General features: G+C 57.9%; 39 protein-coding genes (1 of these 39 cut by a window edge). 25 read left to right on the plus strand and 14 right to left on the minus strand.

Translation table 11 applies throughout. The features are described 5' to 3' along the window. The 7 genes from EAH74_RS23430 to EAH74_RS23460 form a co-directional block, all read left to right on the plus strand. Nucleotides 1–779, plus strand: partial view of an NAD(P)/FAD-dependent oxidoreductase gene (locus tag EAH74_RS23430; RefSeq protein WP_140681387.1) — the 3' portion only. 655 nt of this gene lie to the left of the window's left edge; the window shows 779 of its 1,434 coding nt (coding positions 656–1,434); its start codon lies off the left edge, out of view; its stop codon occupies nucleotides 777–779. Beyond that, nucleotides 776–1,627, plus strand: coding sequence for a HemK/PrmC family methyltransferase (locus tag EAH74_RS23435; protein WP_140681389.1), 852 nt, complete (start codon nucleotides 776–778; stop codon nucleotides 1,625–1,627). The genes EAH74_RS23430 and EAH74_RS23435 overlap by 4 nt, the downstream gene beginning before the upstream one ends. A gap of 22 nt (nucleotides 1,628–1,649) precedes the next feature. Next, nucleotides 1,650–2,921, plus strand: coding sequence for an aminotransferase class I/II-fold pyridoxal phosphate-dependent enzyme (locus EAH74_RS23440; RefSeq protein WP_140681391.1), 1,272 nt, complete (start codon nucleotides 1,650–1,652; stop codon nucleotides 2,919–2,921). Nucleotides 2,922–2,964: 43 nt separating this feature from the next. Next, a complete protein-coding gene (locus tag EAH74_RS23445; RefSeq protein WP_140681393.1) occupies nucleotides 2,965–3,300 on the plus strand; it encodes a chorismate mutase in 336 nt (111 codons plus the stop codon). Continuing rightward, on the plus strand, nucleotides 3,297–5,366 hold the full coding sequence (gene pabB, locus EAH74_RS23450; protein WP_140681395.1) for an aminodeoxychorismate synthase component I: 2,070 nt from the start codon (nucleotides 3,297–3,299) through the stop codon (nucleotides 5,364–5,366). Before EAH74_RS23445 ends, pabB begins: the two co-directional genes overlap by 4 nt. Next, nucleotides 5,363–6,235, plus strand: coding sequence for a prephenate dehydrogenase dimerization domain-containing protein (locus tag EAH74_RS23455; RefSeq protein WP_140681396.1), 873 nt, complete (start codon nucleotides 5,363–5,365; stop codon nucleotides 6,233–6,235). The genes pabB and EAH74_RS23455 overlap by 4 nt, the downstream gene beginning before the upstream one ends. A gap of 93 nt (nucleotides 6,236–6,328) precedes the next feature. Beyond that, complete coding sequence (locus EAH74_RS23460; RefSeq protein WP_140681398.1) at nucleotides 6,329–7,858, plus strand: MFS transporter; 1,530 nt, start codon at nucleotides 6,329–6,331, stop codon at nucleotides 7,856–7,858. A gap of 102 nt (nucleotides 7,859–7,960) precedes the next feature. Here EAH74_RS23460 and EAH74_RS23465 read toward each other — a convergent pair whose 3' ends face one another. From EAH74_RS23465 to glcD, 5 genes are read right to left on the minus strand one after another with little or no spacing between them, the layout of a single operon-like run. Further along, complete coding sequence (locus tag EAH74_RS23465) at nucleotides 7,961–10,141, minus strand: malate synthase G (protein WP_140681399.1); 2,181 nt, start codon at nucleotides 10,139–10,141, stop codon at nucleotides 7,961–7,963. A gap of 55 nt (nucleotides 10,142–10,196) precedes the next feature. Then, nucleotides 10,197–10,598 carry a heme-binding protein gene (locus EAH74_RS23470; protein WP_140681401.1) on the minus strand — a complete coding sequence of 134 codons (402 nt, stop codon included), beginning with the start codon at nucleotides 10,596–10,598 and terminating at the stop codon, nucleotides 10,197–10,199. Between the two features lie 22 nt (nucleotides 10,599–10,620). Next, nucleotides 10,621–11,838 carry a glycolate oxidase subunit GlcF gene (gene glcF / locus EAH74_RS23475; protein WP_140681403.1) on the minus strand — a complete coding sequence of 406 codons (1,218 nt, stop codon included), beginning with the start codon at nucleotides 11,836–11,838 and terminating at the stop codon, nucleotides 10,621–10,623. Nucleotides 11,839–11,841: 3 nt separating this feature from the next. Beyond that, nucleotides 11,842–12,906 carry a glycolate oxidase subunit GlcE gene (gene glcE, locus EAH74_RS23480; RefSeq protein ID WP_140681405.1) on the minus strand — a complete coding sequence of 355 codons (1,065 nt, stop codon included), beginning with the start codon at nucleotides 12,904–12,906 and terminating at the stop codon, nucleotides 11,842–11,844. After that, entirely contained in the window at nucleotides 12,906–14,405 is a 1,500-nt protein-coding gene (glcD, locus tag EAH74_RS23485; RefSeq protein WP_140681407.1) for a glycolate oxidase subunit GlcD, read from the minus strand. Before glcD ends, glcE begins: the two co-directional genes overlap by 1 nt. Before the next feature lie 234 nt (nucleotides 14,406–14,639). On the opposite strand from glcD, the gene glcC reads away from it, so the two are divergent. Beyond that, nucleotides 14,640–15,407: a transcriptional regulator GlcC gene (glcC, locus tag EAH74_RS23490; RefSeq protein ID WP_140681409.1), complete on the plus strand. Its 768-nt coding sequence runs from the start codon at nucleotides 14,640–14,642 to the stop codon at nucleotides 15,405–15,407. A 789-nt stretch (nucleotides 15,408–16,196) separates the two neighbouring features. On the opposite strand, the gene EAH74_RS23495 is transcribed toward glcC, so the two are convergent. After that, on the minus strand, nucleotides 16,197–17,960 hold the full coding sequence (locus EAH74_RS23495) for an L-lactate permease (protein ID WP_140681410.1): 1,764 nt from the start codon (nucleotides 17,958–17,960) through the stop codon (nucleotides 16,197–16,199). Between the two features lie 172 nt (nucleotides 17,961–18,132). On the opposite strand from EAH74_RS23495, the gene EAH74_RS23500 reads away from it, so the two are divergent. From EAH74_RS23500 to EAH74_RS23515, 4 genes are all read left to right on the plus strand, one after another. Beyond that, entirely contained in the window at nucleotides 18,133–18,369 is a 237-nt protein-coding gene (locus EAH74_RS23500) for a hypothetical protein (protein WP_123367897.1), read from the plus strand. Nucleotides 18,370–18,411: 42 nt separating this feature from the next. Next, the gene (locus tag EAH74_RS23505; protein ID WP_205012924.1) at nucleotides 18,412–18,849 is read left to right on the plus strand and encodes a DUF1801 domain-containing protein; all 438 of its coding nucleotides are present in this window, start codon (nucleotides 18,412–18,414) and stop codon (nucleotides 18,847–18,849) included. A 624-nt stretch (nucleotides 18,850–19,473) separates the two neighbouring features. Beyond that, the gene (locus tag EAH74_RS23510; RefSeq protein WP_140681414.1) at nucleotides 19,474–20,877 is read left to right on the plus strand and encodes an MFS transporter; all 1,404 of its coding nucleotides are present in this window, start codon (nucleotides 19,474–19,476) and stop codon (nucleotides 20,875–20,877) included. Between the two features lie 625 nt (nucleotides 20,878–21,502). Continuing rightward, entirely contained in the window at nucleotides 21,503–21,943 is a 441-nt protein-coding gene (locus tag EAH74_RS23515; protein WP_140681416.1) for a cupin domain-containing protein, read from the plus strand. Between the two features lie 13 nt (nucleotides 21,944–21,956). Here the strand turns inward: EAH74_RS23515 and EAH74_RS23520 are convergent, their stop codons facing one another. Then, nucleotides 21,957–23,387: an MFS transporter gene (locus EAH74_RS23520; RefSeq protein ID WP_140681418.1), complete on the minus strand. Its 1,431-nt coding sequence runs from the start codon at nucleotides 23,385–23,387 to the stop codon at nucleotides 21,957–21,959. 134 nt (nucleotides 23,388–23,521) lie between these two features. Between EAH74_RS23520 and EAH74_RS23525 the strand changes: the two genes are divergently transcribed. The 6 genes from EAH74_RS23525 (at nucleotide 23,522) to EAH74_RS23550 (ending at nucleotide 30,542) form a co-directional block, all read left to right on the plus strand. Next, a complete protein-coding gene (locus EAH74_RS23525) occupies nucleotides 23,522–24,412 on the plus strand; it encodes a LysR family transcriptional regulator (protein WP_140681420.1) in 891 nt (296 codons plus the stop codon). Between the two features lie 483 nt (nucleotides 24,413–24,895). Beyond that, the gene (locus EAH74_RS23530; protein ID WP_140681422.1) at nucleotides 24,896–26,284 is read left to right on the plus strand and encodes a diguanylate cyclase domain-containing protein; all 1,389 of its coding nucleotides are present in this window, start codon (nucleotides 24,896–24,898) and stop codon (nucleotides 26,282–26,284) included. A 5-nt stretch (nucleotides 26,285–26,289) separates the two neighbouring features. Continuing rightward, on the plus strand, nucleotides 26,290–27,618 hold the full coding sequence (locus EAH74_RS23535; RefSeq protein WP_140681424.1) for a glycosyltransferase family 2 protein: 1,329 nt from the start codon (nucleotides 26,290–26,292) through the stop codon (nucleotides 27,616–27,618). Between the two features lie 2 nt (nucleotides 27,619–27,620). Next, a complete protein-coding gene (locus EAH74_RS23540; protein WP_140681426.1) occupies nucleotides 27,621–28,469 on the plus strand; it encodes a hypothetical protein in 849 nt (282 codons plus the stop codon). Nucleotides 28,470–28,475: 6 nt separating this feature from the next. Continuing rightward, on the plus strand, nucleotides 28,476–29,591 hold the full coding sequence (locus EAH74_RS23545) for an HlyD family secretion protein (protein ID WP_140681428.1): 1,116 nt from the start codon (nucleotides 28,476–28,478) through the stop codon (nucleotides 29,589–29,591). Between the two features lie 3 nt (nucleotides 29,592–29,594). Then, nucleotides 29,595–30,542, plus strand: a complete 948-nt coding sequence (locus EAH74_RS23550; RefSeq protein ID WP_140681430.1) for an NAD-dependent epimerase/dehydratase family protein — start codon at nucleotides 29,595–29,597, stop codon at nucleotides 30,540–30,542. Here EAH74_RS23550 and EAH74_RS23555 read toward each other — a convergent pair. After that, a complete protein-coding gene (locus EAH74_RS23555) occupies nucleotides 30,514–30,774 on the minus strand; it encodes a hypothetical protein (RefSeq protein WP_140681432.1) in 261 nt (86 codons plus the stop codon). The genes EAH74_RS23550 and EAH74_RS23555 overlap by 29 nt on opposite strands. A 351-nt stretch (nucleotides 30,775–31,125) precedes the next feature. Here EAH74_RS23555 and EAH74_RS23560 point away from each other — a divergent pair, with 351 nt between their 5' ends. Together EAH74_RS23560 and EAH74_RS23565 are read left to right on the plus strand one after the other, a co-directional pair. Then, nucleotides 31,126–32,202, plus strand: coding sequence for a hypothetical protein (locus EAH74_RS23560; RefSeq protein ID WP_140681434.1), 1,077 nt, complete (start codon nucleotides 31,126–31,128; stop codon nucleotides 32,200–32,202). Between the two features lie 16 nt (nucleotides 32,203–32,218). Beyond that, nucleotides 32,219–32,572, plus strand: coding sequence for a DUF1428 domain-containing protein (locus tag EAH74_RS23565; protein ID WP_140681436.1), 354 nt, complete (start codon nucleotides 32,219–32,221; stop codon nucleotides 32,570–32,572). A gap of 14 nt (nucleotides 32,573–32,586) precedes the next feature. Here EAH74_RS23565 and EAH74_RS23570 read toward each other — a convergent pair whose 3' ends face one another. Continuing rightward, nucleotides 32,587–32,781 (minus strand): hypothetical protein, encoded by a 195-nt coding sequence (locus EAH74_RS23570; RefSeq protein WP_008151815.1) that lies wholly within the window; start codon nucleotides 32,779–32,781, stop codon nucleotides 32,587–32,589. Nucleotides 32,782–32,841: 60 nt separating this feature from the next. On the opposite strand from EAH74_RS23570, the gene thpR reads away from it, so the two are divergent. Next, nucleotides 32,842–33,381, plus strand: a complete 540-nt coding sequence (gene thpR, locus EAH74_RS23575) for an RNA 2',3'-cyclic phosphodiesterase (protein ID WP_123367910.1) — start codon at nucleotides 32,842–32,844, stop codon at nucleotides 33,379–33,381. Nucleotides 33,382–33,635: 254 nt separating this feature from the next. On the opposite strand, the gene EAH74_RS23580 is transcribed toward thpR, so the two are convergent. From EAH74_RS23580 to EAH74_RS23600, 5 genes are all read right to left on the minus strand, one after another. Continuing rightward, entirely contained in the window at nucleotides 33,636–34,733 is a 1,098-nt protein-coding gene (locus EAH74_RS23580; RefSeq protein ID WP_140681438.1) for a polyamine ABC transporter substrate-binding protein, read from the minus strand. Nucleotides 34,734–34,950: 217 nt separating this feature from the next. Beyond that, on the minus strand, nucleotides 34,951–35,835 hold the full coding sequence (locus tag EAH74_RS23585) for an ABC transporter permease subunit (RefSeq protein ID WP_056745156.1): 885 nt from the start codon (nucleotides 35,833–35,835) through the stop codon (nucleotides 34,951–34,953). Continuing rightward, on the minus strand, nucleotides 35,832–36,713 hold the full coding sequence (locus EAH74_RS23590; protein WP_161990859.1) for an ABC transporter permease subunit: 882 nt from the start codon (nucleotides 36,711–36,713) through the stop codon (nucleotides 35,832–35,834). Before EAH74_RS23590 ends, EAH74_RS23585 begins: the two co-directional genes overlap by 4 nt. Before the next feature lie 29 nt (nucleotides 36,714–36,742). After that, nucleotides 36,743–37,885, minus strand: a complete 1,143-nt coding sequence (gene potA / locus EAH74_RS23595; RefSeq protein WP_123367913.1) for a polyamine ABC transporter ATP-binding protein — start codon at nucleotides 37,883–37,885, stop codon at nucleotides 36,743–36,745. A gap of 374 nt (nucleotides 37,886–38,259) precedes the next feature. Beyond that, a complete protein-coding gene (locus tag EAH74_RS23600) occupies nucleotides 38,260–39,021 on the minus strand; it encodes a gamma-glutamyl-gamma-aminobutyrate hydrolase family protein (protein ID WP_140681440.1) in 762 nt (253 codons plus the stop codon). A 280-nt stretch (nucleotides 39,022–39,301) separates the two neighbouring features. Between EAH74_RS23600 and EAH74_RS23605 the strand changes: the two genes are divergently transcribed. The 4 genes from EAH74_RS23605 (at nucleotide 39,302) to EAH74_RS23625 (ending at nucleotide 44,671) form a co-directional block, all read left to right on the plus strand. Continuing rightward, nucleotides 39,302–40,678, plus strand: a complete 1,377-nt coding sequence (locus EAH74_RS23605) for a glutamine synthetase family protein (protein WP_111448612.1) — start codon at nucleotides 39,302–39,304, stop codon at nucleotides 40,676–40,678. A 186-nt stretch (nucleotides 40,679–40,864) separates the two neighbouring features. Next, nucleotides 40,865–42,355, plus strand: a complete 1,491-nt coding sequence (locus EAH74_RS23615) for an aldehyde dehydrogenase (RefSeq protein WP_140681442.1) — start codon at nucleotides 40,865–40,867, stop codon at nucleotides 42,353–42,355. 52 nt (nucleotides 42,356–42,407) lie between these two features. After that, nucleotides 42,408–43,694, plus strand: a complete 1,287-nt coding sequence (locus EAH74_RS23620; protein WP_140681444.1) for an NAD(P)/FAD-dependent oxidoreductase — start codon at nucleotides 42,408–42,410, stop codon at nucleotides 43,692–43,694. Between the two features lie 428 nt (nucleotides 43,695–44,122). After that, on the plus strand, nucleotides 44,123–44,671 hold the full coding sequence (locus EAH74_RS23625) for a cupin domain-containing protein (protein ID WP_007895886.1): 549 nt from the start codon (nucleotides 44,123–44,125) through the stop codon (nucleotides 44,669–44,671). Nucleotides 44,672–45,157: the final 486 nt, after the last annotated feature.

The following is a 45,157-nucleotide window of genomic DNA, read 5'->3' on the forward strand; positions in this document are numbered from 1 at the left end:
GCGTTCAATCTTTAGACCTGCTTAGTGATTTCGACGAGCTCGTAAAGAAAATTCCACCGTTGTTCAGTGGATATGGCGTTTCAATTCTCGTGAAAATGCCAAAAGGGGTTGAGTTGCCGAGTTCTGTCATACGGACGCCAAATCGTGCTTTTGCGTGCGGCTTGCACTGTGTCCCTCGTGGGGACGGCGTCCTGTATCTGGGAGCCACTAATATAATTTCCGAGCAGCCTAAACAACAGGCTCTCATATCGGATGTTCAGTTTTTGCTTGACTGTGCTGTTGATCAGTTGAACCTGGACCTTCACGGCGCTGAAATCATTTCCATACAGGTTGGCAACAGACCAATACCGGCAGATGGTTTTCCATTGATTGGCGAGTGCGGCATCGAAGGTCTTTGGCTTGCAACAGGCACCTACCGAGACGGCCTGCACCAATCACCATTGTTGGCGCGGTATATAGCTAACTGCTTGACCGATATAGAGACTCCCGATCTAGATCTCAGTCCTTTCAAACCTGTACGTGCTCCGCTATCTGGCTTTGCCCGCGAGAATACGGTCAGGGAAACGGTACAGCAGATGTTTGCCACAGGATATGAGTATCGTTGGGATATAAAACCTTACTGGTTTCCTTTGCTGGATGAAGGGCTGTCGCGCAATTACGAACAACTTATAAATGACTTGCACCCGTCGTTTACGCCTCCGCCGGAGTTAGTCGCATTCTCCTATCTGTATGAGTCAATTTTGAAAAGACTTTCGCAGTATTACAAGGAGTGGTCATGAGTCTTACGGATCGTGAGTATCTTGCTATTAGTCAAGCGCGGGCCATGTTGCAAGCGTCTGGTATCTGGGACTTGGAAGCAGATTTGAGTTGTCTTATAGATCGCTATATCGAACGGGTAGATAAAAGCCGTGCGCTCAATGAGTTTATGTTAGCGGTTAAAGAGCGCTGTAACCGAATTCCTCTCGGGCATATTGTTGGCATGGTGGAATTTGACGAAATGCCGCTGGTGGTCGGTAGCGGCGTGTTTATCCCCCGCCCTCACAGCCAAATCATTCACAAGTGGCTGGAGACCAGTGCTGCGCTGCGACCGGGAGCAAGTGTTCTCGATTTGTGTGCCGGAAGCGGCGCGATTGGCTTGGCGATCGCACGGCGCAGACCGGATCTGAAAGTGACATGTGTGGAGTTTGATGAGATAGCGATGCAGTACCTCAAACGCAACATTGATCGACTGGCCTGCAAGGGGGGGCAGGTCAATCACTTGCAGGCAGACATTCGCGACAAACAGGCATTTACGCGATTCACAGATCAGGTCGGTTTGATTGTCGCTAATCCTCCGTACGTCCCACAATCCCAAGAATTGTTGCCTGAGTGGAGCGATCACCATCCAAGGGAGTCGGTCTATTCCGGGGCCGATGGGCTTGAACTGATACGGCAAATCATCTCGCTCGCGAACCAGTTACTTAGTCGTGAAGGTTGGCTAGTCATTGAGCATGGCGAGGATCAGGCCAGAGCGGTGCGTGAACTGTTCAAGCAGAGTCAACTCACAAATACGCAAACTGTAATCGATAAGGACGCGTCTGACGCCTCGGGCAGCTCAGTAATGACCATCGGATGCAAATCACATTGATTTTCAGAAAGGAGCTTTAGCTATGGATGTGCAAACCAAACAAGACTGGATGAGCATTCGTCGCGGCAACACCACTGGTGCACTGGGGAAGGCTTACGAGGAAGGGCTTACAGGTTTTACCGTTGCGAGTCGTGTGGGTAAGCACATTACCTTGCAGGACGGAGGTACATTCACAGAGTTTGTTTCCTGTTCGTACTTGGGCTTGGAAACCCACTCTGCATTGATCGATGCCGCACACCTGGCTATGGAAACTTCCGGACTGCACCTGTCGTCTTCTCGAAGTGCAATGCGCCCAAGTTACCTGCCTCAACTGGAAGAGTTGCTTGCTCAGATTTACAGAGGTTGCGGCGTTGCGGTGTTTACTTCTACCAGCAGTGTCCATTTAGGTGTTTTACCGTTGCTGGGGAGTGGTTCGTTGAGTGGGTATCCGGTCAAAAAACGAATCCACTGGCTGATGGACAAAACCGCCCATGCTTCGATGCAGGTGCTTAGGGGGATTTTGGAGCAGTTCGGACCTGTTTCTAGAGTTGAGTCCACCAGCCAGGAATCAATGACCACAGCGCTGAAAGTTTGCACCGACAAAGGTGAAACTCCTGTGCTCTTGATCGATGGAATTGGTTCGATGAGTGGACTTGTACCCATCGCCGAGCTCTCTCGGCAGCTAGAGTCGGCACAGGGATACCTATACGTAGACGATGCTCATGGTATTTCGATCGTCGGACGTCATGGTGCGGGATATGCCTTTTCAGCGGTTGATCACTCATTACCTGCAAATATTATTCTGGCAGGGTCTCTCTCCAAGGCCTTTGGTGGCGCGGGTGGTTTTGTCGTGGTTTCAAATCCACGGGATATTGACGTCATCCGAACCCTGGCGAATCCGCTGATATTTGGTCATTCCATTATGGTACCCATGTTGGCGGCGAACGTTGCCTCGGCGAAAATCCATCTCAGTGAAGAGATCGATATGCTGCAACGGCGACTTTGGGAAAATGTCGCACTTTTAGACTCCCTCACCGACAACCAGTTGCTCAATGCAGGTATCCAGTCACCCGTCAGAGGAGCCTTCTTTGAAACAGAGGAGGCCGGCTTGCAGGCTGCGAGAACCCTGCGTGATCAAGGCATGCTGCTCTTTCCTGTGTTTTACCCAATCATTGCCAAAGGCAAAGCGATGCTGCGTTTTGCAATTTCAGCAGACCACAGTGGCAAAGACATCAAGTTATTGGGGGCAGCTCTCGGGGTGATGACGAGCAAGGGGTTATGTACGCCGGCTATCAACGAGTGGGACCACGCCTGACTGGCGACTCTTTTCCAGATATTGGCTAACGGAGGTGCAAAAGATGAAACAACAGGGACAGTTATCACAGACAGGCACGTCTAACATTTTGCAGCCGCAGCGGGAGCGGCTTGATTCGATAAATTTGCAAGTCGTCGACCTGCTTTCTGAGCGAATGAAAGTGTGCATGGACATTGCCGAACTCAAAGCCGTCCATGGCATTGCGATGATGCAACCCGGACGAATTTCCTACGTGCTCGATATGATTAAGACTAGATCGGAAGCGGTAGGATTGAGGCCGGAATACACCGAGTCGATATTCAAATTGATTATAGAAGAGACGTGTATTCAGGAAGACGTCCTGATCAATCAGTGCTTGGCCTCGGGGCGACACTCATGAAAATATTACTGATTGATAACTTTGATTCCTTCACCCAGAACATCGCTCAGTATTTGTATGAGGTGACAGGTATTTGCGCGGATGTAGTCAAGAATACCCTTCCGTACAATGAATTGGGCATCGAAAATTATGACGCTGTAGTGCTGTCGCCCGGTCCAGGGCACCCCGGACAGGAGGGAGATTTTGGTGTGTGCGGTGACGTCATCCTCCGTTCTCCTGTCCCGTTACTTGGTATTTGTCTAGGACACCAAGGCATCGCTCAGTTTCTTGGGGGGACGGTGGGGTACGCTCCCAACCCTGTGCATGGCTACCGCAGTCGGATTACTCATTCAGGTAAAGGGCTCTTTCGAGATCTGCCGGAACAGTTCGAGGTTGTCAGATACCATTCGTTGATGTGTACGAGCCTACCAGCAGAGCTCCAATGTACCGCCTGGACGTCTGAAGGTGTGGTCATGGCAATCGAACATATCACTAGACCGGTTTGGGGTGTCCAGTTCCACCCCGAATCCATCGATTCAGAATATGGTCATGCGCTATTGAGCAACTTTATACGCATGGCACTGGAACATAACGTCAGTGCTAGAGCTCATTTAGAGTCCGACACGGAATGTACGTCATCAAAAGATGCATACGTCGCAGTAGGGGGGATGCTGAATATGCAGCTTTCCTACCGCGAGTTTTCCGAATGCACGGATCCATCAGCAGTATTTTCAACGCTCTATGCAGATGATGGTTGTGCTTTTTGGTTGGATTGCGAGAAGTCGGAAAGACCTAATGCCCGCTACTCGATCATGGGTAGTGGAATGGCGCAAGGAGCGATAAGGCTTGAGTACGATGTCAACGATGAGTGCCTGAAACTTGAGGGCCCCAAGGGCAAAAAAAGCATCAAAGGAGACTTTTTTACACTGATTGCACAAATCTTCGAAGCTGTGCAGGTGGCAACCCCGCAGTACTTGCCGTTTGTTTTCAAGGGCGGTTTTGTTGGCTACCTCGGTTACGAATTGAAAGCACTGGCGGGTGGACGCAAAATTTACCGTTCGATTTATCCGGATGCTTCATTCATGTTTGCGCCGCATTTCTTTGTCTTTGATCATCATGAAGACAAGGCCTATGAATGCCTGATGACTGCGACTGGCGATGCTGTGGAATGGCCATCCTTACCTGATTTTCTCCATCGTAATGATGAGCCAGTTGGTCATTGCAGTTCGTTTATTCCAGGTGCTGTAGATCAGCTGAAGCTCTCGCTTGAGGACGGGCCAGATGAGTACATCAGTAAGATCAATCAATCTCTCAAGTACATCACCGATGGGGAGTCTTACGAGATCTGCCTGACCAATAGGGCAAAAATGGCTTACAGCGGTGCGCCTTTGACTGCTTATTGGCGAATGCGCCAGGCTAGCCCCGTACCCTACGGTGCCTACCTCTCGTTTGCAGGATTTTCAGTATTAAGCGCTTCGCCCGAAACCTTTCTCAGAATCGATGACAGCGGATTGATCGAGTCCAGACCAATAAAGGGAACCAGGCCGCGTAGTAAACAATTCGCAGAGGACCAAGTACTGCGGGATGAGCTACGTAGCTCGGCCAAGGACAGGGCCGAGAACCTGATGATTGTAGATTTGGTGCGCCATGATTTGAATCAAGTGTGCCGTCCAGGGAGCGTTCATGTTCCTGAGATTTTCTCAGTGGAAAGCTTTTCCTCGGTCCACCAACTTGTCTCAACAGTTCGTGGGCACCTTCGCTCGGATATTTCAACGATCGAAGCTATTCGAGCCTGCTTCCCAGGAGGCTCAATGACGGGAGCTCCGAAGAAACGCACGATGGAAATTATTGACGTATTGGAGTCCTCTGCCCGTGGTGTCTACTCAGGCGCATTAGGATGGTTATCTTTCAGTGGTGGAGCGGAGCTGAGTATTGTCATCCGAACAGCAGTGCTCCAGGGTAACGAGGCGAAATTTGGAATTGGTGGCGCGATTGTTGCGCACTCCGATCCACAGCAAGAGCTTGAAGAAACTTTGGTCAAGGCTAGCGTGCCTTTTTACAGTTTTGTCGCAGGGAGCGAATCATGATGAGCAACACGGTTGTCGTGTTGGGGGGAGCGGGTTTGGTTGGCTCATTGATCAGCCGCATTCTTATGCAATATGGATACGATGTCCGGGTGGTGGATCGCAGGCCTTCCGAACAGGAAAGTGGCTTCTATGAAGTCGATGTCACAAGTCCGTTCAGCAACACCGGGCACATCTTCCAAGGGGCGGTGGCAGTGGTCTTTGCGTTGCCCGAAAACGTGGCTATCCGGGCAATACCTTGGGTTGTTGGCTCCGTTTCGAACGATGTTGTATTCATACCGACTTGTTCTGTTCAGGAACCTTTTTACAGAGCATTGAAGAATGCTTCGTCCCGGCAGCCTTTCGTCGGAGTCAATCCGATGTTTTCACCCAAGCTCTCCGTTCAGGGACGCACCGTCGCAATTTGTCTGGAAGATGGTGACTCGCCTTCGACTTTCATCGAACAGCACCTGATGGGGGCTGGGATGAAGATAAAGCGAATGACACCGGCGGCCCATGATGAGCTCATGGCGCTATGTCAGGCGCTGCCCCATGCCGCAATTCTCGGTTTCGGTTTGGCGTTGGCAAGGTCTTCACTTGATCTGGAAAGCGCTCTTGAAGTGATGCCACCACCGATGCGGACAATGATGGCGTTGCTATCCCGGGTTCTGGTCAATCCGCCTGAAGTCTACTGGGACATACAACTAGAAAATGACCAGGCTAACCACCAGCGCGTCGCGCTGGCGGAAGGGATGGAACGCTTGATGAATAATGTCTCTAATCAGGATTTTGACGAGTTCAGACGTGACTTACAGGGCGTTTCAAATGCTTTGGGTAGTCGTTTGAACTCGGGCGCCGTTGATTGTCAGCACGTTTTTTCATTACTGAACTGACCGAGTCCTCGCCATGGAAGCGCGCTGGGTTCGTTTCACGGGTGCATTGCGAAATCTCCCGTGAATACTTTGAGGAGATAAGGAGTTTGGCTGATGTCGTTAATAAGTGAAACAGCGCAACACAAAGCAAAATCAAAACGATGGTCAGCCCTAAGCGTGCTAATGCTGCCAGTACTACTGGTGACCGTAGACAATACGGTGCTTGGATTCGCGTTACCAAAGATTGCCGAGGCCCTGAGTCCGAGCGCTAGTCAGCAGTTATGGATGATCGATGCCTATTCGCTGGTATTGGCGGGATTACTGGTGTCGATGGGAAGTCTGGGCGATCGAATTGGTCATCGTAAGTTGTTACTGGCCGGGTCTTTGGGTTTTGTCATTGTGTCGGTGCTGACGGCCTATTCCCATACGGCCATGCAACTGATTGCCGGGCGAGCGTGCATGGGGATTTTCGGTGCGATGTTGATGCCCTCTACTTTGGCATTGATACGTTCGGTGTTTCTGGATCGAGAGGAGCGCAGAGTAGCTGTCGCGATCTGGGCAACAACGCTGACGGTAGGATCAGCACTCGGTCCTTTGGTCGGTGGGGTTTTGCTGGAGTTTTTCAGCTGGGAGGCGATTTTCTTATTGGCGATACCCGTATTGGTGCCGTTGTTGGTATTGGGGCCGGTGTTGTTGCCCGAGTCCGAGAAAGACTGTTCAGGGCCATTGGATCCGCTAAGCATCCTGCAATCGATGGTTGCCCTCAGTGCCATCGTTTATGGCATTAAACACAGCGCCAGTCATGGTCTCGACTGGATGGCGCTGACAGCATTTGTAATCGGCGCGGTTGCTGGATGGATGTTTGTGCATCGGCAGTTACGTCTGCCTGTGCCGCTGATGGACCTGAGCCTGTTCCGAAGTGGCACCTTTAGCGGCTCCGTACTCATCAATCTGATGAGCCTCGCGTTCCTCGTCGGCTTTGTATTCTTCACCACTCAGTTCTTACAGATCGTCCTTCAGATGTCACCGTTGAATGCCAGCTTTGCGTTAGTACCTGGTCAGATCATGGCGATCGTAGTGGGAATGGCAGTCGTGCCTGTAGCGCGGCGAGTACCGGTGCATGTGCTGGTACCGATTCTGATGGCGTTTGCTGGGGCGGCGTTTTTGCTGGTCGCCAGCATCGGCAGCAGTCTGACCGTTCTGGTGGTGGCTTTTGCCTTGCTGAACATTGGCGTGGGCGCGATCGCGACGGTATCCAACGATGTGATTTTGTCGGCTGCACCACCGGAAAAGGCGGGTGCGGCGTCGGCCATTAGTGAAACAGCCTATGAAGTGGGCGTGGTTTTGGGGACGACGGTGCTCGGTGGTCTCGTCACTGCCTACTATCGCGGTGCATTGCAGCTGCCGGGCTTTTTGAGCGAGGTGCAGACGATGCTGGCAAGTGAGACGCTATCGGGTGCTAATCATGTAGCGGTGCAGTTGTCGCAAGGTCAAGCACAAGCGCTGATGGAGCAGGCGGGAAGTGCCTTCGAGGGTGGAATTAATCTGGTTTCGTGGGTGACGTTCGGCTTGGCACTCATGGCGATTTTAATTGCCTGGCGCGCTCTGCGGATACCGAAGACGAAGCTTGCTGAAGGGCAGTGATCGAAAACGAGCGTCGGGCCGTTTGCCACACAGCCCGACTGTTTCAGTGCTCGCAGTTACCATGCAGATTCCAGGTTTTCACCCAGTCTGCTCAGCCTCTTTTTACGCCCTCGACTGCTTATACACGCGTCGGAATTTATGCAGCAGCGGTTCGGTGTAACCATTGGGTTGTGCACATGCCTCGAACACCAGTGCGCAGGCCGCTTGAAACGCAACTGACTGCTCGAAGTCCGGCGCCATTGGCGTGTAGATCGGATCACCGGCGTTCTGCTGATCAACGACCCGCGCCATGCGCTGCAAAATCTCGACGGTTTGATCCTTGGTGATCACCCCGTGTCGCAGCCAGTTGGTCATGTGCTGGCTGGATATGCGCAAGGTCGCGCGATCTTCCATCAACCCTACGTTATGGATGTCGGGCACCTTCGAGCAGCCAATGCCTTGCTCGACCCAACGCACCACATACCCCAGCAAACCTTGCGCGTTGTTTTCGACTTCCTGCCGAATCTCATCGGCCGACCAGGACGGGGCAGTGACGACCGGCACGTTGAGCAAGCCGTCCAGAAGTGCCGGGCTGGCGGCACCGAAGTCCGTTGTTTCAAGGGACGTCTGCACCGAGCGCACGTTGACCTGATGGTAATGCAGCGCGTGCAAGGTGGCGGCGGTCGGTGAGGGCACCCACGCGGTATTCGCGCCCGCTTTGGGGTGGGCGACTTTTTGTTTGAGCATATCGGCCATCCGGTCCGGCATGGCCCACATGCCTTTACCGATCTGCGCTCGCCCACGCAATCCACAGTCCAGACCGACGAGCACGTTGTTGCGCTCATAGGCCTCGATCCACGGGGTGTTTTTCATGTCGCCCTTGCGCAGCATCGCGCCCGCTTCCATGGCGGTGTGCATCTCGTCGCCGGTGCGATCCAGGAAACCAGTGTTGATGAACGCGACCCGTGAGGAGGCTGCTGCGATGCAGGCCTTGAGGTTGACGCTGGTGCGCCGCTCCTCGTCCATGATGCCCATTTTCAACGTATGACGTTCGAGTTGGAGCAGGTCTTCGATGCGGCTGAACAACTGCTCGGCGAAGGCCACTTCGGCGGGGCCGTGCATTTTCGGTTTGACGATGTAGACGCTACCGGTGCGGGAATTGCCGCGGCGTTGCAGATCATGCAGGGCAATCAGGCTGGTGATGACGCCGTCGAGAATGCCTTCCGGAATTTCCAGTCCGCCGTTGTCGAGAATCGCCGGACTGGTCATCAGGTGTCCGACGTTGCGGATGAACAGCAACGAACGCCCGTGCAGCGACAGTGAGTTGCCATCGGCTGCGGTGTACTCGCGGTCCGGGTTCAGCTTTCGTGTGATGGTTTTACCGTTTTTCTCCAGGTCCTCTTTCAGGTCGCCCTTCATCAAGCCCAGCCAGTTGCGGTACACCTGCACCTTGTCATCGGCGTCGACGGCCGCGACCGAGTCCTCACAATCAATGATGGTCGAGAGGGCTGCTTCAATCAGCAGGTCCTTGACCCCAGCGGCGTCGGCCTGACCGATGACACTCTGCCGGTCGATCTGAATCTCGACGTGCAGATCGTTGTTTTTCAGCAGAATGGCCGTGGGATCAGCGGGCGAACCCTGGTAGCCGATGTACTGCGCGGCGTTCGATAAACCGGTTTGGCTGCCGTCATTCAACGTGGCTTGCAGTGTGCCGTTGTCGATCCGGTAACGCGCCACCTCGGCATGGAAACCGCTGCTCAAAGGGAACGCCTGATCCAGGAAACCACGGGCAAACGCGATGACTTTCGCCCCGCGCACCGGGTTGTATGTCCGGCCCGGTTCGGCGCCGCCGTCATTGGAAATCACATCGGTGCCGTACAGTGCGTCATACAGCGATCCCCAGCGCGCATTCGCGGCATTCAGTGCATAACGTGCGTTGACGGCCGGGACAACCAGTTGCGGCCCGGCCTGGACACTGATTTCCGTATCGACGTTGGCTGTGCTGACCTTGACGTCTGCGGGTTGCGGTTGCAGGTAACCAATACCGCTCAGGAAGTTGCGATAGGCCGGCATGTCCGTCACCGGACCCGGGTGGGCGCGGTGCCAGGTGTCCAGTTCGGTTTGCAGGCGATCCCGTTCGGCCAGCAGCGCACGGTTAATCGGCGCCAGTTCATGCACCAGTGCAGCGAAACCACCCCAGAACGCTTGAGGGGCCAGGCCGGTTCCCGGCAGCACGTCCAGATCAACGAAACGTTGCAAGACAGGCGCGACCTTGAGGCCTTGGCAGATCACGAATTCGGTCACTTTTTGCATCTCCATCACACAGTGTTATCGAGCGCTGAACGGCGCCCGGCTCAATTCAGTTCAGGCATTGCGCGCCGGCTTTGGCCACTTGTGCGTCCTGCTCGGCTTTGACACCGGACACCCCGACCGCGCCGATCACCTGGCCGTCGACGATGATCGGCACGCCGCCTTCAAGGGACGTCAGCAAGGGCGCCGACAAAAAGGCATGGCGACCGCCGTTAACCATTTCTTCATAGCCCTTCGACTCACGCCGACCCAGCGCCGAGGTGCGGGCCTTTTCGGTGGCGATGTAGGCGCCAATCGGAGCGCAACCGTCTAGGCGTTCGAGGGCCAGAGGATGGCCGCCGTCATCGACAATCACGATGGTCACGGCCCATTGGTTGTTCTGCGCTTCGGTGCGTGCAGTCGCGAGGATTTGGCTGACTTCGGTCTGGCTCAGTACGGCTTTGCTTTTCATGGGGGGATTCTCCGGGGTTCGGTTAAGGCAACGCGGCTTCGACCAGTTCGATCCAGTGCCTGACAGGGGTTCGGCCCGCACCGTCAAGGTGGGACTGACAGCCGATATTGGCAGTGACAATGACTTCGGGATGTCCGCTTTCCAGCGCATTGAGCTTGTTGTCGCGCAGTTGCCGGGACAGTTCGGGTTGGGTCAGCGAGTAGGTGCCCGCCGAGCCGCAGCACAGGTGACTGTCGGCAACAGGCGTGAGGTTGAAGCCCAGACTCGTCAGAATCGCTTCCACCGCCCCCCCTAGTTTCTGCGCGTGCTGCAAGGTGCAGGGGCAATGGAAGGCCAGGCGTTGGTCGCTGTGGACGCCGAGTTTTTCCAGCGGCTCATCGCGCAACACCTCGACCAGATCCTTGGCCAGTGCACTGACCTTTTTCGCCTTCTCGGCATAGGCCGGGTCGGTGCTGAGCAGGTGACCATAGTCCTTGATGAAGGCACCGCAACCGCTGGCGGTTTGCACGATGGCTTCGGCACCGTTTTCAATGCTCGGCCACCACGCATCGATATTGCGGCGGGCGCGATCCAGGCCGGCCGCCTGAGCGTCGAGGTGATAATCCACGGCGCCGCAGCATCCGGCTTCGCGAGCTGCCGTCACGCTGATCCCCAGTCGATCCAGTACCCGCGCGGCGGCCGCGTTGGTATTGGGTGACAGGCTCGGTTGCACGCAACCTTCGAGCATCAGCACCTGCCGGGTGTGGCGTGTGACCGGGCGTGGCTTGGCCGGATAGACGCGGCGAGGCAACTTTATCTGCAAGGTGTTGGGCAACAACGCCCGGAACACCTGACCGCTGCTGACCAGCCCTTTGAACAGCGCCGGATTGGGTACGACGCTGCGCAGTCCTTCACGCAACAAGCGCTGACCGAGTGGACGCGGCACCGCCGCATCGACCACCGCCCGGCCGATGTCCAGCAAGTTGTGGTAGTCGACGCCGGAAGGGCAGGTGGTTTCGCAGTTACGGCAGGACAGGCAGCGATCCAGGTGCTGTTGGGTCTTCTGCGTGACTTCGTTGCCTTCCAGAACCTGCTTGATCAGGTAGATGCGCCCCCGCGGTCCATCCAGTTCATCGCCCAGCAATTGATAGGTCGGGCAGGTGGCATTGCAGAAACCGCAGTGCACGCAGGTACGCAGGATGCTTTCGGCTTCTTCGGCGCGGGGCAGTTGGCGGGCGTGTTCGCTCAAGGTGGTCTGCATGGGTCAAAGCTCCGCGTACAGGCGCCCGGGGTTGAAGATGCCCCGGGGATCGAGTTGTTGCTTCAAGTTCCGGTGGTAGCGCATCAATGCGTCAGGCAACGGTTGAAACGGGCTGTCGATCAGGCCATGGGTGTAGCAGGTCACATGCCCGCCGACTTCTTCCACGATCGAGCGAATGAACGCTGCCTCTGCGTCAGATTTGAGCCAGCGCTGCGCACCGCCCCAATCGAGCAGCTGACGGCCAGGCAAGGAAAGCCGAGGCGTGTTGTGTGGGACGGACAGGCGCCAAAGTGCCTGGTCCTCATCGAAGAAGCTCAATCGATGCTCGTTGAGATCATTCCAATATGAAGCGTCCAGCAACTCGCCGCCGAGCCGGTCATGAGCCGCCGCCACCGAGCCTTCGCCCCCCTCAAGCCGCAGGTGCAGACGCTCGCCATCGTGGCACGCGGCGCTGATCGGCAACGGTTGCTGGCCCCATTCGGCGAGGCGCAGCAAGGCGCGATCGCTGTCCATGTCCAGGCTGATGCTTAAAACTTGACGCGGTTTGGGCAGGACCTTGAGCGAGACTTCGGTGACCACGCCGAGCGAGCCATAACTGCCGGCCATCAAGCGTGACAGATCGTAGCCGGCGACGTTTTTCATGACTTCGCCACCGAAGCGTAAATGCTTGCCATGACCGGTGATGACCCGTGTCCCGAGGACGAAGTCCCTGACGGACCCGGACCAGGGGCGCCGTGGTCCCGACAGCCCGCTGGCGATCATGCCGCCGACCGTCGCGCCGTCGCCGAAGGAGGGCGGTTCGCAGGGCAACATCTGCTGCGCTGCGTCCAGCACTTCAGCCAGTTCTGCCAACGGGGTGCCGCAGCGGGCGGTGATCACCAGCTCGGTTGGGTCGTAGCTGACGATGCCTCGGTGGCTGCGCGTGTCGAGCACTTCGCCCGCCACGATGCGTCCAAGAAACGCCTTGCTGTTGGAGCCTTGAATGCGCAACGGCGTGGCGTTTTGCAGCGCCTGGTTGACCTGCTCCAGCAGCGAGGCGCTGTCGTCGATATCGTGTTCGCTGCGCATCAGAAACGCTCCAGTTCAGGGAAGGGCATCTGACCCAAATGAACGTGCATGGCGCCAAACTCGGCGCAGCGGTGCAGCGTCGGAATGTTCTTGCCGGGGTTGAGCAAACCACTCGGATCGAAGGCGGCTTTGACGGCATGGAACACGGTTAATTCGTCGCTATTGAACTGCGCACACATCTGATTGATTTTCTCCCGGCCCACGCCGTGTTCACCGGTAATGCTGCCGCCGACCTTCACGCACAATTCAAGGATCTTGCCGCCCAGGGCTTCAGCGCGATCGAGTTCGCCCGGTTGGTTGGCATCGAACAGAATCAGCGGGTGCATGTTGCCGTCACCGGCATGGAAAACGTTGGCCACCCTCAGGTCGTACTCGGCCGACAACGCGGCGATGGCGTGCAGCACACCGGGCAGCTCGCGGCGCGGGATCGTCCCGTCCATGCAGTAATAATCCGGTGAGAGACGGCCCACCGCCGGAAAGGCATTCTTGCGTCCGGCCCAGAAGCGCACGCGTTCGGCTTCGTCGCGGGCCTGGCGCACTTCGGTGGCGCCGGCCTGTTCCAGCACCTGGCGCACGCGGTCGCAGTCATCATGAACGTCGGCTTCAACGCCATCGAGCTCGCACAGCAGAATGGCTTCGGCGTCGACCGGATAACCGGCGTGGATAAAGTCTTCGGCGGCGCGAATGGCCAGGTTGTCCATCATCTCCAGACCGCCGGGGATGATGCCGGCGGCAATAATGTCACCCACCGCGCGGCCGGCCTTCTCGACGGAATCGAACGCCGCCAGCAGCACTTTGGCAGTCTGGGGTTTTGGCAGCAGTTTGACCGTGACCTCGGTGATGACACCGAGCATGCCTTCGGAACCGGTGAACAACGCCAGCAGATCGAAGCCCGGAGAATCGAGCGCTTGCGAGCCCAGGGTCAGGTGTTCGCCGTCTACGGTGAGGATGTCGACCTTGAGCAGGTTGTGCACGGTCAGCCCGTACTTCAGGCAATGCACGCCACCGGCGTTTTCCGCCACATTACCGCCGATAGAACAGGCGATCTGCGAGGAAGGGTCCGGCGCGTAATACAAACCAAACGGCGCTGCAGCCTGGGAAATCGCCAGGTTACGCACCCCAGGCTGAACTCGGGCCGTACGGGCGGCAGCGTCGATGTGCAGAATGTTGTTGAAGCGCGCCATCACCAGCAGCACGCCTTTTTCCAGCGGCAATGCACCGCCGGACAAACCCGTGCCGGCACCTCGGGCGACCACCGCGACCTGCCGTTCATGGCAGAGCCGAAGCACGCCTTGCACCTCGTCGATGTGGCGCGGCAGCACCACCAGCATGGGCGTTGTGCGGTAAGCAGAAAGTCCGTCGCATTCGTACGGTTTGAGCTCTTCCTGTTGATGCAGGACTTCCAGATCCGGCCACTGCGTGTGCAGGGCCTGTAGCAAGGCAGCTCTGTCGACATCAGGCAAGACGCCGTCGACGCGCTCATCGTAAAGAATGTTCATAGTCGGTTGACGACCCTCAGTTGTTTTTATAGGAGGTCTGTGTCCGTTTACCACTGACTTGCATCATTGGCCTGAGGCGTTCTACTGTCTATGTGTTGTTTGGCTGGTCGAACCAGTTTTTTAATCGATGGTTTTTTATTTTTTCAAAAAAATGTTTTTAAAACATAAGCTTATGTTTGTGCTTGAACATTTGTGTTTTTGGCAGTGAGACTGGTCATACCAGTTGGAGAGTCGATGGAAAGGGCAGAAACGAGCCGTAATCCACAAGTCGCAGACGTGGTCTGTGAACGCATCGAACGGCTGATCGTGGACGGGGTACTCAAGACCGGGCAGCTGTTGCCCTCGGAGCGTCGTCTGACCGAAAAGCTTGGCGTTTCCCGCACGGCACTTCGCGAGGGCCTCAAGCTGTTGCGCGCTCGCGGGATTATCAAGACAGAGCAGGGCAAAGGTTCATTTGTTGCCGATCTTTCGGGACACGGTGCCGCGTCGCCGCTGATGCACTTGTTCAGCTCACAACCCCGCACGCTCTACGATTTGTTCGAAGTCCGCAGCCTGCTCGAAGGCGAGTCCGCACGTCTGGCGGCGTTGCGCGGAACCGACGCCGATTTCGTCCTCATCACCCGCAGCTACGAGGCGTTACTCAACGCCCATAGCCGTTCGCTGGAAGCGTCCGAACACGCCCGGCTCGATCACGCGTTCCACCTGGCGATTTGTGAGGCCTCGCACAACCCGGTGCTGGTGCAGACCTTGCGCTCGCTGACGGACTTACTGCTCAACACGGTGTTTGCCTCGGTCAACAACCTTTATCACCGCGAACCGCAAAAGCGTCAGATCGACCGTCAACATGCGCGACTCTACAACGCCGTCACCGGCCGTATGCCGGAACAGGCACGCAAGGCGGCCATCGCGCACATCCAGAGCATCTGCGAGAACCTCAAGGAAATCGAAAGCGAGGAGCAGCGGTTGGTTCGGGCCATGCTGCGACTTGAGGGGTGGGCGTAAGGGCCGGGTCTTTAGGCAGAGCTACGGGGGGCTTTGATTGGGTGTATATCCGTTTCTGCGGTAACGGCGGCTGGCGGTTTCGCTCTTACAGCGAGCCACTTGGAAGAGCCCCAAGTAACCAAGGGCTCTTGCCCCTGGCGTACGGCCCTTCGCTTAGGCTCAGGGTTCCCTCGCTCCGGTCCTGCTCCGTGGGCCCGCCGCCATCGGCCATCCATGGCCGGGGGCGGCTAACCCGGCATCCATGCCGGGTTACCCACTGCGCAGAACCTCCGCTCGGCCTCTCGAGGGGGCGACTACCGCAAAAGCAAAAGCGAGGCGGCTACCGGCCGGACTGTTTCCTCAACGCCTGCGCGTGTTGATCGTTCCCACGCTCCGCGTGGGAATGCATCCCGTGACGCTCCGCGTCACCAGTGCGCAGGACTCAAGCCTTGCGTCGATAGTGGAACGCGGAGCGTGGGAATGCTCAGTGTGGGAACGGCTCCTGTAGATCTTGCTTTGGCTTTTGATCTTGATCTGCCCCGTCGGAAGGCCGAGCGCAGGTTCTGCGCAGTGGGCACCGCGGCAAGGATGCCGCGGTAGCCGCCCCCGGCCATGGATGGCCGATGGTGGCGGGCCCACGGAGCAGGACCGGAGCGAGGGCATGCCGAGCCTAGGCGAGGCACCGTACGTCAGGGGCACGAGCGTTTGGTTACTTGGCGCTTCTCCAAGTGACCCGCCGTAAGGGCGGAACCCTAGGTAGCCGTTACTGTAAAACGGATATGGCCCCATCCCCTCCCGAACTACATCAATTCAATGCCCACCAACAACCATATGACTGAACGGCGCCACATACGCCTGCAACGTCACCAAACCACCGACCAGAATGGCCAGGATGATCGAGTGGAAAAACACATAACGCAGGATTTCCCCTTCATGTCCGTACCAGCGGGTGGCGGTGGAGGCCACCACGATCGACTGCGCGTCGACCATCTTGCCCATGACCCCGCCGGAACTGTTGGCGGCGGCCATCAACACCGGGCTGAGGCCCAATTGCTCCGCGGTTACCCGTTGCAAGCCACCAAACAGCACGTTTGACGCCGTATCCGAGCCGGTCAACGCCACGCCGAGCCAGCCGAGCAGGGTGCCGAACATGGGGTAAAAGATACCCGTCGCGGCGAAGGCCAGGCCCATGGTCGCGTCCAGGCCCGAGTAGCGGGTGAGAAAACCGAGGGCGAGCATGGCGGTAATGGTGATCAGTGAATAGCGCACCACCCACAGCGTTCGCACGTACTGTTTGATCAGTTGCGGAATGGAATAGCCCATCAGCAACCCGCCGAGGATCGCCGACAGCAGGATGCCGCTACCGGTGCTGGTGAACCAAGTGAACTTGTACACCGCGTCCTCGGTTTTAGGTGCGGGCACTACAGGCGGGACCTTCTCGATCTGCTGGTGGATCGTGGTGAAAGTCACGATCGGAGCGAAGATCGGGTTCGCTTCGCGCACCGGTTTGCCTTGAGGGTCGAGCTTGGCCGAATTGGTGGCCGGATCAATCGCCGGACGGGTATCGAACATGTTTTTGAAGCCCTGGGTGCCCCAGGCGAACACGAACACAGTGAGGATGATCCACGGCATCCATGCGCGCATCACCGCAGGCTTGGCATCGCTGGCAAAGGCCGCGCTGGCGACGGGTTTTTCGTCATGCTCTTCGGCAATTTTGGAGTTGTCGACGCGCCCGGACAGCGCAGCGGAGGTATGCACGGTGGCGGGTTTCCAGACTCTGAGGAAACCGGTCAGGCAGGCCATGGAAATCAGCGCGGCAATCACGTCCACCAGCATCGGCCCGTGGTAGTTGGACACCAGGAACTGCGGCACGGCGAAACTGACACCGGCCACCAGAATCGGCGGCCAGATTTCCAGCATCTTGCGCCAGCCGGCGAAGGCCCAGATCAACCAGAACGGCACGATCACCGAGAAGAACGGCAATTGCCGGCCGACCATCATCGACAGCTCCATTTCATCCAGCCCGGTCACCTTGGCCAGGGTGATGATCGGCGTGCCCAGCGCACCGAACGCCACGGGCGCGGTGTTGGCGATCAACGCCAGGCCAGACGCGGCCAGTGGCGAGAAGCCCAACCCGATCAGAATCGCCCCGGTCACCGCCACCGGCGTACCGAAGCCTGCGGCCCCTTCGAAGAAAGCACCGAAGCAGAAAGCAATCAGCAGCAATTGCAGGCGTCGATCGTCGGTGATGCGCGCCAGGGAATCCTGCAGCACTTTGAACGAGCCGTTCTCGGTGGTCAGCCGATGCAGGAAGATGATGTTGAGCACAATCCAGCCAATGGGCAGCAAGCCGTTGGCGGCGCCGTACAGTGCGGCCGAGCCGGCCATGTTCGCCGGCATGCCGAAGGCGAAGATCGCGATCACCAGCGCAGACGCCAGGGCCATCAATGCGGCCAGATGCGCCTTGATATGAAAAAACGCCAGGGCTGCCAGCATCACCACGACCGGCACTGCTGCCATGAGGGTTGAAAGTATCGGGTTACCGAACGGATCGTAGATTTGCTGCCAGACCATGTTCCACCTCTGCTTTTTATTGTTGGGAGTGCAGACCCCATGGGGGCGGTGGCTTCTAGTATAGGTGGCATTACGCCGCTGTCCTGGCAGGCCTTTGAGTGGGCCGCACTGAGCTAACATGGCCAATGGGTAAATGCGCTACTCGGACTTCAACGACGGGAGAAATGCAGCCATGACTGAACGCCATATGCACCACAAGGAAACGCTGTCGAACGGATGCAAGATCGAGGTCAAAGCCGAGATATTGAGGGACGGCTCGCTGAAGATGTTCATCGGTGTTTACCGGCCGGACGGCACGGTTATCGAGGAGGACAACAAACCATCCCCGCATCTGCTCGACATGGAAGACGCCTTTGACTGGGGAATCAAAAGCGCAAGGGACGTCGGGAACGGTCAAAGAACCCTGTAATGCCGGGCTTTGGACACCCTCATGAAGAAGGCGACAACCACCATGAAGAAAGAGCAGGTCGGTGCTAAGGAAGAAGAGGGGGGCGCTTCGGCCTCTCAGCGGATAGACGCGCGAATCAAGGAGCTGGGCGATTGGCGGGGCGAAACGCTCGCTCGGGTCCGAACGCTCATCCAGCAGGCCGACCCCGACGTGGTCGAGGAATGGAAGTGGCGGGGGGTTCCAGTGTGGTCGCACGCCGGAATCATCTGCACCGGCGAGACATACAAGCAGGTCGTGAAGCTGACGTTTGCCAAGGGCGCCTCGCTGGAAGACCCTTGCGGCCTCTTCAACGCCAGCCTCGAAGGCAACACCCGACGTGCCATTGATTTGCATGAGGGCGACACGCTTGAGGAGAAAGCCTTGAAGGCGCTGATCCTCGCCGCCGTGGCGCTCAACCTATCGACAGCGGCCGCTCGCAGCAAACCGGCTGCGAAATCCTGATTCGTCTTCGCCGACCTGTCCGTCGAAAAGCACTCTGATGAGATGACCTCTATTGATGTCTCTCGTCATGAGCTTTGAAGTGCGTTGTCGTACAACAATGTTTGAACTTCAAAACCTCCATATCCTGCTGGCTACACCCGATAAATTCAAACGTTATGTGGCCCACAGGCTACGTCCTCTGGACGTAATCAGAATTCTGGCGGGCAGCCTTTGTCGAGACGAACGGCAATTTTTCAGATTGACAGCCCGGTAGTGAACTCGATATAAAAGACACGGTTGTACGACGACAGACGATCATCGACTGTTAAACACTAAAAATAAAAACGAGTGTCGGCCCCATCATGAATTCAACCCGCCTGCGCGCCTCCCTGATTGCCGCTTCTTATGGTTCGACCTCGACTGTTTGCCCATCCCCACGGTCAGGCCTGTCACATACAACTGTCCCACCAAACGCCCGATAGCTCTTGCCAAATGTCCAACTCCAGCCGCTGAGCATGGAGTACCCATTTTCGAGCCCGCAATACAGTGGCGTGGACCCATCGCGTTTTGTCGATGCTCTACGACACCATTGATCTCGCTTGAAACCGAGAGATCATCACCATAATCCAACAATAAAGTGATGCCATGAATCTGAACGAGCCCATCAATCCGCAACGAATCGGCCAGGCCGTCGGCAAGTACCGCTGGACGATCTGCGCGCTGTTGTTTTTTGCCACCACCGTCAATTACCTGGACCGCCAGGTACTGAGTCTGTTGGCGCCGGATCTGTCGACGCAATTTGGCTGGAGTAACACCGATTACGCGAACATCGCCTCTGTCTTTCAGTTTGTGTACGCGATTTCCATGCTGTTCGCCGGCCGCTTCGTTGACAAGATCGGCACCAAGAAGGCCTATGTGATAGCGATCGGCATCTGGTCGACCGGCGCGATCATGCACGCCTTTGCAGAGCCGATGGGCGAGGGTATTGCCGGCATCAGCAGCGCCTTGGGCCTTGCCGTCATCCCTGTTTCGATCGCAGGTTTCATGCTGGCGCGCGCTGTGCTGGCGATCGGCGAAGCGGGTAACTTCCCGATTGCGATCAAGGCCACCGCCGAATATTTCCCGAAGAAGGAACGTTCCTTCGCCACTGGTATCTTCAACTCCGGCGCCAATGTGGGCGCGGTGCTGGCGCCGATCAGCGTGCCACTGATTGCCGGCCTGTGGGGCTGGGAAGCGGCGTTCATCGTGATCGGTGCGTTGGGCTTCATTTGGGTGGCGGTGTGGATTGCGCTGTACGAAAAACCAGAGCAGCAAAAACGCCTGTCGGTGCAAGAGCTGGCCTACATCCGCAGCGATCAGGGTGCGCAAGCACTCACCGGCACAGACTCGGGTGCCGCGGCCAAAAAAGTATCGTGGTTCAAGTTGCTGACCTACCGCCAGACCTGGGCCTTTGCCTTTGGCAAATTCATGACCGATGGCGTGTGGTGGTTCTTCCTGTTCTGGCTTCCGACCTATCTGTCGGCGCAATACGGCATGAAGGGCCAGGCCATCGTGTTGCCGCTGGCCGTGTTGTACAGCATGACCATGGTGGGCAGCATCGGCGGCGGCTGGTTCCCGAGCTATTTCATGTCACGCGGCGACGCGCCGTATGACGGTCGTATGAAAGCCATGCTGGTGATCGCTTTCTTCCCGCTGCTGGTACTGCTTGCGCAGCCATTCGGTTACATCAGTTTCTGGGTGCCGGTGCTGCTGATCGGCGTGGGCGCATCGGCGCACCAGGCGTGGTCGTGCAACATCTTCACCACCGTGTCTGACATGTTCCCGCAAAAATCCATCGCGTCAGTGGTTGGCATTGGCGGTTTGGCCGGCGGCTTGGGCGGCGTTGTGATGACCAAGACCGGTGGCTGGGTGATCGATCATTACAAACTGATCGGCGATATCCATACCGGTTACATGATCATGTTTGCCATCTGTGCCCTGGCCTATCTGGTGGCGTGGAGCGTGATGAAGGTGCTGGTGCCACGCCATAAGGAAATCACTGATCTGTAAACGGCTGGCACGATTGACCTGCTGACTTTTCGTCGGCAGGTCATTTGCCTGTTTGACGCTATTTGTAGCGTTGCTCAAAGACGGCCACTTGCTCCGGCATGATCAGCTGGAAGGGCACTCAGGTGTCACGGGCGTTAGTAGTTTTCCATCCTGCGGCTCTTTCCACAGGGCAAAATCGTTCTAAAAAGCCCCCCTTGCGCTTTGGAGTTTGTACTACGCTTGAAGGTGTAGGTGAAGACGCAGACTGATGCGCAAGCGGATGGCGAGGAAACGTGGGGCGCGTTCCGAAGGGTACACGGTTAGAAAGATCTCCGCGCTGAGATCCAGCCCTTATGCCGTGTGAAGCAGGACAGCACAAAACTGTTCTGTGGGAGGCCTGATAAACCTTGTAAGCCGGAGACCAGCGCCGGCCACCTACTCGATTTACAAAGCCCGCCTTGTGCGGGCTTTTTCGTGTCCGCAAAACCGGTTTGTATCGCAACGTATCCCGCGTGCCGGCAGCTACCTTCGCATACAAAACCAAGGCATTGGCGACACTTGCGCGATACATGGCGGCCTCCAAATAGAGCCACCGCATCCGCGGCAAGCTCCGCGCGCATTCCCGCGCACAGATTGGAGAAATGCCATGTCCCGTTTCAACCACCGTATCTCCGCTGGCATGCTCGGCGTCGCCGTTGCCGCAGCACTCACCGCTTTCGCCGGCCTCTCTCAAGCTGAAGAGGCGCCTGCTGTAAAAAGCTGGCAGGCGGGCCTTCACCGCACCGATCTGCTGCGCAAGGACCTCGACGTCTCCGGGCGTGAGGTGATCCAGGTCCTCGTTGATTTCGAGCCGGGTGTGGTGTCCCCCAAGCATTCGCATCCCGGGGTGGAAGTGGCCCACGTGATTGAAGGCACGTTTGAATATCAACTCGAAGGTCAGCCTCCTGTAACGCTCAAGGCTGGCGATTCCTTGTACATCCCCGCAGGCACTGCCCACGTCGCGAAGAACGTCGGCGCGAGCAAGGCGTCTGAGCTGGCGACGTACATTGTAAAGAAAGACACGCCACTGGTCGTGCTGGAAAAGTAAACGAGGTATCGGGTTATCGGCGGTCACGACGCACTGCCAGCGCGCGGCTTCCCAGCGCGATGGCCAGTGCGACAGCGATCAGCACCAGCGCCACGGCGAAGGTGATCCGCAGACCGCTGGCAACCGCTTCGGGTCGCGCCGTTGCAATGTCGACCGAGGCCGATGCGAGCGCGAACACCGCGCCCAGGACGGACGCCCCCGTGATGAGCCCCAGATTGCGCGACAGGTTAAGCATGCCGGAGATGACGCCTCGCTGGTCCGGCTGAACATCTGCCATGACCGCCGTGTTGTTGGCGGTCTGGAACAGGGCATAGCCGAGGGTTATCACGACCATGGGCAAGAGGTAGCCGCCGATGCCGGACGTCTCCGGCAGTACTGACAGCGTGAGGCATCCAGTCGCCATTGCCGCGAGGCCGACGAGGTTCATGCGTTGGGCGCCAAAGCGGTCGGCAATACGGCCGGCGGGCACACCGGTCAATGCCGCGACAAACGGCCCGACCGACAAAACCAGTCCGACCAGAACCGCATCGAGCCCCAGCCCATGCGCGAGATAGAAGGGCCCGACCACGAGCGTCGCCATCATCACGGTCGCGACGAGCAGGCTCATGGCGAGGCTGCCACTAAGCACGGGATCACGAAACATCGCCAATCGAATCAACGGTGAGGTGACTCGAGCCTCGGTGAATACAAAGAGGCAGGCGCCGCCGCCCGCCGCCAACAGCAAGGCGATGTTGATCGGCCCGAAGCTGCCTCGCCCAAGGGTCATGGCCAGCGCATAAGCGGCGAGCGTCAACGCCAGCAGCAGCGTGCCCAGCGGGTCGAAGCCGGCGCGATCGGACTTGGGCTTCTGGCGATCGGCGGGCAAGTAGCGATGCGCGAGCACCAGCGTCAGCAAGCCCAGCGGTACGGTGATGAGGAAGATCGCCTGCCAGCCAAACCCGCCAATCAGCAGGCCTCCGAGCGACGGCCCCATCGCGGTGCCAATCGCCGACATCGTCCCGAGCAAGCCCATGGCGCTGCCGGTTTTTGCCTTCGTCACCGTCTCGCCGACAAAGGCCATGGTCAGCGCCATCATGATTGCCGCACCGATGCCCTGCAGCGCCCGGGCGCCAATCAGCACCCAGAGCGTGGGCGCGAAGCCGCACAGGGCCGACGCCAGGGTGAACAAACCGATACCGGCCAAAAGCAGCCGCCGGCGGCCAGTCAGATCACCGAGCCGACCGACGCTGACAATCAGGGTGGTGATGGCCAGAAGATAGCCAAGGACGATCCACTGCACGTTCTGGAAGGAGGCGTTGAACACCTGCGCCAGGGTCGGCAAACCCACATTGGCGATGCTGGTGCCGAGCGAGGACAGCAGCATCGACAGCGATAGACTGGCCAGCGCCCAGCGAACTGACGGTGTCTGTTGCGCACGCTCTGCGACTGCACTGATTGACTTCATTGTGTCCTTCTTTTCTGGCCACTCCCGAAGCGGAGCTATCAGAAAGCTACGCCCCGGCCTAACATGGCGGAAGGCGCACCGTTTGCACTTGATACGTGCGTTCAACGCCATATCACTCTGCCACGGAGCGCCGCATGTCCACTCCCGATTTCAACTTGCTGATCACCCTTGATGTGTTGCTTGCCGAAGGCAGCGTGGCGCGCGCCGCCAAACGCTTGCGGCTGAGCCCGTCGGCCATGAGTCGGGCACTGGCGCGATTGCGTGAAACCACCGGCGATCCGCTGTTGGTCAGGGCCGGGCGCGGTCTGGTGCCCACCCCGCGAGCGCTCGAACTGCGCGAGCGGGTGAGTCAACTGGTGCAGGACGCAGAAGCGGTCCTTCGGCCAGCCGAGCAACCCGACCTCAAACAGCTGAGCCGCACGTTCACGCTGCGCACCAGTGAAGGCTTTGTCGAGAATTTTGGCGCGGACCTGATTGCCCGACTCGCCGAGCAAGCCCCTGGCGTGCGACTGCGCTTCATGCACAAACCCGACAAAGACAGCGCGTCCCTGCGCGACGGGACGGTCGATCTGGAAACAGGTGTGGTGGGGAAGGCCACTGGGCCGGAGTTGCGTACCCAGGGCTTGTTTCGGGATCGTTTTATTGGCGTCGTGCGAATGGGGCATCCGCTGAGCGAAGGCGAGCTAACCGCCGCGCGTTATGCGGCGGGCAGCCATATCAGCGTCTCTCGGCGGGGGCTCGACAAGGGACCCATTGATGAAGCCCTTGAGCTCCAGGAACTGGAGCGGCACATAGCAACAATCGTTGCAGGCTTCTCCACCGCGCTGGCGCTCGCCCGGACCACTGATCTGATTGCCAGCGTTCCCGAACGGCACACCGCCAGCCTGCGCGCCGGCATGCACAGCTTTGCACTGCCGTTGTCTCTGCCGGCGTTCACCGTCGCCATGCTCTGGCATCCGCGGCTGGATGCCGATCCTGTGCATCGCTGGCTGCGGGGTTGCCTTCGGGATGTTTGTTCTGAGTAAAAAATTGTCAGATTTGATCTAATGTTCATTACTGAAACAGGGGGTGTTTCACTCGTGTAACTATTGCATGACTATTCTGGTTCTATAAGTGAGTAATTTTGGTATAAAAATACTTTGAACTTATTAATATATAGGCGGTAGCTGAAAGGCTTTGTAGCAAATGGGAATTAACTGCTGATACCATTAAATGGCGCAACGCTATCAATGGTGGCCATTAACTAGTAGTGAGTATAGTTGTAACGCTTGAGTTACTTAGTGTGTGTAACTTGATGAAATATAAGTAATTACTTTTACCGATTATCAGGCGCTTCATCGCGCTGAAACGCACTCAGCAAGGCGGGATCCAATTAAGGTTGATGGCGAAATATTGGCGGTCTATATATCAAAAAATAACTTCATAATAATACTGACGTTTTTCTGATGCGGTGCTAGTGTTTCTAACTCGTCTTAATCGTACTTGTCTGTCTGCAGAGGCCGTGCGTCATGCCGACTCCAACTCCACGAATTGCAATACTGGGCATTAGAGCTCCAAGCTTGAATAGTCCAGAGCTTGAACACTTTGCCGATATAGCCAGCTTGTTGGCTGCCCCCGCCTTCGATGTCGTGCTGCTGGACCTGCCAGCCGCTTACGCAGGGCGGGTGCTTCGAAAGTTGCGCGCCATTCCCCCTTATCGCTACAGCCTCATTTACTGTTGCCGTGATCAGAACGGCTGGTGTGAAGCCTTGGGTGATGGTGGGTGCCCTGTCGATTCCAGCGAAATAAGAACCCTCTGGGGCGTGTGGCAAGAACGCTACAGGTTGTTCAATCAGGGTTCTGCCCCTGAGCGTTTCGAAAGTCGGGTGCTTTCGTGGTTGTGGTTGCGCGACAACGCGCACATTTATGCCCTGCGAGACCCAGAGGTGCCTCAGCATTATCGCTACCCATTGCTGGACGCCCTGGCTGATAGCGAGCAGGTCAACTCGTTTGTGTGGCTCAGCTTGATGGTGCAGCAGGACTGGCTGCAAGAGGGGGTCCTGGTCGATCGCGTTCGCCTGTGTTCGGAGTGTGGCTCGGGCCGGCTCAATTACATTGATGTGTGTGCCGAATGCCAGGCCCTGGACATTTCACGGCAGCCTTCATTGCACTGCTTTACCTGTGGGCATGTGGGGCCACAGGAAAACTTTCTCAAAGACGGGGTGTTGTTGTGCCCCAACTGCTTGAACCGGTTGCGCCATATCGGCAGTGATTACGACCGCCCTATGGAAAACTATCGTTGTCGCTCATGTCAGGCGTTTTTTGTCGATGCCGACGTGCAGGCCCGCTGCCTGGACTGCGGCCTGTCACACACGCCTGACAAGTTGCGAGTACGCGAGGTCAGGGATTTCCGCCTGGCCGAGGCCGGCCGTTTCCGCTGCCGTCAGGAGTTCAGTGATCAAACGGTCCATCACTTCGGTCGGCTCAATCTGTTAGGCGGCAAGGATTTTTATGACCTTCTGACCTGGCAGATGCAGGTCGTACGCCGCTACCAGACGCCTGCCTTCTCACTGCTCGGTCTGCGCTTCGTCAACCTGGCCGGTACGTTGACTCGCCTGGGTGAACATCACGGTCATGCCTTCATCGATAGCGTGGCCGAGCGTTTGAAAGAAACCGTCAGGGACACGGACCGCTGCTCTCGAAGTACCGAAGAGTACTTCTGGATCATGCTTCCCCATACCGATGGCAACGGCCTGGAGACCGTCAAACAACGCTTGAGCCGGGTCGCCGAATTGTTTTCAGCACCGGAGGTCAGCGACATTTCCTTGCGTGTCGTCAGCATCACGGCGCCCCAGGATCTGCTCGAACAGGAAGATGGCGAACTACTACTGGCCCGTCTGGCCAGTGAGTTGGCGTGACCGCCATGAGTCCTTTCCTGGAGCAACTCCTCAGCGCACTCGGCGGGCTCATGGGGCCGGATGGTTTGAGCCGGGTGTTTTTCATGCTTTTCCCTTTGTTTCTGATCTTTGAATTGCCCCTGATGATCATGGTGATGCTGGGGGTATTGCGCTGGTTCGCACGTCGGCGTACCCGTGTACCGAAGATCAGTGTCTATCGGCCCAAGGTCTCTTGCATCATTACCTGCTACAGCGAAGGGATGGATGTTCAGACCACGCTGTTAAGCCTGTGCGAGCAGACGTACCCCGGCCACATCGAGATGATTCCGGTGGTGGACGGGGCCACGATGAACCAGCCGACGCTCAGCGCCGTGCGCAGTTTCAACGTGGATCCGCAGTTGTACCCCAGACGCCATTTGCGCCCGATCGCCAAATGGCAGAGGGGCGGGCGGGTGTCGTCATTGAACGCCGGCCTGTCGCTTGCCAGCGGTGAAATCGTGATGGCGCTCGATGGTGACACGTCCTTCGACAACAACATGGTCAGCTCCATCGTGCGCCATTTCGAGGACCCGTCAGTGCCTGCGGTCGCGGGTAGCCTGCGAGTGCGCAATGTCTGGGCTTCGTGGGTGACCGCGATGCAGGCGCTGGAATACCTGTTGTCCATCCACATGTCGAAAATCGGTCTGGCCGAATGGAACCTGGTCAATAACGTTTCGGGGGCCTTCGGGGCATTCCGCCGCAGCTTTCTGGTGAAGATCGGAGGCTGGAACACGCACACCGCGGAGGATCTGGACCTGACGTTGCGCATCAAAAGTTACTTCAAGCGACACGACTTGAGGATTCCCTTCGAACCGGAAGCGATTGGACACACCGATGCACCGTCGACACTCAGTCAGTTTCTGATGCAGCGCTTGCGCTGGGATGGCGACCTGTTTTTTCTGTACATCAGAAAGCATAACCACAACATCAACCCCAGCTTGTTGGGCTGGCCGACCTTTCTGATGATCCTGCTCAGCGGCTTCTTTTTTCAGCTGGTGCTGCCGTTCCTCATCTTCAGCTACACGTTGCTGGCGCTGTTTGTTCTGCCGGGCAAGACGCTGTTGTTTCTGTTTGTACTGATCTATGCGCTGTACCTGACGATCACCGCGATGTTATTCGCCGCCATGTTGTTGATGGTGTCCGACCGACCTGCAAAGGACATTGTCCTGGGGTTGTTGGTGCCTTTCTTCCCGCTGTTCATGCTACTCCTGCGGTGCTGGAGCGCAGTGGCCATGCTCAACGAGATCTTTCGCCGGGGCCACGAAGAAAGCTCGATGGCGCCGTGGTGGGTGCTTAAACGAGCCACGAGGTTTTGATTATGCGATCGATACTTCTGCTGCTGACGCTGTCGTTGCCGCCGATGATACTGGCCGCACAAACTCTGCCGGCTCAGGCTGCGGTGGCGCCGTCGAGCCAATGGTCCCAGGCCAGTTATGTCTGGGATAGCGAAGCGTTGCTCGATCCCGATCAACGTAAGGCGGAGCTCGAGCAGCTGCGTAAAGCCGGGATGGACAAGATCTACCTTGGCCTCAAGTCCGCCCAGTTGAAAGACCTTGCCACGACGCGCCAACGGCTGGAGCAATTGCTGCAGGACGCGGCCGGCAAGGGGGTGCAAGTCAGCCTGTTGCTCGGCGATCCGGCCTGGATCGAGCCGCAGGAACGCCATCAGCTCACCGATTTACTGGCGAAGCTCAAAGGGCTTTCGTTCACCAGCCTGCACCTGGACCTGGAGCTCGAACAACTGGGCGTGCCGGTCCCGGACCAGCGCGTGAAGGACTTGCTCGACACCTTGCGCGCGGCCTCGGCAGCCAGCCCTTGGCCGGTAGAAATATCCAGCCATCATCGTTGGTTCGCTGAGGCAAAACCCGGAAAAACCTGTCTGCCGTGCGCGCTTCCTGAGGCGGGCGTGCGTCAGGTCAGCTTGATGATCTACACCCGTAACCCGAAAAACAGCGCACGAATGGCAGAACAGATCGCTCAACGCTGGCCTGATCTGCAATTTCGCCTGGCGCAAAGCACGGAGCCGCAACTGGATGCCACAGAATCCTGGTCCGGCGCGTCGACTGAGCAGTTGCAGCATCAGACCAGTGTCTGGCGCGAACAGCTGCAACCACGGGGGATTGCCGGCATTGACTGGCAAGCCTGGCGAGACTTTCCAAAACGGTGAGCCGTCATGAAGATTCGATTCGATAGTCGCAAAGAACTGAACCCCACCCAGGAACAGGGTTTGACTGTGCTCTACGCGCCGGGCAAACGCATGGCGTTTCGCGTGCGTTGGTATTTGATCCTGTTCCTGGTTGCGAGTCCCTTGATCTGGCTGGGAGGGCGGCTGACTTACGGCCTGGTGATGATCGACGCGCCGGCTCAATTGCGCCTGCCGATTCTTGAGGTACGCGCACGGGATGCCGGTCGGGTCGATCAGCTGTTCGTCATGGCCGGGGAGCAGGTCCAGATCGATCAGCCGTTGGTCAGTCTCGACAATCCCGAATGGCGTGCGCGGCTATTGCAGCTCGCCGCGATGCCGACCAAAACGGTGCCCGCCACCAACGCCAAACTGGACACCCAGGAGCGTCAGTTGCTCAAAACTCGAGTGAATAGGACTGAGCAGCGCGTGCAGGTGCTTGAAGACCTTGTCGCATCAGGCGCCGTCTCTCGTGGAGAGGTGCTGGCCGCCCAGTCCGAACTCGATGCTTTCAAAGCGGACCTGTTGGCGTTCGAGCGCCGCGAGCAACTGGCTCGTCAGTCGCCGTTGAGCGTTGAGCGCGAGATTATTCAACAGACCGCCGAGCAACAGTGGTTGAAAACGCGCCTGGCCGCATTGTCGGTCAAGGCTACGCAGAGCGGTCGAATTGCGGAGGTATTGGTCACGCCCGGCGAAAACGTCGGCGCCGGTACGTTGTTGATGCGCCTTGAGCGACTGGAAGAGCCCCTGCTGTGGATTTATCTGGAACCGCTGAACATCAGCTACGCCGCGATTGGCCAGCCGCTGCGCGTTCGCATGCCCGATGGCGAGTGGTTGGCGGCCCATGTTGTCCAGGCCGTCGACAGCGCCGGTCGCACGCCGACGGTGTTGCGTGGGCCGTTCGCTGCCAGCGAGATGGGTTTGCAGGTCGCCGCCCGGTTTGATCGCCCCCTGTCGCCGCGATGGAGAATCGATCAACTGCCGTTGAATGTTCGCTTTCCCACCGACTGGCAACAAATGGTCAGTAACAGCCGTGAACTCATCGAACAATTAGGCGACTTCATTGCAATGGATCGGACACCCACCACCGCACAGGGGAGTAAATAAATCATGACTGCTGATCGAATTCTTGTGACGGGCGGTGCCGGTTTCATCGGCTCGCACCTGGTCGAAGCACTGCTTGAAAGCGGTTATAGCGTTCGGGTTCTGGACGATCTTTCCAGTGGAAAATTGTCGAACTTGCCGATTGATCGCTGCCATTTGACCCTGGTGGTGGGGGATGTCGCCGACGCGCCGACGGTGGAGCGGGCGATGAAAGACTGCAGCGCGGTGGTGCATCTGGCGGCGGTGGCCTCGGTGCAGGCGTCGGTCGATGACCCGATCGCGACTCACCAAAGCAACTTCATCGGTACGCTGAATATCTGCGAAGCCATGCGCGAGGCTGGCGTTAGACGGGTGGTTTACGCGTCCAGTGCGGCGATCTATGGCAACAATGGCGAGGGCATGGCAATTACCGAGGACACGCCCAAGAATCCGCTGACCCCGTATGCCGCCGACAAGCTGGCCAGCGAACATTTCCTCGATTTCTACCGACGCCAACACGGTCTCGAACCGGTCATTCTGCGGTTTTTCAATATTTACGGACCCCGTCAGGACCCTTCATCGCCTTATTCCGGCGTGATCAGCATTTTCAGCGAGAGGGCGCAAAAAAAACTCCCCATCACGGTTTACGGTGATGGGGAGCAAACAAGGGACTTTGTTTACGTCGATGACCTCGTAAAGGTCCTGGTACAGGCGGTCGGTGAGTCAGAGCCGATTAGCGAACCGGTCAATGTCGGGTTTAACCGATCCACCAGCGTTAACGAATTGGCGGCGACGTTAAGCGAGCTTTTGGGACGGTCCCTGACATTGAATTACGACGCGCCACGTTCCGGGGATATCAAACATTCGCGTGCCGACAACAGTCGCCTGCTTGAGCGTTTTTCCTTGAACTCACCGACCTGTTTTACCGAGGGTCTGGGTCAATTGCTCAGAAGTATTGATTCCGGGGGGCGGTAGCGGCGCGCTCAGTCGCCAGCAGGTGCTCCTCCAGCACATCGTTCAGGAAACGGAACTGATCATTGAGCCCGATCACTTCATTGTTGAAGTGATTGGCGGCGGACGGCATCAGCAACGCCTCGAAGTTTTTGTCGAACACCAGTTCGAACGTTTTGCGGGAAACGAATGACTGGGAGTAATAGTTATTGCCGAACACCGCAAAGCTCACGGCCAGGGTCACGGAGTGAATCATGACGTGCGCTCCTCGGACAGGACGTACCAGGAAAAAACGCTCAGGGTAACGGCCGTCAGGGCCAGGCAGGTCAGGAGATGGATAATCATGATTCGCCCCTCCGATACGGGGTTTTGCGTTGGGTTAGGGCTGATCCTACGCTGACGGTTTTTACGCGGAAGGCATTCGTGGCGATGGTGAATATCGACATCAGTGATGGTGAGGTCTTCGCCGTCTGATCCGGCCTCTTCGCGAAGGCGATCTGAAGAACACCCCCAACCCCAAACGAACAAACACCGGCACCTATACTCAAATTAATAGACCTTTGAACACCGGACATCCCGTTCGGGCAAGTCTGTAGGAACCGCGATCTTGAACCTGCGTTCGCTGATCGTCGCCGTGTTGGTGGTGTTGGTGGTGTTGGCGGGATGCGTCACGACTGCGCCTGCCCCGGTGGAAGTGGTGCCGGTGATTGTTTCCCAAAGCACCTGGCAGATGGTCGACCAAGAGATTGTCGCGGCGTCGCAATCGGCCACCGAGCAGACCAAAATCTACGCGCGCGGTGCCATGGATTACTGGCGAACGCGGGTCTATGAACTGACCGAAGAGAACTTCATTCCCTGGTTCAGCAGTTACTGGACCCAGGAATGGCTATCGATGAAGGTCAGCTGGTACACCCTCAGCGCCAAGGGTGAACAGGATGCCTCGGCCAAGCGCCTGGCGGCCTATCTGCTGGAGCAATACCAACAGCGCGTGCTGGCGCCGGTCGCGGTGGAAATCGATCCCGATGCGATTCTCGGCCTGGCAACGGCGTTCTACGTGGACATTCTTCAGGAAGAACTGCAGAAAATCTCCCAGCGCCACGGCGTGCCGATGGCCCAGCTCAATGGCCGAATCCAGAAAATCCCGGCGATTGCCCTGGGGCCGCCACCTGCTCGGAATGCTTCGCTGTACCAAGTGGTGCACACCCAGCCGCTGAACACCTTGCCGGCCTATGCGGCGCTGATCGAGAAAATCCACAAGGCAGGTGGCGACAAGGGCGTGGGTTCGACAGACACCGCCATGGCGCCGGTGGCCAAGCGCGCCAGCAAACGGATGGAAGCCGAAATGGTCCCGCGAGGTGCGGCCAGTGCAGTGGCCGCTGCAGCGGGAAAATTGGCCGGGGGCTTGATTTCCGTGGGTGTGGCGGGGATTCGCGCGATTATCCAGGCCAATGACCGGCCTGACAGCGAGGCACTGATTCGCAGCAGTCTGGGTAACACGTTCGACAAGTCCTGGCTGAAGCTGGTGCAAAACCCGACCACCGGCGTGATGGCCGGTACGTTCTACATGGCGGCGCAGATCGAGGGCAATTTGGCGGGGAGCGCCGAAGTACCGTCGGTCAGTTCGGGCAGCGGATCTGTCGATTGGGGGCCGACGGAATCGACTAACCAGCAGATCGCCCCATAACCCAAGGAGAACGACCATGTCCTACGTTGATGGCTTTATCGCAGCCGTACCCACCGCCAACCGCGAAAAATTCAAGAAACACGCCGAAACCGCCGCTGTCATTTTCAAGGAAAGCGGCGCCCTCAGCGTCGCCGAATGCTGGGGCGACGACGTTCCTGACGGCAAAGTGACCTCGTTTCCGATGGCGGTAAAACTCAAGGAAGACGAAACCGTAGTGTTTTCCTGGATCATCTGGCCAGACAAGGCCACCCGCGATGCCGGCATGGAAAAACTCATGAACGATCCGCGCATGCAACCAGACGTCAACCCGATGCCGTTCGATGGTCAGCGGTTGATCTTTGGCGGTTTCGAAATGATCGTAAAAGCCTGAAACCAACGGCAGGATCACTCCGGCGTCGGGGTGGTCCTGCAACTCTTGCGATTACGAATCTCGCTGTCCGTCGGCCGCTCTTTGATGAACTCGAAGCGCGGCTCACCTTCGTTGTAATGAACCAGCCAGCCCCATTCCAGCTCGGACTCATCCTGACCGGGTTTCGGTGGCACGGCCCACCATGGTTCCTTGCTGATGATCTCTCGCATGGCCCCCTCCAGTTGAATCGTTTGCATGAACTATAACTTGGATGTCAGGAGGTGCCAGGTATGAGCGACGAATCCCATGAGCCGTTAAAACGGCTGTTTTTTGCCCTGAACTGCGCTCCCGAGCAACGTCGGGCCATTGCCCAATGGCGCAGCGCACTTGAGCTCAGGAGCGGACGTCCGGTGCCGGTGGAAAACTTTCATCTGACGTTAATGTTTTTGGGCGCTGTCGAGGTAGCGCAGATTGCCGATATCTGCACGGCCGCTGCCAATATTCGAACGCCGGGTGTGCCCTTGAGGGTTGCGCTTGATCGGCTGGATGTCTGGCGCAGGGCAGGGGTGTTGGTGCTCGCGCCGGAGCAGGCATCACCGGAGTTGCTGCGGCTGGTTTATGCGCTTGAACAGGCAATGCTGCCGTTCGGGTTTGAGGATTCGCCCAAGGAGTTCCGTCCACATCTGACGTTGATGCGCGATTACCGAGTGCCGGTGCCTGAGTCCGCGACGCCGCCCGAGTTTTATCTGCGGGCTGATCACTTCACCCTGTTCGAATCCCATAAGGGCCGCTACCGAGCGCTGGCCGAGTGGCCGCTCGTTCCATCATAAAAAAAGGCGCCCGAGGAGGGCGCCCAAATTCACCTTAACCGAGGAAGCCAGGTGAGGCCGTTCTACAGATAGGAGTGCAGCGGTGGTAAGGCGCTGCGTGAACGGAAAACAGAATTCAGGGTGTCCACAACCCTCTGTAGGAGCTGTCGAGTGCAACGAGGCTGCGATCTTTTGATCTTGATCCGGAAAAAACAAGATCAAAAGATCGCAGCCTCGTTGCACTCGACAGCTCCTACAGAAGTGGATTTTCGTGGTTATTTGCCGAGCTTCACCCGTGTCCACCCGCGGGTCATCACCCGCTGAACGCCAATCGGCATGTCCGGAATCGCATACAACGTCGCCATCACCTCCTGCGACGGATACGAACCCGGATCATCCCGAATCGCTTCATCCACTAAAGGCGTGGCCGCCGAGTTGGCGTTGCTGTAGCCGATGTTGTTGGTGATCTCGGCGATGATGTCCGGGCGCATCAGGAAGTTCATGAACAGGTAGGCGTTTTCCACGTTCGTCGCGTCCCGGGGGATTGCGACCATGTCGTAGAAACTGCCCGCGCCTTCCTTGGGAATGCTGTAATCGACCTTCACCTTATCGCCAGCTTCTTGGGCGCGAGCCTTGGCTTGCAGTACATCACCCGAGTAACCGACCGCTACGCAGATGTTGCCGTTGGCCAGGTCCGAGATGTATTTCGAGGAATGGAAGTACGCCACCGAAGGGCGAATCTTCATGAACAGCGCTTCAGCTTCGGCAATCTGATCCTTGTTCTGCGAGTTCACCGGGTAGCCCAGATAGTGCAGGGCGGCCGGGAGCATCTCGGTCGGCGAATCAAGGAAGCTGATGCCGCACGCTTTCAGCTTGGCGGCGTTTTCCGGCTTGAACAGCAAGTCCCAGGAGTTGGTCGGCGCATTGCTGCCGAGCACTTCCTTGACCTTTTCCGGGTTGAAGCCGATGCCGATGGAGCCCCACATGTACGGGAAGGCGTGACCGTTATCCGGATCGCTCGCGGAAGCGTTTTTCAGCAGGACCGGGTTGAGGTTCTTCCAGTTCGGCAGCTTCGACTTGTCCAGTTCCTGATAGACGCCAGCCTTGATCTGCTTGGCCAGGAAACTGTTGGACGGCACGACGATGTCGTAGCCGGATTTGCCGGCGAGCAGCCGTGCCTCAAGGGTTTCATTGCTGTCGAACACATCGTAGGTCACGCGGATGCCGGTCTCGTCTTCGAACTTCTTGACGGTGTCCGGGGCGATGTAATCCGACCAGTTGTAGACGCGCAGTACCTTGTCATTGGCCTGGGCGCCGGTAGCCATTGCGCCCAATAAGGACAGTGTCAGCAGAGTCCTGCCAAACATTTTCATCGGTACAACTCCATTCTTTTTTATTCAAATACGCAAAACAGTTGCAGTCTTTGCGCACCCCTTGTAGCAGCTGGCGAAGCCTGCGTTCGGCTGCGAAGCAGTCGTGAATTCAGACCCTGCGGTTCTTTCAGGAAGATTGAATTCGCAGGTTTTACGACTGCTTCGCAGCCGAACGCAGGCTTCGCCAGCTGCTACAAAGTGTGCGTCCTGTAAGCCCTTAAGCCGTCGCTTCTACCATTTGCTTTTTAGGTTGCTGCCAGGATTCGCTGGCGGTCTGGTCCATCGCTTCCTGGATCGCACGTTTGCGGGTCGCTTCGGCGCGGCGGCTGAAGTACCAGACCATGAAGGTCACAATCGATACGGCGAGCAGAATCAGGCTGGCCACGGCATTGATCTCAGGCTTCACGCCCAGACGCACTGCCGAGAACACTTCCATCGGCAGGGTCGTGGAACCCGGGCCGGACACGAAACTCGCCAGCACCAGGTCATCCAGCGACAGGGCAAACGACATCATCCCGCCGGCCGCCAGTGACGGCGCGATCATCGGAATGGTGATCAGGAAAAACACCTTGAACGGCTTCGCCCCGAGGTCCATGGCCGCTTCTTCGATGGACAGGTCCAGCTCACGCAAACGCGCCGAAACCACCACCGCCACATACGCCGCACAGAACGTGGTGTGAGCGATCCAGATGGTGACGATGCCACGCTCCATCGGCCAACCAATCAACTGCGCCATGGCCACGAACAGCAGCAACAGCGACAGACCGGTGATCACTTCCGGCATCACCAGCGGCGCCGTCACCAAACCACCGAACAGTGTGCGGCCCTTGAAGCGAGTGACGCGTGTCAGCACGAATGCTGCCAACGTCCCCAACGCTACGGCAGCAATCGCGGTGTAGCAGGCGATTTCCAGCGAGCGCACCACCGAGCCCATCAGTTGCGAGTTATCGAGCAGGCCGGCGTACCACTTGAACGACCAGCCGCCCCATACCGTCACCAGTTTGGAAGCGTTGAACGAGTAGATCACCAGAATCAACATCGGCAGGTAGATAAACGACAGGCCGAAAATCAGCATGAACTTTGAAAATCCGAAGCGTTTCATCCCCGTGCCTCCATCTCTTTGGCCTGGCTGCGGTTGAACAGCAGAATCGGCACAATCAGGATCAACAGCATCACCACCGCCAGGGCAGACGCCACCGGCCAGTCGCGGTTATTGAAGAACTCTTGCCACAGCACGCGACCGATCATCAGGGTCTCCGGGCCACCCAACAGCTCCGGAATCACGAACTCACCGACCACCGGAATGAACACCAGCATGCAGCCGGCAATGATCCCGTTCTTGGCCAGCGGCACGGTGATTTTCCAGAAGTTGTTGAAGTTGCTCGAACCCAGGTCCGAAGCGGCTTCCAGCAGGCTTTGATCGTGCTTGACCAGGTTGGCGTACAACGGCAACACCATGAACGGCAAGTAGGCGTAAACCACGCCGATATACACGGCCGTGTTGGTGTTGAGGATCTCGATCGGGTGATCGGTCAGCCCGGTCCACATCAGGAACGCGTTGAGCAAACCGTTGTTGCTCAGGATGCCCATCCACGCATAGACGCGGATCAGGATCGCCGTCCAGGTCGGCATCATGATCAGCAACAGCAGAACGTTTTGCGTTTCCTTGCTCGCCTTGGTGATTGCGTAGGCCATCGGGAAACCGATCACCAGGCACATCAGCGTGCTTAAAAACGCCACCTTCAACGAGCCAAAGTAGGCCGAGATGTACAACTCATCCTGAGTCAGCAACGAGTAGTTGCCGAGGTTCAGCAACAGCTGGAATTTCTGCTCGGCGAAGGTGTAGATCTCCGAGTACGGAGGAATGGCCAGGGCCGCTTCCGAGAAGCTGATCTTCATCACCAGGAAGAACGGCAACATGAAGAACAGGAACAGCCACAGGAAAGGAACCCCGATGACGAGCTTTCGACCACTCGGCATCAGCCGCATAAACTGCTGATTGAGTGTTTTCATGAGCGCAGTACCACGCCGCTGTCGTCTTCCCACCAGACGTAGACCTTGTCGTCCCAGGTCGGACGCGCGCCACGGCGTTCGGCGTTGGCCATGAACGACTGCACGACCTTGCCGCCAGGCAGTTCCACGTAAAACACCGAGTGGCCGCCGAGGTAGGCGATGTCATGCACCTTGCCGCTGGACCAGTTGTAGCGGGTATCGGGTTGGGTGGTGCTGACCAGCAGTTTTTCCGGGCGGATGGCGTAGGTGATCGACTTGTCCTGCACCGAGGTGCTGACGCCGTGACCGACGTAGATCTTCTGCTCCAGATCCGGGCTGTGAATGATCGCGTGACCTTCAAGGTCTTCCACAACCGTGCCGTCGAAGGCGTTCACGTTGCCGATGAATTCGCAGACCATGCGACTGACCGGCGCCTCATAAATGTCTACCGGGCTGCCGATCTGCGCGATCCAGCCGAGGTGCATGATGGCGATGCGTTGGGCCATGGTCATGGCCTCTTCCTGATCGTGGGTCACCATCACGCAGGTCACGCCGACGCGTTCGATGATCTCGACCAACTCCAGTTGCATCTGCGAACGCAGCTTTTTATCCAGCGCGCCCATCGGTTCGTCGAGCAGCAACAGCTTCGGACGCTTGGCCAGGGAGCGAGCCAGGGCCACACGTTGACGCTGACCGCCGGACAGTTGATGCGGTTTGCGCTTGGCATATTGGGTCATGTGCACCAGTCGCAGCATCTCTTCAACGCGGGCGTCGATTTCGCTGGTGGACAGACGATCCTGCTTCAGGCCGAAGGCGATGTTCTGCGCCACCGTCATGTGCGGGAACAGCGCGTAGGACTGGAACATCATGTTGATCGGCCGTTCGTACGGCGGCATGTCGGTGATGTCGACACCATCGAGCAGAATCCGGCCTTCGGTCGGGCGCTCGAAACCTGCGAGCATGCGCAGCAGGGTCGATTTACCGGAGCCGGAACCGCCGAGCAGGGCGAAGATTTCCCCTTGATGGATCTCAAGCGAGACATCGTCCACCGCGGTGGTTTCGTCGAATTTCTTGGTGACGCGGTCGACTTTCACCAGCACCTTTTTCGGTGACTGGTGACCTTCAAGAGCCTTCCTGTAGATGCTGGAGGCGTTTGCCATGTGAAACTCCCAACAGGTTTCAGTCGTCGGGCCAACGCGGCCTGACTTAATAGTTGATTGCAAGCCCTATGGAGTGATGCCAGAAGGTTCAGCGCTGGCCCATGTGGGAGCGAGCCTGCTCGCGATAGCGGTGGATCAGTCAACATTGATGTTGCATGACACATTGCATTCGCCGGCAAGCCGGTCTCGCTCCCACAAAGGTATTTCGCTGGCTTAACTGGCCTCACCCTAACCGGGCTTATTCGGCGCCGCCGTCCTGGCTGCCTGGTGGTACTTGTTGTTATCGCGTTTGTTGTTGTCGTGAGGGACCGGTGCGCAAAGGCACGCCCGCCTGACTCACGGGGGCAGTAAATTGATTGAGTCGTGTTTTGACGTCAGCGCTTATTACGTTGCGCCGCCCGTTGCCGGCACGCGTCGCCAAACGCCTGGAAAATACTCAAGTAAGGAGGATTCGACAGAACCTGCCATTCCGGGTGCCATTGCACACCAACGGCAAAGGTCGGGCTGTGTTCCACCGAGATCGCTTCGATCAGGCCATCCGGCGCGACGGCTTCCGCACGCAGGCCGGGCGCCAGTCGGTCGATGCCCTGGCTGTGAATCGAATTGACCTGGAACACCTGCGGCAGATCCAGCGCCTGGAACACACCGCCTGGCTGCACATTGACCGCATGAGCCGGTGCGTACTGCACGGCCAGGTCCGGATGATTCGCTTCCCGGTGATCCAGCATTCCGGGGAGTTCGTGGACCTTCTGATGCAGGCTGCCCCCGAACGCCACGTTCATTTCCTGAAAGCCCCGGCAGATGCCAAGCACCGGCACGCCCGCCGCAATGGCCGCCCGCAATAAAGGAAGGGTGGTGGCGTCCCGTTGCGGATCGTGATCCGTGCCGGGGGCGCTGTCGGGGCCTTGATAGTGGAAGGGTTCCACATTCGAGGGCGAGCCGGTCAGCAGCAGACCGTCGAGCTGCGCGAGCAGGTCATCGATTTCGGTCAGATCGCCTAAGGAAGGAATGACAACCGGCAGCCCCAAAGCCGCGACGCTGACAGCACGCAAGTACTTGTCACCGCTGACATGGTAGGGGTGCAGGCCAATCTGTTTGACGCACGCTGTAACGCCGATCAATGGCTTGAGTGCCATTTTTATCACCTCGAAGTTTCACACTTGAACGAGCTTTTCCGGAGCTTAGCCTTGTTGATTTTAATTAACAACTCTCATGTAAAAAATTCTAAACGCCGCACGTCCGATCTTCAGGATTTACACGGTGCGCAAGACTGATCTGGCACTCTCGTGCCCAAGAAAGGCCAGAAAATAAAGGTTGAGAGGCTGAGTGTTCGCTATTGACTTCACTTTGCCGTTCGGGTTGACTGGGCTCGTAACAAGGTAGTGAACATAATAATTAACAGCTAATAGGTGCATCATGTCGGTCCCTCTGCGTACCGTTCAACTCAACGAAGCAAACGCATTCCTTAAGAAATATCCTGAGGTTTTGTACGTCGACCTTCTGATTGCGGATATGAACGGTGTGGTGCGCGGCAAGCGCATCGAACGCACCAGTCTTCATAAGGTTTACGAAAAAGGCATTAACCTCCCGGCGTCACTGTTTGCCCTGGACATCAACGGTTCTACGGTGGAAAGCACCGGCCTGGGTCTGGACATCGGTGACTCAGACCGAATCTGCTTCCCCATCCCCGATACGCTCAGCATCGAGCCATGGCAGAAGCGCCCGACCGCGCAACTGTTAATGACCATGCACGAACTCGAAGGCCAGCCGTTCTTCGCTGACCCTCGCGAAGTGCTGCGTCAGGTCGTGAGCAAGTTCGATGCAATGGGCCTGACCATTTGCGCCGCGTTCGAACTTGAGTTCTATCTGATCGACCAGGACAACGTGAACGGTCGTCCGCAATCGCCACGCTCGCCGGTTTCGGGCAAGCGTCCAATGTCGACTCAGGTGTACTTGATCGACGACCTCGACGAATACGTCGATTGCCTGCAAGACATCCTCGAAGGCGCGAAAGAGCAGGGCATTCCTGCCGACGCCATCGTCAAGGAAAGCGCCCCGGCGCAGTTCGAAGTGAACCTGCATCACGTCAACGACCCGATCAAGGCCTGCGACTACGCGGTGTTGCTCAAGCGTCTGGTGAAGAACATCGCCTACGACCACGAGATGGACACCACCTTCATGGCCAAGCCGTATCCGGGCCAGGCGGGCAATGGTTTGCACGTACACATTTCGATTCTCGACAAAGAAGGCAACAACATCTTTGCCAGCGAGGATCCCGAGCAGAACGCCGCACTGCGTCACGCGATCGGCGGTGTGCTCGAGACCCTGCCGGCGCAGATGGCGTTCCTGTGCCCGAACGTCAACTCGTACCGTCGTTTCGGCGCGCAGTTCTACGTGCCGAACTCGCCGAGCTGGGGCATCGACAACCGTACCGTTGCGGTACGTGTGCCGACCGGTTCGCCGGATTCCGTGCGCATCGAACACCGCGTAGCGGGCGCCGATGCCAACCCGTACTTGTTGATGGCGTCGGTCCTGGCCGGTATTCACCACGGCCTGACCAACGAAATCGAGCCGGGCGCACCGGTTGAAGGCAACAGCTACGAGCAGAACGAGCAGAGCCTGCCGAACAACCTGCGCGATGCACTGCGCGAGCTGGACGACAGCGAAGTCATGTCGCGCTACATCGACCCGATGTACATCGACGTGTTCGTGGCGTGCAAGGAAAGCGAGCTGGCCGAGTTCGAGAACTCCATCTCCGACCTTGAGTACAACTGGTACTTGCACACCGTTTGATGGTTGCCCGCCAATTGGAGATACGACACATCTTTGATGGCGGGTAAATACCTCTGTAGGAGCTGCCGAAGGCTGCGATCTTTTGACTTTGTTTTTTCAGATCAAGATCAAAAGATCGCAGCCTTCGGCAGCTCCTACAGGGCGCCAGGCTAACGATCATCTATTCCTCTGCGTCGAGTCACAACCATGACAAACACTCGCAGCGACTGGGAGCAACGCTTCCAGTCCTTAACACTAGAAGGCCGCGCATTCATCGACGGTCAATACTGCCCGGCACTCAGCGGCGACACCTTTGAATGCATGAGCCCGGTCGACGGTCGTTTCCTGACCAACGTCGCCAGCACCGACGAAGCCGACGCCAATGCGGCGGTCGCCGTCGCACGCCGCACCTTCGAATCCGGCATCTGGGCGCGATTGGCACCCGCAGAACGCAAGCGCATCCTGATCCGCTTCGCCGACCTGATCCTGGCCAACCAGGAAGAACTCGCCCTGCTCGAAACCCTCGACATGGGCAAGCCGATCAACGACTCGATGAACATCGACATTCCAGCGACCGCCAACGCGATCCGCTGGAGCGCCGAAGCCATCGACAAGATCTACGACGAAGTCGCCGCCACACCCCACGACCAACTCGGCCTCATCACCCGCGAACCTGCCGGTGTGGTCGCCGCCATCGTGCCGTGGAACTTCCCGTTGATCATGGCCAGCTGGAAGTTCGCCCCAGCCCTCGCGGCCGGTAACTCGTTCATCCTCAAGCCTTCGGAAAAGTCGCCACTGACCGCCATCCGCATCGCCCAACTGGCGCTGGAAGCGGGTATCCCGAAAGGCGTGTTCAACGTCCTGCCGGGCTACGGTCACACCGTCGGCAAGGCGCTGGCGTTGCACATGGACGTCGACGTGCTGGTCTTCACCGGCTCGACCGCGATTGCCAAGCAACTGCTGATCTACTCCGGCCAAAGCAACATGAAACGCGTCTGGCTCGAAGCAGGGGGGAAGAGCCCGAACGTGGTGTTCGCCGACGCGCCGGACTTGCGCGCGGCAGCACAAGCGGCGGCCGGTGCGATTGCTTTCAACCAGGGCGAAGTCTGCACCGCCGGTTCACGCTTGCTGGTGGAACGTTCGATTCGCGAGCAGTTCATTCCGCTGCTGGTGGAAGCGCTGCAAGCCTGGAAACCGGGGCATGCCCTCGATCCGGAAACCACCGTCGGCGCGGTCGTCGATCAGCGTCAACTGGACAACGTTCTGCGCTACATCCAGGTCGGCAAAGACCAGGGCGCGCAACTGATCGCGGGCGGCAGCCGCACCCTCGAAGCCACCGGTGGCCTGTACGTGGAACCGGCGATTTTCGACGGCGTGACCAACGCCATGACCATCGCCCGGGAAGAAATCTTCGGCCCGGTGCTGTCGCTGATCACCTTCGACACCGAGGAAGAAGCGCTGGCCATCGCCAACGACAGCATCTTCGGCCTGGCCGCAGGCGTGTGGACCAGCAACCTCAGCAAGGCTCACACCTTCGCGCGCGGCTTGCGCGCCGGCAGCGTCTGGGTCAACCAGTACGACGGCGGCGACATGACCGCGCCGTTCGGCGGGTACAAGCAGTCGGGTAACGGTCGGGACAAATCGCTGCACGCGTTCGACAAATACACCGAACTCAAAGCGACCTGGATCAAGCTCTAACACCTTTACAACGGCGGCCGCCGGCACATGCCAGCGGCCATCGGAGAAACCTATGAAACAAACAACACATGTAAACAGCTACTACGCCGCCACCCGCAACTTCACCGGCGACTTCCCGGTGCTTGAAGAGCTGGTGGAATGCGACGTCTGCGTGATCGGCGCCGGCTACACCGGTTTGTCCTCGGCCCTGTTCCTCGCCGAAGCCGGCTACAGCGTGACCGTGCTCGAAGCCGCCAAAGTCGGTTTCGGCGCCAGCGGTCGCAACGGCGGTCAACTGGTCAACTCCTACAGCCGCGACGTCGATGTCATCGAAGAACGCTACGGCGACAAGACTGCCGAAGTTCTCGGCAGCATGATTTTCGAAGGCGCCGACATCATCCGTCAGCGCATTCAGCACTACGACATCCAGTGCGACTACCGCCCGGGTGGCATCTTCGCCGCGCTGAACAAAAAGCAACTCAAAGGCCTGGCCGAGCAGAAAAGCAGCTGGGAACGCTACGGCAACAAAAACCTGAAAATGCTCGACGCGGCTGACATCAAGCGCGAAGTGGGTTGCGACAACTACGTCGGCGGTCTGCTCGACATGCAGGGCGGCCACATCCACCCGCTGAACCTGGCCCTCGGCGAAGCCTCGGCCATCATCGGCCTGGGCGGCAAGATCTACGAACAATCCGCGGCGGTGGAAATCACCTACGGCGAACCGATCACCGTGCGCACCGCCAAAGGCGTGGTCCGCGCCAAGTACCTGCTGATCGCCGGCAATGCCTACCTGCCGCAAGACCTCGACAACCGCGTGACCCGCAAAAGCATGCCGTGCGGCTCGCAAATCGTCGTCACCGAACCGTTGTCCGAAAAGGTTGCGCGCAGCCTGATCAAAAACAACTACTGCGTCGAAGACTGCAACTACCTGCTCGACTACTACCGCCTCACCGCTGACAACCGCTTGCTGTACGGCGGCGGCGTGGTCTACGGCGCCCGCGAACCGGACGACATCGAACAACTGATCAAGCCGAAAATCCTCAAGACCTTCCCGCAACTGAAGGACGTGAAAATCGACTACCGCTGGACCGGCAACTTCCTGCTGACCATGTCACGCATGCCGCAATTCGGCCGCATCGAGAAAAACGCCTACTACATGCAAGGCTACAGCGGCCACGGCGTCACCTGCTCGCACCTGGCCGGCAAACTGATCTCGGAAATGATCCGCGGCGACGCCGAACGCTTCGATGCATTCGCTTCGCTCCCGCACATGCCCATGCTCGGCGGCCGCACCTTCCAGGCCCCACTCACCGCCATGGGCGCCGCGTACTACGCGCTGCGCGATCGTTTCGGCATCTAAGCGACACAATCCCTGTGGGAGCGGCGGTGCGGCGATCCGACTTGCTCGCGAAGACGGCTTAACATCCAACAATGATGTAGCTGACACACCGCCTTCGCGAGCAAGCCCGCTCCCACAGAGATCCATGGCATACACGACCAGGACACAAACTGTGGGAGCGAGCTTGCTCGCGATGAGGCCATACCAGTCACTATCAATCCCAACTGACCCACAGCAATCGCACCTCATTACTCACGACCAAACCACCCAACCTCAGGACAAAACAACCTTTTTACCCAACCATTTATCGAACCTGCTGAGCAACACCACCAAACGTGATTTAATACCCGCCTTTCAAATTTCCGGGACAGGGAAGCGGTATCTTCGCGGCCAAAAGTCGCCCGCCATCCACCCCCATAACCCTTAAGTATTCTTCGCATAAGGCTGTCATGGACACGGGCTCACGACTCAAACTAGTACGCGAAAGCTACAAACTCTCCCAGCGCGAGCTGGCCCGCCGTAGCGGCGTCACCAATGCCACCATCTCCCTGATCGAACAAAATCGCGTCAGTCCCTCCGTCAGCTCCCTGAAAAAACTGCTCGAAGGCATCCCTATGTCTTTGGCGGACTTCTTCACCTTCGACCAACCGCCGCGTGAGCACCAATACGTGTTTCGCGCCAATGAACAGCCGGATCTCGGGCGTCATGGGCTGCGGTTGCTGCTGATTGGCGCTTCGGTGCCGAGTCGGCAGATGCGGTTGTTGCGCGAGCAATACGCGCCTGGGGCGAGCTCGGGGGAAGAGCCGATTGTGCACTCGGAAGGGGAGGAGTGTGGGCTTGTTACCCGTGGCACTGTGGAGCTGACTGTTGATGGGCAGATTAGTGTGCTGAATGCCGGGGATGGGTATTACTTTCCGACGACGCTGCCACATCGGTTTCGGAATATTGGGGCGGATGAGGCGGAAATCATTAGCGCCAACACACCGGCTAACTTCTGATATCAAAACGGACGCCAACCTGTAGCAGCTGCCGACGGCTGCGTCCGCGGCCAACACCACTGCCCAATGGAAACCGCGGCACAGGGTTTTTCAAAGTAAATGGACTTCACTTCATAACTGCACCACGCATCCGGCCCCTCGAACGGCTGCCAAGTGCCGACTACTGCCTGTCATGCCGGGCAGCAATCGGCCCAGAGTGTGTAAAAACGTCAGATTGGGTTTTCTATCATCGACGCCAGGAGACCGTGCTCACGTTTCGCAAACTGATCAAGGTCACGACGCTTTCAGGAACAGTTAAAACAGCTCAGCAGCCTTTTAAAGTCATTTGGAAGGGGTAAAAAAGACCGGTTTTTACGCCGTCAACGCTTTCATCAAGCCAGTGGTGCCGATGATTTTCATGACCCGTTTCAGGTTGTAGGCGAGCACGTTCAAGCTCATCTCGGCGCTCACCCCGTTAAGCTTTCGGGTCAAGAAATGCGTCGCACC

This window comes from Pseudomonas mandelii (assembly GCF_006438925.1).
In the GTDB taxonomy this organism is placed as follows: Bacteria; Pseudomonadota; Gammaproteobacteria; order Pseudomonadales; family Pseudomonadaceae; genus Aquipseudomonas; species Aquipseudomonas mandelii_C.

Excerpts from the sequence above, each read along its gene's own strand:
- EAH74_RS23435 (WP_140681389.1), top strand. The coding sequence starts at position 776 with ATGAGTCTTACGGATCGTGAGTATCTTGCTATTAGTCAAGCGCGGGCC.
- EAH74_RS23440 (WP_140681391.1), top strand. The coding sequence starts at position 1,650 with ATGGATGTGCAAACCAAACAAGACTGGATGAGCATTCGTCGCGGCAAC.
- EAH74_RS23445 (WP_140681393.1), top strand. The coding sequence starts at position 2,965 with ATGAAACAACAGGGACAGTTATCACAGACAGGCACGTCTAACATTTTG.
- pabB (WP_140681395.1), top strand. The coding sequence starts at position 3,297 with ATGAAAATATTACTGATTGATAACTTTGATTCCTTCACCCAGAACATC.
- EAH74_RS23455 (WP_140681396.1), top strand. The coding sequence starts at position 5,363 with ATGATGAGCAACACGGTTGTCGTGTTGGGGGGAGCGGGTTTGGTTGGC.
- EAH74_RS23460 (WP_140681398.1), top strand. The coding sequence starts at position 6,329 with ATGTCGTTAATAAGTGAAACAGCGCAACACAAAGCAAAATCAAAACGA.
- EAH74_RS23470 (WP_140681401.1), bottom strand. The coding sequence starts at position 10,598 with ATGAAAAGCAAAGCCGTACTGAGCCAGACCGAAGTCAGCCAAATCCTC.
- glcF (WP_140681403.1), bottom strand. The coding sequence starts at position 11,838 with ATGCAGACCACCTTGAGCGAACACGCCCGCCAACTGCCCCGCGCCGAA.
- glcE (WP_140681405.1), bottom strand. The coding sequence starts at position 12,906 with ATGCGCAGCGAACACGATATCGACGACAGCGCCTCGCTGCTGGAGCAG.
- glcD (WP_140681407.1), bottom strand. The coding sequence starts at position 14,405 with ATGAACATTCTTTACGATGAGCGCGTCGACGGCGTCTTGCCTGATGTC.
- glcC (WP_140681409.1), top strand. The coding sequence starts at position 14,640 with ATGGAAAGGGCAGAAACGAGCCGTAATCCACAAGTCGCAGACGTGGTC.
- EAH74_RS23495 (WP_140681410.1), bottom strand. The coding sequence starts at position 17,960 with ATGGTCTGGCAGCAAATCTACGATCCGTTCGGTAACCCGATACTTTCA.
- EAH74_RS23500 (WP_123367897.1), top strand. The coding sequence starts at position 18,133 with ATGACTGAACGCCATATGCACCACAAGGAAACGCTGTCGAACGGATGC.
- EAH74_RS23505 (WP_205012924.1), top strand. The coding sequence starts at position 18,412 with ATGAAGAAAGAGCAGGTCGGTGCTAAGGAAGAAGAGGGGGGCGCTTCG.
- EAH74_RS23510 (WP_140681414.1), top strand. The coding sequence starts at position 19,474 with ATGAATCTGAACGAGCCCATCAATCCGCAACGAATCGGCCAGGCCGTC.
- EAH74_RS23515 (WP_140681416.1), top strand. The coding sequence starts at position 21,503 with ATGTCCCGTTTCAACCACCGTATCTCCGCTGGCATGCTCGGCGTCGCC.
- EAH74_RS23520 (WP_140681418.1), bottom strand. The coding sequence starts at position 23,387 with ATGAAGTCAATCAGTGCAGTCGCAGAGCGTGCGCAACAGACACCGTCA.
- EAH74_RS23525 (WP_140681420.1), top strand. The coding sequence starts at position 23,522 with ATGTCCACTCCCGATTTCAACTTGCTGATCACCCTTGATGTGTTGCTT.
- EAH74_RS23530 (WP_140681422.1), top strand. The coding sequence starts at position 24,896 with ATGCCGACTCCAACTCCACGAATTGCAATACTGGGCATTAGAGCTCCA.
- EAH74_RS23535 (WP_140681424.1), top strand. The coding sequence starts at position 26,290 with ATGAGTCCTTTCCTGGAGCAACTCCTCAGCGCACTCGGCGGGCTCATG.
- EAH74_RS23540 (WP_140681426.1), top strand. The coding sequence starts at position 27,621 with ATGCGATCGATACTTCTGCTGCTGACGCTGTCGTTGCCGCCGATGATA.
- EAH74_RS23545 (WP_140681428.1), top strand. The coding sequence starts at position 28,476 with ATGAAGATTCGATTCGATAGTCGCAAAGAACTGAACCCCACCCAGGAA.
- EAH74_RS23550 (WP_140681430.1), top strand. The coding sequence starts at position 29,595 with ATGACTGCTGATCGAATTCTTGTGACGGGCGGTGCCGGTTTCATCGGC.
- EAH74_RS23555 (WP_140681432.1), bottom strand. The coding sequence starts at position 30,774 with ATGATTCACTCCGTGACCCTGGCCGTGAGCTTTGCGGTGTTCGGCAAT.
- EAH74_RS23565 (WP_140681436.1), top strand. The coding sequence starts at position 32,219 with ATGTCCTACGTTGATGGCTTTATCGCAGCCGTACCCACCGCCAACCGC.
- EAH74_RS23570 (WP_008151815.1), bottom strand. The coding sequence starts at position 32,781 with ATGCGAGAGATCATCAGCAAGGAACCATGGTGGGCCGTGCCACCGAAA.
- thpR (WP_123367910.1), top strand. The coding sequence starts at position 32,842 with ATGAGCGACGAATCCCATGAGCCGTTAAAACGGCTGTTTTTTGCCCTG.
- EAH74_RS23580 (WP_140681438.1), bottom strand. The coding sequence starts at position 34,733 with ATGAAAATGTTTGGCAGGACTCTGCTGACACTGTCCTTATTGGGCGCA.
- EAH74_RS23585 (WP_056745156.1), bottom strand. The coding sequence starts at position 35,835 with ATGAAACGCTTCGGATTTTCAAAGTTCATGCTGATTTTCGGCCTGTCG.
- EAH74_RS23590 (WP_161990859.1), bottom strand. The coding sequence starts at position 36,713 with ATGCCGAGTGGTCGAAAGCTCGTCATCGGGGTTCCTTTCCTGTGGCTG.
- potA (WP_123367913.1), bottom strand. The coding sequence starts at position 37,885 with ATGGCAAACGCCTCCAGCATCTACAGGAAGGCTCTTGAAGGTCACCAG.
- EAH74_RS23600 (WP_140681440.1), bottom strand. The coding sequence starts at position 39,021 with ATGGCACTCAAGCCATTGATCGGCGTTACAGCGTGCGTCAAACAGATT.
- EAH74_RS23605 (WP_111448612.1), top strand. The coding sequence starts at position 39,302 with ATGTCGGTCCCTCTGCGTACCGTTCAACTCAACGAAGCAAACGCATTC.
- EAH74_RS23615 (WP_140681442.1), top strand. The coding sequence starts at position 40,865 with ATGACAAACACTCGCAGCGACTGGGAGCAACGCTTCCAGTCCTTAACA.
- EAH74_RS23620 (WP_140681444.1), top strand. The coding sequence starts at position 42,408 with ATGAAACAAACAACACATGTAAACAGCTACTACGCCGCCACCCGCAAC.
- EAH74_RS23625 (WP_007895886.1), top strand. The coding sequence starts at position 44,123 with ATGGACACGGGCTCACGACTCAAACTAGTACGCGAAAGCTACAAACTC.